Here is a 57671-nt window from a genome sequence, read left to right on the forward strand (position 1 = left end):
GGGAACGGACACACCGTTCCCCGGGCGCGGCTCTGTCTCCGTCCCTCGTCGTCGCCGGTGAGTACGCGTACTCAGCCACCCGGCACCGGAGTTGAGTACCCGGCGCGTGGCCCTCCGGCCTCCCGGCCGCCAGGCTGACACCATGAAGCCGAACACACGCGTACCCGGCCCCCGGGTCCCCGGCGCGGGGGCCCTCGATCCACGGGTGCTCGCGGCCGCGACCCCCGCGGGACGGGACCGGTACATCGACCTGCTGCGCGTGGCCTCGCTGGGCACCGTCGTGCTCGGCCACTGGCTGATGGCGGCCGTGACCGTCGACGCGGACGGCCGCGCGGAGGCCGGCAACCTGCTGGCGGTCGTACCCTCGTTGCAGATCCTGACCTGGCTGCTCCAGATCATGCCCGTCTTCTTCTTCGTCGGCGGCTTCTCGCACGCCCTGTCCTACCGCTCACTGCACCGCCGACTCGACGGCCGGGGCGTGTACGCGGCCTTCCTGCGGGTCCGGCTGCGGCGGCTGCTGCGGCCGGTCATGCTCTTTGTCGCCGTCTGGGGCACGTCCGCGCTCGCGCTGCAACTCATCGCGCCGGAGAGCCAGTTGGCGAATATCGCGGCACGGCTCGTCGCCCAGCCGCTCTGGTTCATCGGGATCTACCTGGCGATGGTGGCGCTCACCCCGCCGCTGCTGAAGCTCCATGAGCGGTACGGCTGGGCCGCGTTCGGCGCGCTCACCGCCGCCGCGGCCACCGTCGACCTGCTGCGCTTCGCCCTTGGGGTGCCCTACGTCCCGTTCCTGAACTTCGCGTTCGTCTGGCTCGCCGTCCACCAGCTCGGCTTCCTCCGCGCGGACGGCCGGCTGCGTACACCCCGGCTCCCGGCCGCGCTGGCGACGACCGGGCTGGCCGCCGCCACCGCGCTGGTCGCCCTCGGACCGTATCCGCTCTCCATGGTGGGCATGCCGGGCGAGAAGATCAGCAACATGGCCCCGCCGACCTTCGCGCTCCTGTGCCACGGCGTCTGGCTGGTCGGCGCCGTCGAACTGCTCCGCGCCCCCGCCGCCCGGCTGCTGGCCCGCCCCCGTGTGTGGCGCGGTGTCGTCGCCGCCAACGGCATCGCCATGACCGCCTTCCTCTGGCATCTCACCGCGATGCTCGGGGTGTACGCGCTCGCCCTCGGGCTGGGCGCGCCCTTCCCCGCCCCGGGAACCGGGACCTGGTGGGCCCAGGTCCCGGTCCGGCTGGCCGCGGCGGCCGCGCTCACCGCGCTGCTGGTCGCCGTCTTCCGCGCCGCGGAACGCCCGCCGGGCCCGGCGCTCCCCACTGCCGACGGTACGGCTGCCGCCCCCGCCGCCGGGTCCGCCCGGTGGGGCGGCCCGGGTGCGGCCCTCGGTGTCACACTCACCCTGTTCGGGGTGCTCGGGCTGTCGGCCGTCGGCTTCGCCGGGCTGCTGGAGGGGCACTCCGCGGTGCTGGTCGCGGTCCCGGTCACCGCTCCGGTCGCCGTGGCCATGACGGCCGTCGGCTGGCTGCTGGTCGAGGCGGCGGGCCGCCGCGCACTCCCCGCGCCCCCGTCAACTCACGGTGCAGGGGGACCCGTTCAACGTGAAGGCGGCGGGCTTCCCGTTGCTCCCCGTCCATGAGGCCGTGAACCCCACGGCGACCGAGGAGTTCGGTGCGATCACCGCCGTGTACGAGGCGGCGGCGACACTGACCGAGGACCCGCTCTGCGACGCCGTACCGCCCCACAGATTGGTGATCTGCTGGCCGTTCGGGAAGGCCCAGCCGAGCGTCCAGCCGTTGACGGTGGAGCTCCCGGTGTTACGGATCACGATCTCCCCCTGGAAACCGCCGCTCCACTGGCCGCTGACCGTGTAGGCGACCGCGCAGGAGGCCGTCGTCCCGCCGCCCGGCGCGGTGGTCACCCGTACGGTCGCCGACCGCGCCGACCGGTTGCCTGCCGCGTCCCGCGCGTAGACGGCGAAGTCGTACGCCGTCGCGGCGGAGAGCCCCGTGACGGTCACCGAGGGGGTGGCGGAGGTCGCCGCGGCCGTCTCGGCCGCACCACTGACACGTACCACGTCGTACGCGGTCACTCCCACCGCGTCCGTGGACGCGGCCCAGGACAGGGTGACCGAGGTGGCGGTCACGTTCGAGGAAGCCGGCGTCCCGGGAGTGGTGGGCGCCGTGGTGTCCCCGCCGGACGAACCGCCGTAGACCGTCGCCTGCTTGGCGGTGGCGGCGATCCCGTTGGCGCCCCGGAAGATGCGCTGTCCCCACGCGCTCAGCGCGTTCGGGTCGAAGCCGGTCGCCATGTCGAGATACTCCACACCACCGCTGTTGCCGCTCCACGACCAGCCGAGATAGCCGAGGCCGAGGGACTGGGTGGTGGACATGATGGCGTCCTCGTCCGGGTCGCCGTCCGAGTGCAACTGGCCGAACTCGCCGACCAGGATGGGGAGTCCGGTGCCGACGAAGCTGTTCAGATACGAGGAGACCTCGGCCGCCGTGTCGAAGACGCCGTACATGTGGATCGAGAACATGGTGTTGCGGTCGGGGTCGGCGGCGAAGACGGACGCCGCGTTGTCCCGCATGGTGAAGGCCCAGTCCTGGCCCCAGTTGGGCCCGTCGACCATCAGGGTGTGGTCGAAACCGGCGTTCCGCAGGCGCTGGATCGCCGCCTTGGTGTCGGCCGTCCAACCCGCGTAATTGGTGTTGCCGTAGGGCTCGTTGCCGATGTTGACGACGACGTAGTTCTCCTGGCCGGTCAGCGCGCTCTGCACACTGATCCAGTAGTCGGCGGCGCGGGAGAGGGAGACCGCCGCGCTCTGTTCGCCGTAACCGGTGGTGTCATGCGCCTCCAGCACGCAGATCAGCTTGTTCTGCTTGCACTGCGCGATGACGTTCGCGACATCGGTGGCGTCGTTCCTGGTCCACTGGTCGCCGGTGCTGAGCACCACCCGGACGGTGTTGGCGCCCAGCGCCTTGATGTCTCTGAGCGCCGACGTGGTACGGCTCGGGTACCAGGTGTGGGCGTGGTTGACACCACGCATGACGAAGTCGTTGCCGTTGCCCTCCAGCAGCCGTCCGCCGCTGATGTGCAGACCGGTGGCGCGGACGGCCGACTGCGCGGGCGAGGCGGCCAGGCCGAGGGCGAGGAGCGAGAGGACGGAGAGGAGCAGGCCGAGGAGTGTGGCCCGGGACGTTCCGGTGGGGGGTCGCGGTCTCATGGGGGTCTCCCGGATGGATGGACGGTACGGAGGATGGTCGGGCGCCAGGGTCAGCCGGCCGTGCAGCCCGTGACCCGCGCGGCCGGAGCGGCGGTCCCGGGCCGGGTGGCGATGAAGCCGAACGTGGTGGAGGCGCCGGAGGCGAGCGCGCCGTTCCAGGACACATGGCCGACCGTCGCGCCACCGGTGGTCGTGGTCAGCACCCCGTTCCACACCTGGGTGATCGCCTCACCGTCCGGCAGTGTCAGCCCGACGGACCAACCGCGCAGCGCGGAGGCCCCGTTGTTCGTCACCGTCGCCTCCGCCTGGTAACCGCCCTGCCACGTGGACACGGTCCTGACCGACGCACCGCACCCGGCGCCGCCCGGCGGGGTCGGAGTGGGCGTCGGATCCGGTGAACCGGGTGTCAGCAGCGAGGCCAGCGCCGGGTACCAGCGGGCCGCGATCTTGTTGTCACCGGAGCTGTTCGGATGCACCCCGTCGTAGGTGTCGGCGGCCGTGCTGAAGCCGGTCCACTGGTCCACGGCGATCACCGGCGAGCGGGCGGTGGTCCGCCCGGCGGCCCACGCGGGGATACGGCTGTTGAGATCCACCACGCGCTGGGCGCACTCGGCGCAGCTGCTCGGGTTCATGGGGATGAGCTGAGCGACGAGAATCTTCATGTCGGGGTTGCTCACGCGCATCTGGCCGACGAGCGTGTCGAAGGCGGCCAGGATCCGGTCGGGCGCGATGTTGCTCCACACATCATTGGTGCCGAAGTGCATGACAACGATGTCCGGGCGAGTTGCGTCCAGCCAGCCGGGAAGCTGGTTCTGCGCGGCCACATTGGTCGCGAGGAAACCGCCGTGGCCCTCGTTGTCCCCGTCGTGCGGCTGCCCGCAGCCCTGCGGGCCGAGGGTGCCGACGAAGTCGATCGAGGTGTGGCCGGAGTCCTGGAGGCGGTTCCAGAGCACGGACCGCCAGCAGCCGGGCGATCCGGTGATCGAGTCGCCGAGCGGCATGATCCGTACGGGGTCGGCCGCCGCAGCGGCGGTGGCGCCCGGGTGCGCGACCACCGCGGTGAGCAGGGCGGCGGTGAGGGCGAGAGCGGACAGGAGCGCCCGTAGAGCTGTGCTGTTCCGCGTGTTCCGCATGTCCAAGGTCCCTTCTTGTGTATGCGGAGCGAGAGGACGGAGGCCCGCGGATGATCGTGGGAGCGCTCCCACTCGCGGCCGGAGTGGTCGGCGTTTCCTGTCGGGGGCCTGGGCACATCAATGCACCGTTGTCGGAGGCACGTCAAGACTTGCGGCAGACGCGGCAGACGCGGCAGACGCGGCAGACGCGGCAGACGCGGCAGACGCGGCAGACGCGGCAGCCGCGGCAGCCGCCGACCGCCCGGCCGCTACGCGGCCAGGCCGGGGGCCAGGGTGATCAGCAGCGGGATCAGCGGGGTGAGGGCGGCGAACGTCGCGGTGGCGGCCCGCTGGGTCGCCCCCAGCCGGGGCGGCGGGTCCAGAAGGCGCTCCACCCGGGCGTGGAGGAGGCGGCGCGGGCTGTCGCAACTGAGCACGCCGCGGTGCTGGTTGAGCTCGATGAGGGCGAGCGCGGTGGTGAGGTGGCCGCAGCGCCGGGAGGCGGTGTCGTCGGCGGCGAGTTCGACGAGACGGTGGGTCTGGTCGGCGAAGTGGGCGAAGAGCGGGACGCGGGGGAAGCCGGCCGCCAGCGCGCCGGACAGGTGCAGCAGCCAGTCGTGGTGGGCCCGCGCGTGACCGAGTTCGTGGGTGAGCACGGCGTCGAGCTGACGGCCGGTGAGACGCCGCAGCGCACCCGTGGTGATGACGAGCTGGGGGGTGGCGCCGGCCATCAGCCAGGCGTCGGGGTACTCGTCCTCCAGGACCAGCAGCGGCCCGTCGGCGACGGCGAGACCGGCGGGCAGATCGGGGGCGCGCTCCCTCAGATGGGCGCGGCGCACCCGGCGGCGGCGCCGGTCGTTGACCAGCTCCCGTACGAGCATGGCGCCGGTCCACGCGGCGCCGCAGGCCAGCAGCAGGGTGAGCAGGGCCGTCCAGGGCGGTACGGACGTGAGGTCGTACGCGTCGACGACCGCGGGCGGGGCCGGGGCGAAGAGGCGGGCGCGGACGGTCTCCAGGAGCGCCGCGGCCCCGAGGAGGAGCGCGGACAGGCAGCTCAGCAGAACGGTGCCGACCAGGCACTGCCACACCCACAGCGCGGTGACCGGCTCTCGCTCCGGCCACCCGGCCCGGAGCAGGGCGCGGGGTGCGAACACGGTCGCGGCGAGGCCGACCGTGATGAGCAGGAGCAGACAGAGTGTCACGCCACGGACTCCGGGTGTGTGTCAGACGCGGTTTCGGGAGTGGTACGGGGTGGTGCGGGAGCGGTACGAGATACGGGATGGGACGGCGGGCGGTGGCGGCGGTGGAGGCTGTGCCCAGGCCAGCATGACGGCTGCGACGGCGGCAACGACACCCCCTGGAGCCGCCGAACACGGAACCGGCGGCGTCCCCCGGGCGGCGTCCGGCGAGCCGCCCCGCCCGGCCGGCGGCCCCCGGTCGACGGCTCCGGCGGCGGCTTCCGGGCAGCGGCTCCCGTGCGGCGGCTTCCGGCCGGCGGCGCGGGCCCGGCGGGGCCGGTCGGCCCGCGGTCCGTGCACGCACACCCCGCGGTCCGCGGTCCGCGCACCCCGCGGTCCGCCCGCAGTCTCAGCCGCCGGCGGTGTCGGTGCCGTCGGCGGCATCGGCGTCCGTGTCGCTGGTCCCGGGCGCGGTCAGGGCCAGCAGCCGCTCCCGTAGCGCCTTCTCGATCGGCGCGGGCAGATCGAACCCGCTGGTGGCCCGGAACATCCACCATCCGTCGGCGGCCAGCCGCGCCAGCAACAGGTCGATCTCGCCCGGATCGGTCGACCGGGGCAGCGGGCTCCAGCGCGCCATCATCTCCTCCCACACCGTGGCGAGTTCCGGCTGCGTGACGGACTCGATCATGAACGCCAGATCCGCCTTGCTCGCGCCGTCCCGCGTCCCGACCCGGGCGTACGCCTCGATCGTCTCCCGTGCCGTTGCCTCGTCGAGTGGCTTGCCGAGCTCCGCGGCGAGCATCTCCTCCCACGCCGCCGTCAGATGGCGCTGGATCGCCAGCAGCAGCTCGTCCCGGGTGCGGAAGTGGTACATCAGGCCGCCCTTGGTCACCCCGGCCTCCTCGGCCGCCGATTCCAGGGTCAGGCCGGTGATGCCCTCGCGCTCCGTCACACGGATCGCCGCGTCCAGGATGAGGTTTCTCGAACTCGGTCGCATCCCGTAACTGTACCATCTGGAAGGTTAGATTTCGTCGCACTGCCACCCGGCGCCCGCGACACGCGCGGACCGGCGCCGATCCGGTGAACAGTCGCCCGTGCTCAGCCGTATCCCCGCTGAGCGCGCCCGTAACGGACCGGCCCCGTCGGTCCGTTCGCGCCGCGAGACCGGAACAAGGAGAGGCGACGTGCCCCAGCCGCGACCACGAGGCCGAACCGGCCCCCGCGATCCGTCCGTCACGGATCCGTCCGTCACGATCCGGCGGTGGCGGGGCTTCGGCCGCGCCCCCGCTCCGAGCGCGCCGGAGGAGGCCCGTCCATGCGTACGCCGACACACCGGGTGAGGACGCCGCTGACCGTCCTGGCTCTGGTCGGCGCCGTACTCGCGCTCCTTCTCGCCGGGGCCGGACCCGCTGCCGCGCACGCCGCCCTGCGCGAGTCGGACCCGGCGGACGCCGCGGTCCTCGACGCCGCGCCCGAGCGGGTCACCCTGACCTTCACCGAGTCGGTCCGCCTCGCCGAGGGCTCCGTGCGGGTGCTGTCCCCGACGAACGAGCGGGTGAACCCGAAACCGGCGGAGCACGTGGCCGGAAAGGCGGACGCCATCCGGGTCGGGCTGCGCGGGAAGCTGCCCGAGGGCACCTACACGGTGTCCTGGCGGGTCATCTCCGCGGACGGTCACCCGATCTCCGGCGCGTTCGTCTTCTCCGTCGGCGAACCCTCCGCGACGCTTGCCGAGTTGCCCGCGGAATCCCCCGACGACACCGCTGTGACCAGGGTCTACGACGCGTTCCGCTACGTCGCGTACGGCGGCTTCGCCCTGCTCCTCGGCGTCGCGGTGTTCCTCCTCCACTGCTGGCCCGCGGGCACGGCCCTGCGGTCGCTGCGCGGACTCCTGGTCGCCGGGTGGGCGGCGCTGCTGGCCTCGACCGCCGTGCTGCTGGCGCTGCGCGGGCCGTACGAGACGGGCGGCGGGGCGGCCACGGCGCTCGACCCCGAGGTGCTGGGCGGCGCCCTCACCGGCCGGGCCGGAATGGCCCTGGGGGTACGGCTCCTCCTCCTCGCGGTGGTGGGGGTCCTCCTCGCGCTGCTCGGGCGCCGGTTCCGTACGACGGACTCCGCGCCGACCGTCGGCCCCCGGCTCCGCGCGGCCGGGGGAGTGCTCACACTGGCCCTCACGGTCACCTGGGCGGCGGCCGAGCACGCGTCCGCCGGTCTTCAGGTCCCGCTGGCGATCCCTGTCGCGGTGCTGCATCTGCTCGCGATGGCCGTCTGGCTGGGCGGGCTGGTGGCGCTGGCCGCCGCCCTGTGGCGCGCACCGGCGGACGCGCCCGTCCCCGCGGCGGCGGTCGCCCGTTTCTCCCGGCTGGCCTTCACGGCGGTGGCAGTACTCGTCGTCACCGGCGTCTACCAGTCCTGGCGGCAGGTCGGCACCTTGCAGGCACTCACCTCCACCGAGTACGGCAGGACCCTCGTCGTCAAGGTGATCGCCGTACTCGCCCTGCTGGTCGCGGCGGCGTACTCCCGCCGGTGGACCGTGGGCCCGCCGGCCACGGACGGCAAGGAGACCTCCGAGGCCCCGCCGACAGGCGGCAAGGAGACCTCCGAGGCCCCGGCGGCGGACGGCGCGGAACCCCGGCCCTCCGCTCCGCCCGGCCCCCACCGGCGCGGACTGCGCCGCTCGGTGGTGGCCGAGGCGGTGCTCGGCGCGGTCGTCCTGGCGATCACCACGGTGCTCACCGGCACCCCGCCCAGCCGCGCGACCGTGGAGACGACGGCCGGGGCCGCCCTTCTCCAGGAGCCCCCGGTGGTCGTGGCCACGGTCCCGTTCGACGTGGGGACGGCGAACGGCACCGGCAAGGTCCAGCTCACCTTCGATCCGGGGCGGGCCGGCGAGAACGTGGTGGAGGCGCTGGTGTTCGCGTCCGACGGCGGCATCGCCGCGGTCCCCGAGCTACGGCTCACGCTCACCCACCGCGCCGAACGCATCGGCCCGCTCGACGCGAAACTGACCGACCGGCAGGGTTACTGGTGGACGGACAGCCTGCGCCTGCCGCTGGCCGGAACCTGGACCATCAAGCTGTCCGTGCGTACCAGCGAACTCGACCAGGTCACCGTGGAGCAGGACATCCGCATCAGGGACCGGCTCACCGGGGCGGCCGGCGGCTGAGCGCTCAACTCCGCGGAGGCTCCGGCGGGTTCGCGGGGGTCCCCGCGGACCCGCCGCCCTCCCGGGAGCGCCGCCGCCGGTCCGCCCACTGGGTCCCCGCGAGCAGCGCCACGGCCAGCACGGCTATGACGATCAGCAGCAGGTTCTGGGCGGACGACAGGAAGGTGACGAGCGCGTTCTCCGGGTCGGAGTCGGCCGGAACATGGACATCGGGGGTGACCACCGCGCGGGGGTCGGTGACGTACGGGAACACAGGAGCACATCCCTCGGGCAACACTCAAAGGCAACGGACAACGACGAAGGGACGCCAGGGCCTCGGTGGGCGGGTGGCGCCGGGGTGGTGTCGCGTTGTCGTGCTACGGCCCGCAGGGCACCAACTGGTGGCGCAGGGCCACGTGCGCGGTCTGCGGTACGAGCGCGTCCGGCGTCAGCACGCGGTGCCACGGCCGACCGGGCTCCTCGTGCCGCGCGGGCCGCACCCGGAGGAGTACGCCGACCCTCGCCACCCACTGCCGGGCGGGGGCCGCACAGGCCCGGAGGACCCGGGACGGCATGGCGCCCGCGTCGCGCAGCAGCCACGCGCAGAGCAGGGCGGCCGCCAGGTTGAGGGCGGCCATCGCCGCGAGGTTGTGGTGCCAGGCGGGCGGCAGCGCCTGATGCCCGCCCGGCACGACCGGACCCGCCTCGGTCGCCGCGAGCCAGCCGGGCAGCACGGCCTGCGCCACCGCCAGCACGGCAGGCCCGGTCCGGAGCGACCCGAACCGGAAGGACAGGAACGCACCGCAGAACAGCAGGGCCGCCGCCTGCGCCAGACCGGCCGGCGAGACCGCCGTCCCGGCCGTCGCATGATGCAGCCCCGCCGCCAGCGCACAGCTCAACACCGCGACGGCGGCGCCACATACGGCGCTCACGGCCACGGAGAACCGATGGGCGACGGTCCGTTCCGGCATGACGGACCCAGTATCACCGACAGCGGGCCCCGCCCGGCCCCTGAGCCGGGCGCTTCCGAACCCGTTCCAACTGGCCCAGCGAGCGCGACCGGATCGGTGAGCGCGACCTGACCAGCGAGGGCGACCGGATCGGTGAAGGGCGACCGGTTCAGTGAGGGCGACCCGGCTCCGTCGACCCGTCGGCCCGACGCTGCCGCTCGTGATGCCGACGGGCCTTGAGCCGGTTGCCGCAGGTTCTCATCGAGCACCACCGCGCGGTGTTGGCACGGCTGTGGTCCACTAGAAACAGCTGGCAGTCGCTGTTCGCGCATGGGCGGAGCCGGCCGGGCAGTTCGTTCCGTACACGGTCCCAGGTGAGGATCAGTTCGACGGCCGGCCGCCGGTCCGCCTCGACCTCCAGGATCCAGTCCAGGCCGTCCCCGCTCAACCGGGGCACCTTGCGCGCACCCGCGAGGAACGCGGCCAGGATCTCCGGCCCGCTCTCACCGCGCACCACCCTCTGCAGTGCGTCGCGGGTCCTCCTGAGCCACTCCCGCTCTCCGGGGCCGCCGTCACCACCACGCTGTACCGCCCAGCGGCTCAGCGCGGGGCCGTCCTGCCACAGGTCACGCGGGACTCCGTCCGCCACGGGTGTGCTGTTCAACGCTTCGAGCAGCACTTCCTCGCTGAACATCCCGCCTCACCTTCACTCGTACCACTCGTATTCACTCATCACTTCACCCATAACCGCCTTGACGCGCTTGACAGGTTACAGGCTCGCGAGTCAACCTGGAGAGAACCTAACCGCATAAACAAATGTAAGGGGTTAGTCATGACCGAGGTGCGACACCGCTACGCCTCCGTGCTCGGGCACCGCGTGTTCTACCGGGAAGCCGGCCCCGCCGACGCGCCCGCCGTCGTCCTGCTGCACGGATTTCCGACCAGCTCCCGCATGTTCCGGCACCTGATTCCCGCACTGGCCGACCGGTTCCATGTCATCGCCCCCGACCACCTGGGGTTCGGGCACTCCGCCACGCCGCCCGCCGACGAGTTCGCCTACGGTTTCGACGCCCTCGCCGATGTGACCGAAGGGCTTCTCGCCCACCTGCGACTGGAGCGGTACGCGCTCTACGTGCAGGATTACGGCGCCCCCATAGGGTGGCGGCTCGCGCTGCGCCACCCCCACGCCGTCACCGCGATCGTCACGCAGAACGGCAACGCCTACGACGAAGGATTCGTCCCCGACTTCTGGGCCCCCGTCTGGGCGTACGCGCAGTCGCCGAGCCCGTCGACGGAGGAAGCCGTACGCGGGGCCCTGAGCGAGGAAGCCATCCGGTGGCAGTACCTGCACGGGGTCGCCGAGCCGGAACTGGTCGACCCGGACACCTGGGCCACTGATCACCGGGAGATCTCCCGCCCCGGCCTCGACCGGATCCAGCTCGACCTCTTCCGCGACTACGCCACCAACCTGCCCCTCTACCCCAGGCTCCACGAGTACTTCCGCGCCACGCGGGTGCCGCTGCTGGCCATCTGGGGCGCGGGGGACGAGATCTTCGGCCCCGACGGGGCCCGGGCCTTCGCCAGGGACCTGCCGGACGCCCGGATCCAACTGGTGCCGGGCGGCGGTCACTTCCTCCTCGAAAGCCACCTCGACACGGTGGCGGGCGCGATGCGCGCCTTCCTGGAGCAGGCCCTGTACCGGAACACGCGGGACACGCGGGCCTCCGCGCCCGCGTGATCCGGTTCAGGTGTTCAGGTCAGGCCGCCTTGGCCTGGTCCAGCGCGCCATGCGGGTTGAGTACGTACTTCCGGCTCGCCCCGTGGTCGAACTCCGTGTAGCCGCGCGGCGCGTCCTCCAGCGGGATCACCGTGGCGTTGACCGCCTTGGCGATGTGGACGCGGTCGTGCAGGATCGCCTTGGCCAGACCCCGGTGGTACTGCATCACCGGGCACTGTCCCGTGGTGAAGCGGTGGCTCTTCGCCCAGCCGAGGCCCAGCCGCACCTTCAGCGTGCCGGTCCTGGCGTCCTGGTCGACACCGCCCGGGTCCTCCGTGACGTAGAGCCCCGGAATGCCGAGCGCGCCGCCCGCCCTGACGGTGCCCATCAGAGAGTTGAGGACGGTCGCGGGCGCCTCTTCGGAGTCGCGGCCGTGGCCGTGGGCGCGTGCTTCGAAGCCGACCGCGTCGATCGCCGCGTCCACCTCGGGCTCGCCGAGGATCTCGGTGATCTGGTCCTCCATCGAGCCCTGCGTGAGGTCGACGGTCTCACAGCCGAAGCTGCGGGCCTGGGCGAGCCGTTCGGCGTTGAGGTCGCCGACGATGACGACCGACGAGCCGAGCAGCTGGGCCGAGGCGGCGGCCGCCAGGCCCACGGGTCCGGCCCCCGCCACGTACACCGTGGAGCCGACTTCCGTGCCCGCGGTCACCGCGCCGTGGAAGCCCGTCGGGAAGATGTCGGACAGCATCGTGAGATCGAGGAGCTTCTCACGAGCCGCGTCCCGGTCGGGGAAGCGGAGCAGATTGAAGTCCGCGTACGGCACCATCACGTACTGCGCCTGGCCGCCGACCCAGCCACCCATGTCGACATATCCGTATGCCGCCCCGGGGCGGGCGGGGTTGACGTTCAGGCAGATGCCCGTCTTGCGCTCCTTGCAGTTGCGGCACCGCCCGCACGCGATGTTGAAGGGCACCGACACCACGTCGCCGACATCGATGAACTCGACATCGGGGCCGCGCTCGATGACCTCTCCGGTGATCTCGTGCCCCAGGACCAGGCCCTCGGGAGCGGTCGTACGGCCACGCACCATGTGCTGATCGCTCCCGCAGATATTGCTGGCGAGCACCTTGAGGATGACCCCGTGCCGGCATACGCGGCCCACGTTCTCCTTGGCCACGCCCGGCCCGTCCTGAAGTTCGAGCGTGGGGTAATCAGTGGTCCTTACCTCCACCTCACCCGGCTTGATGTATGCGACTGCCTTGTTTCCTCCGCTCATCCTGGCTCGCCGTCCCTTCGGCTCTTCGTCCAGCGGCTGATTCTTCGCGGAACCATGCGTGTGGTGGTCCTGTATAAATCAGCCTAATCCCGCCCAAAGAAGCGGACAAGTAGCTACAAAATGATGCAATCCGCCCCGGAGGGGGGCGCAGTCTAAGCGCGCGTCACATTGCCGACCGCGGTGCGCAGGTCGTCCTCTCCGGTGTGCGACGGGGGCAGGGGGGTCGCGTCGGCCGGATTCAGTGAGTCGAAGAGCAAGGTGATGAAACGGGCGCGCAGGGACGGTGTCGTGCCGGGGAGGGCCAGGCCGGCGACGGCCATGATCAGGAAGTGGGGGACGTCTTCGGCGGTGAGGTCGGGCCGGACCTCACCCGCCTGTTGCGCGCGTGCCAGGAGCGGGTGGAGCGAGGCGCTGAAGCGCTGGAGCACGTCCACGGCGACATCGGCGAAGTTGCTGGCGAAGGTGACCAGTCCGCGCTCCTCGGTGATCAGGTCGAGCAGGCGTGTGGCGATCTCCTGGAGGGCCTGGCGCGTGTGCGGGGAGTCGGCGGCGCGCTCGACGAGGGGGAGCAGGTCGGTATCGACGATGTCCTCCAGGACGGCCCGGACGACGGCTTCCCGGTTGGGGAAGTGCCGGTACAGCGTGGCGATGCCCACGCCGGCCTCCGCCGCGATCTGCTCCAGGGAGCCCTCACCCTTGCCCAGCACGGTCCGTCCCGCGGCGGTGATGCGCTCGATGCTGGAGCGGGCGTCGACACGGCGCCGGGGGGCGCGGTCGTTCTTGGCTGCCATCCGTGACCCTTCCCTGTTCTGCGACAAGGCGTCCCCCTTCGTCCCGTAGCACCCTACCGTTTGATAGTCGACTATCGTTTCGGTAGTACCCTCTCACTTCATGGTGTGGCCTGGGACGTCAGGCCGCCACGCGCAGGGGAGAAAACTGTGTCCGTTCTGCTGTACCGGCTCGGAAGGTTCGCCTACGGCAAACCCTGGTATGTCATCGGCGGCTGGCTGGCCGTGCTGGCGGCCGTCGTGGCGCTGCTCGTGACCAATCCGGTCAAACTCAGCAACGAGGTGCGGATCGACGGCACCCCGTCCCAGAAGGTCATCGACGAGCTGGCCACCTCTCTGCCGGAGGCGTCCGGCGGCCAGGGCATCCTGCTCTTCGAAGCCCCGGACGGTGCCCGCATCGACGGAGAGAAGGTACGGCCCGCTCTGCTGGCAGCCGTGGACGCCGTCTACCGCCACGATCACGTCATCGACGCCAGGAAGGTGCTGGCGCGGGAAGCCGCACGGGGTGAGAACAGTCCGCTGCTGCGAGCCCAGGCGGCGGTGGCCCGAGCGGCCGGTCGGCCGAACGGCGGGAATCCCGTCCCGTTGCAGGCGGGCGGTCAGCCGGTGCCGGGAGTCGTCGTCTCCGCCGACAACTCGACAGCGCTGCTGCAGTTCCAGTTCGACCAGCAGACCTTCGAGCTCCCGTCAGGGACGATCGACAGCACCATCGAAGCCGCCGAGCAACAGGCCGCACGCGCCGGCCTGGAGGTTCTGCCGTCGGCTGCGATGATGGAGATACCCGAGATCGTCGGCATCGGAGAGATCGTCGGCGTTGCCGTCGCGGCCCTCGTCCTGCTGATCACCCTGGGATCGGTCGTGGCGGCCGGCCTGCCCCTCGCCATCGCCCTGGTCGGTGTCACCGTGGGTGTGGGCGGCGCGTTCACCCTCTCCACCGTGTTCGAGATCCACTCGCTCGCCGCGGTGCTGGCCCTGATGCTCGGACTCGCCGTCGGCATCGACTACGCCCTGTTCATCGTCAACCGGGAACGCCGGCTGATTCTCGACGAGGGCCTGGACGCCCACGAAGCGACCGGCCGGGCCGTCGGTACCGCCGGCAGCGCCGTCTTCTTCGCCGGCAGCACCGTCATCATCGCCCTGGCCGGGCTCCTGGTCATCGGCATCACCCTGCTGTCCACCATGGCCCTCGTCGCAGCCGCCACGATCGCCGTCGCCGTCCTGCTCGCCCTGACCCTGCTGCCCGCCCTGCTCGGCCTGGTCAAGGAACGCGTCTGCCCTGCCCGGACCCGGCACAGGACCCAGCGGCCCGAAGCCGCCGCCGGCCGGGAACGAGCCGCCCGCTGGGGAACTTGCCTGGTCCGCCGCAAGTACGCCGCTCTCGCGGCGGCGATCCTGCTCCCCGCGATCCTCGCGGTGCCCGCCGCCGACATGAAACTGGGTCTGCCCTCCGGCGCCAGCTACAACCCCGACACCGGGCAACGCCGCAGCTACGAGCTGATCAGCGACGCCTACGGCCCCGGTTACAACGGCCCGCTCCTGATCGCCGTCAACTCCACCGCCAAGGGCGAACTCCTCACTCCCGCCACTCTCGCCGCGGTCACCTCCGACCTGAAAAGCGTCGAAGGATCGGCCTCGGTCTCCCTGGCCGGGATGAACCGGACCGGCACCACAGCCATCCTGAGTCTGATCCCCGGCAGTGGCCCGAACGACGACGCCACCGAAGACCTCGTCACCGCCCTACGGGACAGGACCACCCGGATGGGCACAGCGCACGGCGTCACCGTCGGCATATCCGGCTTCACCGCCCTCGCGATCGACGTCTCCGACCGGCTCGCCGACGCCCTGCCCCTCTACGTGGCCACCGTCCTCGGCCTGTCACTGATCGTCCTGCTCCTGGTCTTCCGCTCCCTCATGGTCCCCGTGACCGCCACCCTCGGCTTCCTCCTGACCATCGCCGCCACCTTCGGCCTCACCACCGCCGTCTTCCAATGGGGCTGGCTCCAGAACGTGATAGGACTCGACGCCACCGCACCGGTCGTGAGCCTGCTGCCCATCATCATCACCGGCGTCCTCTACGGACTCGCCATGGACTACCAGATGTTCCTGGTGACCTCCATGCGCGAGGCCCACGTGCACGGTGCCACCGCCCTCGACGCCACCGTCACCGGTTTCGCACGCGCGAGCTCCGTCGTCCTGGCGGCCGCCACCATCATGGTGTCCGTCTTCGCCGGGTTCGTCTTCAACGCCGAACCCATGATCAAACAGGCCGGCTTCGCCCTGGCCGTCGGCATCCTCATCGACGCCTTCGTCATCCGTATGACCCTCATCCCGGCCACCATGGCACTCGCGCAGGAGAATGCCTGGTGGATCCCCGCCTGGCTGAACCGTCTGCTGCCCGACCTCGACGTCGAAGGCGACAAGCTCGCACAGAAGATCCCGCTGCCCCGCCCCACGCCCCCATCACCGCACGCCCCGACGCGGAAAGCCGACAGCATCCGCTGACCGATGTCACCGCCCGCGTACCGCCTCCCTGCCCCGCACCCGCGACGGCGGTCCTGGGAGGTCCGGAGTTCTGAATTGAGCGAGGCGCCACGCGACGTCCGCTACGGGGTATCCCGTCCGTGCGGCGACCCAGTGGTGCGGGTCGGTGTCGGCGGGTACGTGGCGCGCGGCCTCGACGATGGCTTCGGTCCGTTCGAGCGCCCGTAGGGTCGGGCGGCACCTGTCACGCGGGAGGTGGCGCTGGTCCGCTCCCCAGCGGCCCTTGCTCCGCTCGGTCCTGGGAGGTTCGGTGATCAGGTGGTCGAGGTTGTTCAGGGCCGCCCACCTCGCGGTGTCCTTGACGTCTTGCTGTAGTTGACGGACGAGAGCGGGCGAGGTGCCGAATCGGCGTTGTGGTCGTATGCGGTGCCGCAGCGTCACGCGCACGCCGCGGCCGTAGAGGTCGCCTTTGAATCCCAGCAGATGGGCTTCCAGCAGGCGTGTTCCTTCAGGGCCGTAGTACGTCGGGCGGTGGCCTACCGAGACGACCGCTACAAACGTCACCTCGTCCGGTTCCAGGGCGACCGTGGCCGCGTATACGCCGTCCCGGCGCACCGTGCCGACCTCGTGGATGTTGGCGGTGGGGAAGCCCAGTCCGCGTCCTCGCCGGTCGCCGACCCTGACGACGCCGGTCACGACCGTCGGCTCGCCGGCGTCCTCGCTTGTGGCCTGATAGGTCACATCCTTCTCCTGTTCCGGTGCGGACCTTCGGTCAGACGAGATCGATGAGGGGTTCTCCGGCGAGGGCGCGCCGCGCACGGGAGACGGCGCCGTCCTGAAGGGCACCGAGTGATGTCGTCGAACGCCAGGCGATGTGTGGGGTGAGGATGAGGTGGGGCGCGTCCCGAAGGGCATGGTCCGCCGGGAGCGGCTCCTGCGCGAAGACATCGAGGGCCGCCCCCGAGAGATGACCCGAGTGCAGCGCGTCGGCGAGCGCCTGCTCATCGACCAGACCGCCCCGCGACACGTTGACCACCGCGGCGCCGGGCCGCATACGGCGCAGAACGTCGCTGGACACCAGGTGGCGCGTCTCGTCGGTGAGGGGGAGGTGAAGGGAGACCACGTCCGACTCTTCCAGTACCCGGGTGAGCTCTGCCGCCGGTATGTCCGGGAGGGAGGTGTACGGGTCGTAGGCATGCACCCGGGCGCCCACGGCGGACCAGGACGCGGCCACGATCCGGCCGATCCGGCCCAGTCCGACGATGCCGATGACGAGGTCGGTCAGCTTGGGCGCGTCGTAGGCGATGCGGCCGGCCCAGCCGCCGTCGCGGATCGCCGCGTGCCCTTGAGGCAGACGCCTGCTCAGTGCCAGGCCCATGGCGAAGGCGTGGGATGCCACTTCGTCCGTCGAGGCGTCCGGAACGATGGAGACCGGGATGCCCGCCGCGGCGGCTGCCGTGACGTCGATGTTGTCGTAGCCCATGCCGTAGCGCACGACGGCCTCGCAGGCGGGCAGGGAGGCGAAATCCTCCGCGGTGACCTTCGCATAGGGGGTGACCATGACGATCCGGGCGTCCGGCATCGCTGAGCTGAAGGAGGACTGGTCGGTTGCGGCGACGAGGTCGAGGCCGAACTCCTTGGCCAGTGCCTGCTCCCGGTCCAGGTGCGGGAACTGGTGAGGCGCCACCAAAATGCTGCCGGAGGTGGGATTTTTCGTCATCGGACGTTTCCTTTGCGCTCTTAGGGTGTGGTGCTGGGAGCCAGGATCACCCGTGAGCCTAGATCGGATTGACGTGGGCGAATGTGTCAAAGTGGGGCACTGGGTGCGACGAGGCCGAGGGGACGCGAGCCGCACCCGTCCTCCTGCTGAGACGCGTTTCTAACCCGCGCGTCGCCCGATGCGCTCGTACGTCGGTGACCCGCGCCGTTTCAGGACCAGAGCCGTGATCACGCCGACGGCGACCATGAGGTAACCGATGGCGAGGAGGGCTGCTACGACCGCGGTGGGCGCGACGATGAGCAGGTCCATGTTCAGCGACGCCGTCAGCAGGGCGAAGCCGATGGCCAGTGCGGAGATGGCTGGAGCGACGAAGGTCTTCCACCGGGAGACGCCCTTCCCGTGGCGCCGGAAGTAGACGATGACGGCGACACAGGTGAGGAACAGCAGGAGCAGCATTCCGTAGAACGCCACACCGGACGTCGCGCCGTACAGCTCGGATGCGGGGATGCCCGAGGCGATCAGGCCGACCATGATCAGGAGAAGGGCGGCGCCCACGGTGACGGCCGCGACGTGGGGTGATCCGTGCCGCCGGTGGACGGCGGCCAGCCGTCCCGGGAAGACGCCGTCCACGCTGAGCGAGTGGGTGTAGCGGGACAGGATGTTCTGCAGGGAGAGGGTCGAGGCGAACATGCTGGTCACCAGGAGAACGGCGATCACCTGGTTCGCGAAGGCGCCGATGTAGGTGAGCAGGGCGTGCGGCATCATCTCGGCCGGGCCGGCTGCCGCGTCCGCGACGGCTCGGGAGGCTCCCGAGGAAAGGATCAGCGAGTAGGACGAGATCGCGTAGAAGACGCCGAGGAAGGTGATCGTCAGGTACGTGGCGCGCGGGATGGTGACGCTCGGGTCGCGCACCTCGTCCCGGTAGATCGCGGTGGCCTCGAAGCCGTTGAAGACTCCGATGCTGAACAGGAGCAGCACCCCGATCGAGGGCGTGACCAGGTGAACGGGGTTCCAGGGGGTGAGGGAGTGGCCTTCCGGGCCGCCGTTCGTGATCATGACGATGTCGAAGATCAGGATGGCGCACACTTCGACCGCCAGCAGCACCGAAAGGACCTTGGCCGAGAGTTCCACGTTGAAGTAGCTCAGGGTCCACACGGCGCCGAGCATGATCAGCGACCAGATCCACCACGGCGCTCCCGCTGCACCGGTAAAACTGGTGAAGAGGTTGTTCACGCCGATTCCTGAGAAGACGAGTGCCGCGATGATGTTGAAGCCGTAGGTGGACAGGGCGAGGAACGAGCCGCCGAGGCCCGCGGGGCGGCCCAGGCCCTCACCTATGTAGGTGTAGAAGGCGCCTGGCCTGGGGATCTGCCGGCTCATGCTGGTGAAGCCGAGGGCGAAGAGCGTCATCAGCAGCATGACGCCGACGAAGGCGATCGGTACGGCGATCCCGAAGCTGATGTTGACGGACAGGAACCCGAAGACGACGCCGAGCGGCGCGGTGAAGGCGAGCACGGTGAAGAGCAGACCGAACGTGCCCATCTCGCCTTTGAGCGTGACGGTCGGGGAAGGAGCCTTGGCGTCCGTGGTGGGTGATCCGGAAGAACATCGGACTGTCGAGGAGTGAGTGTCCATGCGCGGGGTCTTCCTTGTCGGCCGGGCGGGTGCGCGAGGGCTTGCCCGGCTTCGGCTGAAGGCAGAGCTTCGCCGGGAGGGCGAAAGCCGGCGGGGACGGGGCCCTGGGGGAGACCGCTGCATCCGCTGTTGGCGACCAAGCATGGAGTTCCGGCCGTTGCCGGGACTGTCCCACCTTGGGGCAGTGGCGGTCGGTGACCGCGTCCCGGAGGCCGGCGGTCCGGCGGCCTGCCCTGGGCTATTCGTGGGGCCGCAGTTCCAGCTCGAAGCCTCGGTTGGTGTAGCTGTCGATCTTCCGGTAGAGGGTGGACCGGCCGATTCCCAGGATTGCCGCGGCGCGCAATCGGTTGCCACCCGCCTCGGCCAGGGCTTCGCGGATCTGGTAGAGCTCCGCTTCCTCCAGGCGCGTGAGTTTGCTCCGCGCGAGGCCGCGGCGGTGTGCCTGCGCCAGATCGTCCACGCGCAGTTCCTGCGTTCGGCAGCGTGACGCGGCGGTCTCGATGACGTTCCGCAGTTGGCGGACGTTTCCCGGCCAGTCCGCGGCGACGAGCGCGTCCAGCAGACGCGGTGACACCTGTGCGGCCGGGCTGTCGCCGAGAGAGAGGAAGTGGGATGCCAGGGCGGGAATGTCCTCGCGGCGCATGCGAAGCGAAGGCATCTGGACCTCGATGCCGTTGAGGCTGCTGATCAGCGGCAACAGCTCGTCGTCCAGTCGCGCGAGGGTGAGAACGACCCGCGGTTGTTCCAACAGGTCCAGCAGATCGGTGAGGCTCGCGCGCAGTGCGGCATCGCACTCGTCGACCCGGTGCAGGACGACCGTGGAGCCGGCCGCGAGTTCCGCGTCGATCTCGTCGATTCCCCGCGGCTGGTCCGCGGCGCCCGGCCGGCAGGTGAAGACGACGGTGCGCTCGGCGAACCGGGACGCCATGACCTGCGCGAGGTGACGCTTGCCGGTGCCCGGCTCACCGACGATGTAGGCGGGTGTGCGACGCGTGCAGGCCGTGGTCGCGGCTTCCAGCGTGCGTCGGACGGCGAGGCTGTCGCCGACGATGCCGTCGAACGGGCTCCGGCGGGGTGCCGAGCCGGCAGCCGGTGCGGACGAAGCCTTGCCCGACTCCTTGCGCCGCAGGCGCATCACGGTACCGCCCGTTGTCTCGCCGCCCAGGAGGATGGGGCTCGCGTGGAGCTGCAGGACCGTGTCGGCGCCGATCGTGAGGTCGCGTTCGACGGTCCGGTCGAGACGCTCCGCCTCGCGGCTGTACGCGGCGAGGACGGAGTAGTCGCTCTGCCCGAGGAGAGCGAGGGCTCCGCGGCTCGCGATGGTGGTGCGCTCGTCCATCGCGACGACGGCGTCGGCGCCCCGCTTGCGCACTTCCCGCAGATAGGCGGCCATCAGGGTCTGCTCCCGAGCGGCGAGCCTGGTCGCGAGCGTTCTGGTCACTTCCGCCGCGGCGCCCTGGACGATCAGGAGAATGGACCGCGGATCGATCTGGCGGGCGAGATTCTCGGGCAGCATCAGACTGAGGACACCGCGGATGGAGCGGCGCAGCGGGTCACGGATCGGGACCGAGGTGCAGCAGCTTCCCTGCAGTGTCTCGGCGAAGTGCTCGCCGCCCCACACCTGGACCGCTGTGCCCTCCTCCAGGGCGGTGCCGTCGGAGTTGGTGCCGATCAGGTCCTCCGCCATGCGTCCGCCGTAGACCGGAAAGGCTCGGTCCGCCTGCCGGACGGCCGCGGTGTCCCCGCGGAAGACGGCCAGGGTTCCCTGGGCATCGGTGAGGCACACGGCGCCCTGGGTGTCCGCGCAGAGACGTTCCAGCTCGGTCAGGACCGGTTCCGCGCAGGCGAGGAGCTGATCGTCCACGTGTGGCTGCCCGGCCTCCGTGAAGACGTTCGAGCCGGGCCGCACGTTGCAGGCCAGGCTGCGTCGCCATGATCGTGCGATCACGGGACGCAGCCTGCTCAGATCGGTCGTCGTGGGGTCGGCGACGAAACGCTCACGGAGGGAGACCAGCTCGGCATTGCCGACCGCTCCCAGGCGCACCGGGTGGGCGAGGGGGGTCCCCTCGAAGGGTGTGGTCATCGGACCTCCTCGATACGCCGCGGGAACGCGTTTGTCGAGCTCAGTAGGTCAGGAGATGCTCGAACTGTGCGGGCAGCTTACGTGCCTGCTGCCGGGCGAACTGTTGTGTGTACCACTTGCCCAGCGTCTGTACGCCGGTCGAGCCGCTGGCCTTCCAGCCCCCGAACGTCTGGGGACCGGGCCACCAGCCGGTGGTCGCGTGCCCCGGCACATTCACATCGACGCACCCGGCCTCGATGCCGTCCAGAAACGCGCGGGCCTCGTCGATGTCGCCGGTGTAGATGCCGGCGGTCAGCCCCATCGGGGTGGCGTTGGCCGCGCCGAGTGCCTCCTCGAACGAGGCTACCCGGCTGATCGTGAGGAACGGCAGGAAGTGTTCGGTGGTCGACAGTGTGTGATCGGCGGGTACGGAGGACACGACGGCGGGACGAACGAAATAGCCGTCACCGTCGAGCCTCTCGCCGCCCGACACCGTGAAGCGCTCTGCACGTGCCTGCCCGACGATGCGCTCGAACCGCGCCAGCGCCTCGGCGGACACCACGGGACCGGCGAACGCGTCGGCGTCGGTGGGGTCGGCCACGACGACACGGCCGGTACGCTCGGCGACCAGCTCGACGAGTCGGTCGTGTGCTCCCGGCGTCACCAGCACACGGGAGAGCGCGCTGCACTTCTGCCCGCCCAGGTCGAAGGCGGAGAACACGATGCCGTCGGCGGCCGCCTCCAGATCCGCGGTGTCGGTGACGATGACAGGATTCTTCCCGCCCATCTCCGCGATCACAGGCCGCGCATAGGGTCCGTTCGCGAACGACTTCATGATGGACCGGCCGACGGCGACCGAACCCGTGAAGGAGACGCCGTCGATGCCGGAGGCGGTGAGCGCCCTGCCGGGTTCGTCCGCGCCGTGGACGATGTTCACCAGCCCGGTGGGCAGGTCCATCGCCTGGCACATCTCGTACACCGCCTGGCCGGACCAGGGACCTTGGTGGGAGGTCTTGACGACCACGCCGTTGCCGGCGATGAGAGCGCCGATCGTGGGACCGGCGGCCTGCACGATCGGATAGTTGAACGGGGTGATGACGCCGAAGACACCGTACGGCCGCAGCACGGAATCGTTGGCGAAGCCGGCCGGATCGGCCGCCCGCTCGTCCTCGAAGGCTCCGGGCCTCTCCGCGTACTCGGTGTAGTAGCGCAGGATGTCCCGGACTTCGAGGCCCTCGGCCTGTGCTCCCGCATAGGACTTGCCGACCTCCAGCGCCACGCGCACGGCCCACTCCCGCGCCGCCTCCTCGACGTGGTCGATGGCGCGTCGCACGTGTGCGATCCGCGTGCTCAGCGGCACCTTCGCCCATTCCCGCTGGGCCGCCCGGCTGGTCGCGACGGCGAGCTGAACCAGTTCGGCGGGCGCGTCGTGGCAGGCGCTGACCGTCAGGGACGGGTGGCCGGGGTCCTCCCTGTTGATCAGCTCGCCGTCGAAGCGTTCCTCGCCGCCGACGACATGCGGAACGACGACGGGGTCGCCCGTGCGCCGCTCGGCGATCCCGGCGGCGAATGCCCGGTGGTCTTGGCGGTCAGCAGCAGTCATGCGATCTTCCTTTCAAATCGCGTCCTGGCTGTTCCCAGAGGTGACGCCGTTGCGGGCGAGCCTGGGAACCGGTGACCGGGACGCACTGTGTCAACCTGAGACACGGCTCAGGGGGCGGACGTAGGGGCGCCGCCTTCCTCGGGGCGCCCCTCGGTTCGTTCCCGTCCGGATGTGTGGCCCGGGCGGGTCAGTCCTCGATACCGGCGGGTCGCCGGAGCGCGGCCAGGGACTCGGTGGGGTGCACGATGTCCTTGATCCGCGGGATGACCTCCGTGCCCAGCAGTTCGAAGTGGCGCCGGTAGCGCTCGGGCTGGTCGAGGTAGTCGAAGGTGAAGCTGATGATCTTGCCGAAGCCGCCGGAGGCGTCCAGGTCCCGCCGCAGCTTCTTGATCACGGTGTCGGGGGATCCGACGAGCCACTTCTCCTCGGCGAGGTACTCGATCGGCACGTCGTCCGGGTCGGTGACGTTCAGCTCGGGCACCATGGCCGGCAGCATGCCGCCGCGGGCGTAGCCGGGCAGCATCCACTCACGGTAGGTCCGCCCCATGGCCCCGTTCACGGCGAGGTCCATCGCCTCCTCGTCGGTGTCGGCGACCAGGATGTTGTGGGCGATACGCCACTCGTTGCGGTTCGCGGTGAAGCCGGATTTTTCCGCGCCCTGCATGTACCGGTACCAGTGACCGGCGAGATACTCGCGGCCCACGTTGAAGCTCATGGGCAGATAGCCCAGCTCGCCGGCGCGCGTCATGGTGCGGGAGGCGGGGCTGAGGCCGGCCATGAGCAGCGGCGGATGCGGCTTCTGCAGCGGCTCCATGAACGGGCCCTGCTGGATCTCGTCGTACGCGGGGATCTCGAACTGCCAGTGCTTCCCGTCGTGGCGGAACGGGCCCTTCTTCTCCCAGATGGCGCGCATGATCTCGACGGCCTCCGCCATCTTCCCGCCGGGGTCGGTGTTGCCGTGGATCAGGTGGTCCGTGGGGTAGGCACCCGCGCCGAGGCCGACCATCAGACGGCCGTTCGACATGTGGTCGAGTTGCATCAGCCGGTGCGCCAGCGCCATCGGGTTGTGGTTGCCCGGAACGTTCGCGCCGGTGCCGAACCTGATCTGCTTCGTCTGCCGCAGCGCGGCCGCGATGTACAGCTCAGGGCTGCACACCGGCTCCCACCTCATGGTGCTGTGCTCGGCGATCCACACCTCGGACAGACCGAACTCGTCGGCCCAGTCGATGACCTGCATGTCCCACTGGAAACCTTCGTGCAGGCCGGTCTCCGGAAGGCGGAACGGTACGAGGAACAGCCCGATATCCATGCTCGTTCTCCAATGTGTACGCGATCATTCGGTCTGATCGCTGTGGTCCTGCCCGCAGTCTCACGCCCGGGACGGCGGCGCGACTGTGCCACCTTGAGGCACCGGAAAGCGCTGCTCAGGTGAGGTCATCGCACGGGGCTGCGCAGCGTGCCGACGCGCTCGATGCCGACCTCGACGACGTCTCCGGGCCTCAGCCACAACGGAGGATTGCGCTTGCTGCCGATGCCTTCCGGCGTACCGGTCGAGATGATGTCGCCGGGGGAGAGCGCCAGGAACCGGCTGATGTAGGCGATCAGTTCGGCGACGGGAAAGATCATGTGCCGGGTGTTGGAGCCCTGCACCCGCACACCGTTCACCCGTGTGGTGAGCTCCAGACTCTGTACGTCGCCCACCTCGTCGAGTGTCACCAGTGCGGGCCCGCAGGGCGTCGAGGCGTCGACCGCCTTTCCGGCCAGCCACTGCGTTCCGTGGTACTGCAGGTCCCGGGCGGTGACGTCGTTGAGCACCATGACACCGGCGACCAGGTCCAGGGCCTCGTGCGGCTTCACGCCGCGGCCTTCCCGGCCGATGACGACCGCCAGCTCACCCTCGTAGTCGAGCTTGCCGGTGATGTGCGAGCAGCGGATCTCGTCCGCCGGGCCGATGAGCGTGCTGGCGAACTTCGCGAACACGTCGGGGTGCGCCGGCAGTGCCCTGCCCGTCTCGGCCACATGGTCGTCGTAGTTCAGGCCGATGCACAGCACTTTCCCGGGGTCGGTGACCGGCGGCCCCAGACGGAGGTCCGCCGCCGGGGCGACCCGCGCGGACGACCGCTCGGCCGCCGCCCGTTGTACGGCCGCGGCGACCTGTCCGAGCGACCGGCCATGACGGCGCAGCAGTTCTCTCGTGGTGGCCTGCGGGCCCAGCCCCGCCATCCCGCTCGCGAGCAGTGCGACGTCCACGTCGTACACCACCTCGTCGAGCAGTGCACCGGACCGCCAGCCGTCGTCGTCCAGCCAGTAGGAGACGAGTCTCATCGTGTTCTCCTCTTCGCGGCGGCCCGTCCGTACGGCACCGCCGACACGTGGTGTGAGAGAGGGGGCTCAGACGGCGAGCAGCCGGCCCCCGTCGAAGAAATCGCCCGCCGAGTACACGAGGGGCGGCAGGTCGCTGGTCTCGACTCCGACGACGCGTCCGAAGAACACCGAATGAGTTCCGGCCTCCACCCGTGAGACGACCTGGACCTCGAACGTCGCCGACGCCTCGTCCAGCAAGGGTGCGCCCTGTCCGCCCTCGTGCCAGCCGACGCCCTGGAACTTGTCCCCGCCCGACCTGGCGAACGTGGTCGCGACCGTCGACTGGGTGTTGCTCAGGATGCTGATGCCCAGGTGCTGAGCCGCGCACAGCGCCGCATGCGACTGCGCGGAGGAGTTGATGCAGACCAGAACCAGCAGCGGAGCCATCGAGACGCTGCTGAACGCGTTGACGACCAGTCCGACGGGCCGTCCGTCGACCTGAGCGGTCACGATCGTCACCCCCGAGGGAAAAGACCGGTGAGCCTGCTTCACCTGCTGGACCAGCTCCGCGGACACAGGCTGGTCGGGAACGGGGACGAGCGACGTGGTGTGAGTCTTCATACCGCCTACAGTGCTGCGCGGCGGGCGCTGGAAATCGTGCCAATCTGGTACAGCGCCAGGGGGTGTGCGCGTCCCGTCATGATGCCGGGCCAGGCTCATCAGGCGGTCGTTCCGGCGACCTCGGCCACGGCGTCCGCCAGCCGGTCGGCGAGATCGTCCACCACCTCGGTCGTCATCGGTGTCGTCAGTGCGGCCAGGTTGGCCGACGACAGCAGCAGGCCGCGGTGGTAGGCGGCCCACCACAGGCGGTGCTGCGTCTCCCGGTCGACACCGGTCCTGCCGACGGGGAACACGCGCAGCAAGGACCCCGAGCCGCGAACCTCCCACCCGAGCGGCTCGATACGCGCCGACACCACCCGGCGAGCCCGGTCGCCGAGCCGGTTCAGCCGGGCCACGGCGTCAGGAGAGAGCAACCGCAGCGCCTCCGCGCCGGCCGCCATGCTCACCGGGTTTCCCGAGAAAGTACCGGAGTGCGGGATGCTGCCCTTGCGCCGCGGGTCGAGTACGCGCATGACCTCCTCGCGCCCCGCGACCGCGCCGACGGGGAAACCGCCGCCGATGAGCTTGCCCGCGGTCAGCAGATCGGGCACGATCCCGTACTCCCGGCTCAGCCCGCCCGCACCGAGCCGAAGGCTGATCACCTCGTCGATGACGAGGAGGATGCCGTACCGGTCCGCCAGGTCGCGTGCCGCCGACAGGAACTCGGCGGTCACCGGAATCAGGCCGGCCCGGTTCGGCAACAGGTCGAGGACGATGGCCGCATGGTGGTGCGGCTGCTCCTCGATCACCTGCCGGAGCAGGTCGATGTCGTTGAGGGGAACCAGGGACACCTCGCGCACGGTGGACTCCGGAACACCCCGTGCGGACTGCTCGCCACCAGCACACAGCGCGACGTCGGACGAGCCGTGGTAACCGCCTCGCGTCATGAGCACACCCGGACGTCCGGTCACCTCACGGGCGATACGGACGGCCGACATCACCGCCTCGGTACCCGAGTTGGTGAACCGCACCTGGTCCAGGCCGGGCAGGCGCCGCAGAAGGAGATCGGCCAGCTCCCATTCACCGGGGTTGGGAATGCCCCAGCACGAACCGGAGCCCATCGCCCGGGTCGCGGCCTCGACGATCTGCGGGTGCGCGTTGCCGTGCACGAGCGTGGTGAAGTTGTTGTTCGCGTCGATCAGCTCGCGCCCTCGGTCGTCCCAGAGCCGGTAGCCCGCGCCGCGCAGGGCGTAGGCCGGCACGGCGCCGGTGTGATAGGCGTCGCGGCCGTACCCGCCGGGCAGCAGGGGAAAGCCCCGCCGCCCCCTGCGTACATGCGGATCGCTGTCCGGTACGTCCGGTACATCGGTCTTCGTCTCAAGAGCCATCGACGCTCAACATCCTTCGCGGGGGACGGTCGGGTTTCCGGTGGCAGCCACCGTGGCGGTGAGACCGTACGCAGGCCGGTGCGTCACGAACTGTCCTGAGTTGGCACAGGCCCGAGGTGTCCCGAAGTGGCACAGATGCGGCGCAAAGGCGACCGTAATCTTGCCCAGAACCGTGACGGGCGGCTCCGGCCGCGAGGAGATGTGGGGAAACGATGGATCGAGTTCGAGGCAAGGTCGCGATCGTCACCGGTGCCGCCCGGGGCCAGGGCGAGGCGCACAGCCGGCTCCTCGCCGCGGAGGGCGCCGCAGTCCTCATGACCGATGTCCTCGACGACGCCGGTGAGACCGTGGCCGGGGAACTGCGCGACGCCGGGTACGACGTGCGCTACCGGCACACCGACGTCACCTCCGAAGCCGACTGGCTCGCCACGGTCGAGGACGCCGAACGCCGCTGGGGCCGTATCGACATCCTGGTCAACAACGCCGGCATCGTCGGCACGATGAAGGCCGCCGACGAGGAGGACGTCGAGGCCTGGACGAAAATCACCGCGATCAACCAGCAGGGTGTCTTCCTGGGCATCAAGCACGTGGTCCCGGCGATGCGCCGAAGCGGCGGCGGCGCCATCGTCAACACCTGTTCCATCAACGGATCGGTCGGAGCACCCGGCTCCTTCTCCTACCAGGCGTCCAAGGGCGCCGTACGCATGATGACCCGAGCCGCGGCACTTGAGTACGTCAAGGACAACATCCGCGTGAACTCGGTCTCCCCCGGTCTGGTGATGACTCCCATGGCCGAGGAGGAGGGCGAGGAATCCAACAAAGCTTTCGCCGCCGCCACCCCGATGGGGCGTGGCGCGCGCCCCGAAGAGGTCAGCTACGGCGTCCTCTTCCTCGCCAGCGAGGAAGCCAGCTACGTCACCGGCACCGACCTCCTGATCGACGGTGGCTACACCGCTCAGTAGAAAACGGCTCCGACGCCCCGCCGTCCCTTACTTCTTATTCAGCCTCAATCAGAATGTGCCGGCGCAGGCCTTCCGGGCCGAAACTCCCCAGGAATGCCGGCACACCCAGGACAGGAGAATTCCCATGGGCAGGCTTTCCGGCAAGGTCGCGATCGTCACAGGAGCGGGTTCCGGACAGGGAAGGGCGACGGCGCTCGCCCTGGCCGCCGAGGGCGCTCGCGTCGTGGCGGCGGACATCGACGAGACCGGTCTCGCCCAGCTCGCGTCTGCCGCAGGAGAGATCGTCGTCGAGCGTTGCGACGTAGCTCGCGCGGACGAGGTGGAGTCCCTGGTAGCCCTGGCGGAGGAGCGATTCGGTGGACTGCACGCGATGCTCAACTGCGCCGGCTACCTCCGCGCGGCTCCCCTGCTGGACACGACGGAGGAGATGCTCGACAGCATGATCGACGTCAACCTCAAGGGCGTCTTCCACGGATGCAAGTCCGCCGTGCCGGCCCTCCGGCGCAGCGGGGGAGGATCGATCGTCAATTGGGGCTCGGTCAATTCTCTGGTTGCCGAACCGGAAATCTCCGCGTACACGGCCACCAAGGGCGCGGTTCTGATGCTCACGAAGTCGGTGGCGGTCGAATTCGCCAAGGACAACATCCGGGCAAATTGCATCTGTCCGGGGGCGGTGCGCACTCCGATGGTCGAGAGCTTCTTCGACGAGGGCTTCTTCGAGGACAGGGACGCGCAGCGAAAGTATCAACCCCTTGGCGTGGGAACCCCGGAGCAGGTCGCTGATGTGGCAGTTTTTCTCGCCTCGGACGAGTCACGCCTCATGACGGGTTCTGCGGTAGTCGTCGACGGTGGTTACACGGCCCTGTAGGGAGCGCGTGGATATCCCAGAGACTCCGTCACACCCCACCTCGCCTCGCGTTTATGCGGGTCAGGTGTGGTGTGACGGAGGTTGTTCCGCAGGTTTTCAGATGTCCCGGAAGATCTCGATCTGCGCGCCCACCGAGTTGAGCCGTTCCGCCAGGTCCTCGTACCCCCGGTTGATGACATAGACGTTGCGCAGTACGGACGTGCCCTCCGCCGCCATCATCGCCAGCAGCACGACCACCGCCGGCCGCAGCGCGGGCGGGCACATCATCTCGGCGGCGCGCCAGCGCGTCGGGCCCTCCACCAGGACGCGGTGGGGGTCGAGGAGTTGGAGGCGGCCCCCGAGGCGGTTGAGGTCCGTGAGGTAGATGGCGCGGTTGTCGTAGACCCAGTCGTGGATCAGCGTCTGGCCCTGGGCGACCGCCGCGATGGCCGCGAAGAACGGCACGTTGTCGATGTTCAGACCGGGGAACGGCATCGGGTGGATCTTGTCGATCGGCGCCTCCAGCTTCGACGGCCGTACGGTCAGATCCACCAGCCGCGTACGGGCGTTGTCGGCGCAGTACTCGGCCGAGCGGTCGTGGTCCAGGCCCATCTCCTCCAGCACCGCCAGCTCGATCTCCAGGAACTCGATCGGGACGCGCCGGATCGTGAGCTGGGACTCGGTGACGACGGCGGCGGCGATCAGGCTCATCGCCTCGACCGGGTCCTCGGAGGGGGAGTAGTCCACGTCCACGTCGATGGAGGGCACACCGTGCACGGTCAGTGTGGTCGTGCCGATGCCGTCGATCCGTACGCCCAGTGCCTCCAGGAAGAAACAGAGGTCCTGGACCATGTAGTTGGACGAGGCGTTGCGGATGACGGTCGCGCCGTCGTGGCGGGCCGCGGCCAGCAGGGCGTTCTCGGTGACGGTGTCCCCGCGCTCGGTCAGCACGATCGGCCGGTCCGGCGACACGGAGTGGTCCACCTGGGCGTGGTAGAGGCCCTCGGTCGCCGCGATGTCGAGGCCGAAGCGGCGCAGCGCGATCATGTGCGGTTCGATGGTGCGGGTGCCGAGGTCGCAACCGCCCGCGTACGGCAGCCGGAAGGTGTCCATCCGGTGCAGCAGCGGTCCGAGGAACATGATGATGGAGCGGGTGCGGCGGGCCGCCTCCGCGTCGATGGCCTCCAGGTCCAGCTCGGCGGGCGGCACGATCTCCAGGTCCACGCCCCCGTTGATCCAGCGGGTGCGGACGCCGATGGAGTTCAGCACCTCCAGCAGCCGGAAGACCTCCTCGATGCGCGCCACGCGGCGCAGCACCGTACGCCCCTTGTTGAGCAGTGAGCCGCAGAGCAGCGCCACGCACGCGTTCTTGCTCGTCTTGACGTCGATGGCCCCGGAGAGCCGGCGCCCGCCGACGACCCGCAGATGCATCGGTCCGGCGTACCCGAGCGAGACGATCTCGCTGTCTAGCGCCTCCCCGATGCGCGCGATCATCTCAAGGCTGATGTTCTGGTTGCCGCGCTCGATGCGATTCACGGCGCTCTGGCTCGTGGCCAAAGCGTCGGCGAGTTGGCTCTGGGTCCATCCCCGGTGTTGCCGGGCGTCACGGATGAGCTTGCCGATGCGTACGAGGTAATCGTCTGCCATGGCGGCAGGTTATCTCACATGTGAGATAAGTGGCTTGCTGGGGTGGGCTGTCGGGGTGTCGCTGCCTCGCCGTCCCGGTTGTCGCGACCCCGTTGGCCCGCCGCCTCGGGGTGTCGCGCCCTCCGGCCCGGCTCATCGTGCACCCTGCCGGCCGGAGCGGCCACCGGGGCGCGGCCGTACGGGTCGCGGCCGGACCGGGGCATGACCGGGCAGCGGTCATGTACTAGAGTTATCTCGACATCGAGATATCTGCCGAAGGCGTACCGCGGCCGCCCAATCGGTAAGGGTTACCTAACTAAGCCTTACCTTAACGGATCGGTGAGGAGCCGTGGCGGCAGCATGACGTAGTACGTGCACATTGATGAAGGAGACTGTCGTGTCGGCGAACAGCTTCGACGCCCGCAGCACGCTGCGCGTGGGTGACGAGTCGTACGAGATCTTCCGGCTGGACAAGGTCGAGGGCTCCGCGCGCCTCCCTTACAGCCTGAAGGTGCTGCTGGAGAACCTGCTCCGCACCGAGGACGGCGCGAACATCACCGCCGACCACATTCGTTCCGTCGGTTCCTGGGACTCCCAGGCGCAGCCGAGCCAGGAGATCCAGTTCACGCCGGCCCGCGTGATCATGCAGGACTTCACCGGTGTGCCCTGTGTGGTGGACCTCGCCACCATGCGCGAGGCCGTGAAGGAGCTGGGCGGCGACCCGGCGAAGATCAACCCGCTGGCCCCGGCCGAGATGGTCATCGACCACTCCGTGATCGCCGACAAGTTCGGCACGCACGAGGCGTTCGCGCAGAACGTCGAGCTGGAGTACGGCCGCAACCGCGAGCGCTACCAGTTCCTGCGCTGGGGCCAGACCGCCTTCGACGAGTTCAAGGTCGTCCCGCCGGGCACCGGCATCGTGCACCAGGTCAACATCGAGCACCTGGCCCGTACGGTCATGGTCCGTAACGGCCAGGCGTACCCCGACACCCTCGTCGGCACCGACTCGCACACCACCATGGTCAACGGCCTGGGCGTGCTGGGCTGGGGCGTCGGCGGCATCGAGGCCGAGGCCGCGATGCTCGGCCAGCCCGTCTCGATGCTCATCCCGCGCGTCGTCGGTTTCAAGCTGACCGGTGAGCTGCCCGCCGGCACCACCGCCACCGACCTGGTCCTCACGATCACCGAGATGCTGCGCAAGCACGGCGTCGTCGGCAAGTTCGTCGAGTTCTACGGCGAGGGCGTCGCCGCGACCTCCCTCGCCAACCGCGCCACCATCGGCAACATGTCGCCGGAGTTCGGCTCCACCGCCGCGATCTTCCCGATCGACGACGAGACGCTGAAGTATCTGCGCCTGACCGGCCGTGACGCGCAGCAGGTCGCCCTCGTCGAGGCGTACGCGAAGGAGCAGGGCCTCTGGCTCGACCCGGCCGCCGAGCCCGACTTCTCGGAGAAGCTGGAGCTGGACCTCTCCACGGTCGTCCCCTCCATCGCCGGCCCGAAGCGTCCGCAGGACCGCATCATCCTGGCCGAGGCCAAGGCGAAGTTCGCCGAGGACGTGCGCAACTACGTCTCCGACGACGAGGAGGCGGGCAAGGAGTCCTTCCCGGCCTCCGACGCCCCGGCCTCCGCCAACGGGGTGCCGACGCGCCCGACGCTGGTCACGGCCCCGGACGGCTCGACGTACGAGATCGACCACGGCGCCGTCACCGTCGCCGCGATCACCTCCTGCACCAACACGTCGAACCCGTACGTGATGGTCGCCGCCGCGCTGGTCGCGAAGAAGGCCGTCGAGAAGGGCCTGAGCCGCAAGCCGTGGGTCAAGACGACCCTCGCCCCGGGCTCGAAGGTCGTCACCGACTACTTCGACAAGGCGGGCCTGACCCCGTACCTCGACAAGGTCGGCTTCAACCTCGTCGGCTACGGCTGCACCACCTGCATCGGCAACTCGGGCCCGCTGCCCGAGGAGGTCTCCAAGGCGGTCAACGAGCACGACCTGGCGGTCACCTCGGTGCTCTCCGGCAACCGCAACTTCGAGGGCCGGATCAACCCCGACGTCAAGATGAACTACCTGGCGTCCCCGCCGCTGGTCGTCGCGTACGCCATCGCGGGCTCCATGAAGGTGGACATCACCAAGGACGCCCTGGGCATCGACCAGGACGGCAAGCCCGTCTTCCTCCAGGACATCTGGCCCACCGAGGCCGAGGTCAACGACGTCGTGGCCAACGCCATCGGCGAGGACATGTTCAGCAAGTCCTACCAGGACGTGTTCGCGGGCGACGCGCAGTGGCAGGCGCTGTCGATCCCCACCGGCAACACCTTCGAGTGGGACCCGCAGTCCACCTACGTCCGCAAGCCCCCGTACTTCGAGGGCATGACGATGGAGACCACGCCGGTCGCGGACATCAGCGACGCGCGGGTCCTGGCCAAGCTGGGCGACTCGGTCACCACCGACCACATCTCCCCGGCGGGCGCGATCAAGGCCGACACCCCGGCCGGCGCGTACCTGACGGAGCACGGCGTCGAGCGCCGCGACTTCAACTCGTACGGGTCCCGGCGTGGCAACCACGAGGTCATGATCCGCGGCACGTTCGCCAACATCCGCCTGCGCAACCAGATCGCGCCGGGCACGGAGGGCGGCTACACCCGCGACTTCACGAGGGCCGCCGAAGGTGACGGAGGAGCCCCGGTCTCCTTCATCTACGACGCCTCGCGCAACTACATCGAGCAGGGCATCCCGCTGGTCGTCCTCGCCGGCAAGGAGTACGGTTCCGGCTCGTCCCGCGACTGGGCCGCCAAGGGCACCGCGCTGCTCGGCGTGAAGGCCGTCATCGCCGAGTCGTACGAGCGCATCCACCGCTCGAACCTCATCGGCATGGGCGTTCTCCCGCTCCAGTACCCGGAGGGCGCCTCAGCGCAGTCCCTGGGCCTGACGGGCGAGGAGTCCTTCTCCTTCACCGGCGTCACGGAGCTGAACGACGGCACCACCCCGCGCACGGTCAAGGTGACGACGGACACCGGCGTGGAGTTCGACGCGGTGGTCCGCATCGACACCCCGGGTGAGGCGGACTACTACCGCAACGGCGGCATCATGCAGTACGTGCTGCGCAGCCTGATCCGCAAGTAGCGCTCACGGCGTCCGCCGATCGCGCGGCCGAGGGCCGTGCCCCGTACGTTCGTGTACGGGGCACGGCCCTCGGCGTATGTGCCGGTGGGTCCGGGACGTATCGATTCCACCGGTGCGTTCCATTCGTCGGATCATCCTTCAGTCGGATGTTGAGGCCGTATCGCACCCGGCAGCCATCGCGTCGGTCGCGGCCGGTCGATTCCCGGTGATTCCGCTTACGGAGAGGCGGCACTGGCGTGAACTTGCCTGCGGTATGTTGCTCTCCGTAACCAGCCGCATATACAATAGATAGCGGTTGTATGCTCAACCAAACTGAGTGGAGGCAAGGATGCAGCGTGCCTGGGAGGCAGATCCGTCCGCGTTATTTTTCCGTCGGCTGGGAAAGTCGGCCAAGGAGCTGGGGAATTCCGACGGGAAAGACCAGTGCCCGGACATCTGGCAGCTCGACAACGGTGATATCGCCGTGATCGGCAGGGACCTCACGTCCCACTACGCGCCCCGGCTTCCGGACGGGGTCGCCCTCGCCGCGGACGAGCGGCTCGTGGTCATTCCCGGAAACATGCTCCGGGCCGCCAAACCGGATATCACCGATGCTTGACCTCGGCGCCCCGGCCGCCCTGCGCCGCGAGCAGGGTGTGCGCCTCGCCGGGGAGGTCTACAAGCGGGAGTTCTGGGAACGCGACGCGGCGATCCACGACCGGGACTCGTGGAAGCTGGAGCGCCGGCAGCATTTCGAGGAGCAGGGCAGCCCCAGCCGTGACGCGCTCTCCCGCGGCGACTGGGCGGAATCGCTGAGACTCATGGAGGAACGGCGCGAGAATCTTCTCGCGGCCGCCCGCGAGGACGAGCGGCGCAACTCCCTGTTCCACCGGGTACGGGTGGTCGAACAGCCGCTGACGCCCTATCTGCAATGGGAGCTGCATTCGCTGCGGCAGCAGGCGCAATGCGGAATGCGGGTACGGGTGGTCGGCGCCGACCTGGTGAGTTCCTCGGAGGACGACGGTCTTCTGCCGGAACTGGTCGTCCTCGGCGGGGACGTGCTGTACGAGGTGCTCTACACCGAATCCGGCGTTCCGGACGGCGCGGTCCGTCATACCGACCCCGATGTCATCGGGCGCTGGGAAAGCTACATCAAGTACCTCTACCGGGCGGGCGAGGATGTGATGAGCTACTTCGACCGCGAGGTGGCCCACCTTCCCCCGCCGACAACGAAGGCGGATTAGGCGATCAACGGATCCAGCAGAAGCGAGGAATACCCCGACACGTCGCGGAACGACCTGTCGGGGAATTCCCGCGATGTCGTACAGGCGGGAAGTGTCACCGGTGGAATTCACTTCCACGAGCGCGGCACCCGCGCCGAGGACGGCTCATCGAACCCCACCCCACGGCAACTCCCGGCCGACGTAAGGCAATTCGTCAACCGTACGGACGAACTGAGCCAGTTGAACGCGGTGTTGGCCGACGAGGCCGGACGGCCACTCGTCATCTCCGTCTGTGTCATCGCGGGTACCGCCGGTGCGGGAAAGACGTCACTCGCGCTGCGCTGGGCCCACCAGGTCCAGGAGCGCTTCCCCGACGGACAGCTTTACGTCAATCTGCGCGGCTACGACCCGGGGGAGCCGGTCACGGCCCGGGAGGCGCTGCACCGGTTCCTGCCCGCGCTCGGGGTACGCCCCTCCTCGGTGCCCCAGGATCCCGACGCGGCCGCCGCGCTGTACCGCTCCCTCCTGGCCGACCGGCGGATACTGATCATCCTCGACAACGCCGCCACGGTCGCCCAGGTACGCCCCCTGCTCCCCGGCAGCAAGGACTGCCTCGTGGTCGTGACCAGCCGGAGCAGACTCTCCGGGCTGGCCGTCCGCGACGGCGCACGCCGGCTGACGCTCGGCACCCTGCCCCAGCCGGAGGCGGTCTCCCTGCTCCGTACCGTCACCGCCGGGTACCGGCCGGAGGACGACGCGGACAAGCTCACCGAACTGGCCGAACTCTGCGCACGGCTGCCGCTGGCCCTGCGCATCGCGGCCGAACGCGCCGCGAGCCACCCGCACATGCGGCTCGACGACCTGATCGCCGACCTGCGGGACGAGAGCGCCCTGTGGGACGCCCTCAGCACCGGCGACGACGAGGAGGCGGAAGCCGTCCGTACGGTCTTCGCGTGGTCCTACCGCGCCCTGCCCGACCAGGCCGCCCGGCTGTTCCGGCTGCTCGGACTGCACCCCGGTCCCGAGTTCGGCCTGCACGCCGCCGCCGCGCTGAGCGCGCTCACCCCCGGCCGGGGCAGACAGTTGCTGGACTCTCTCGTCGGCGCCCATCTGCTGGAACAGACCGGCCCCGACCGCTACCAGTTCCACGACCTGTTACGGGCCTACGCGACCGACCAGGCGACGCAGGAGGAGCCGGCCGAGGAGCGGCGGGCCGCGCTCCACCGTGCCCTGGACTGGTATCTGCACAGCGCCGACGCGGCACAGAGCTGGATCAGCCCCGCCGAACCCCACCTGGACCTCGCCCCGCCCGCCCCGGGGGTGCGGCCGCAGGTGTTCACGGCGTACGACGCGGCGGTGGACTGGGCGGAGCGCGAACACACCAACCTGCTCCACGCCGTACGCACCGCGGCCGCCGTCGGACACGACGAACTCGCCTGGCAGCTCGCCGCCGTACTGGCGAACGCGCGGTTCCCCTCCTCCCCGACGGCGGACTGGCTGGAGGCCGGCCGGATCGGCCTGGCCGCGGCGCAGCGGCTCGGCGAGCGCGCGGGAGAGGCGCTGCTCCTCACCGAACTCGGCATCGGCTACACCCGGATCAACCGACTCGCCGAGAGCCGGGAGAGCCACCGGAGCGCCCTGCTGATCCGGCGGGAGCTGGAGGACCGGCTCGGCGAGGCCCATTCGCTCAACCTCATCGGGCTGTTCCATCTCAACAACCGTCAACTGACCCAGGCCGCCGACCATTTCGAGCAGGCCATCGCGGTCTTCCACGAACAGGACTCCGCCCACTGGGCGGCCACCGCGCTCTCCAACCTCGCCAGCACTCATTACGAGGCAGGGCGGCTCCCCGAGGCCGCCGCCGTCACCCGGCAGGCGCTGGCGGCCCACCGTTCCCTGGAGAACCAGCGGGGCGAGGGGAACATCCTGCGCCTCCTGAGCCAGATCGAGCGCGAGCAGGGGGAGACCGAGCAGGCCCTCGGGTCCGCCCGGGCCGCCGTCGACATCGCCCTCGTGCTGCGCGACCACCGGCTGGAGGGGTACTGGCTGCTGCCCCTGGGCGACGCCCAGCGCGACAGCGGCGCGCTCGCGGACGCCCTGGAGTCGTACCAGCGCTCCGCCACGCTCCAGCGCCGACTCGGCAACCGCAGCAGGGAAGCCCAGGCATGGCACGGCGCGGCCCTCACGTACAGCCGGCTCGGCCGGGACGAGGAGGCCGCGCGCTTCCACCGGCTGGCCGCCACGGCCCACCGGGAGCTCGGCGACACCTGGGACGAGGCGCAGGCCCTGGACGGGCTCGCGGCCACCCGGCTCGGCGACGATCCGGCGACGGCGGTGAGCCACTGGACGGAGGCGCTGCGCCTCCTCGACGGCTACGACGACCCCCGGGCGGCGGCCCTGCGCGACCGCGTCGAGCGCGATCTGGCGGCGGCCCGGCCCGTGTGACCGGCAGACAGAAGCGGGTCACCGGACCTCGTCCGGTGACCCGCCTCTCCCGTACGACGGAGCGTCAGCGCAGCAGCTCCACCTCCGCCAGGGTCGCCGGCGCGTCGCTCACCAGGCGGTACTTCGGGTACGCGCCCGGCTTCGCCACCGTGAAGACCCGGGTCTGCCGGTCCCAGGCGAAGGACTCACCCGACCGGGTGTCGACCGTCCGCCATGTCGTGCCGTCCGTGGAGCCCTGCAGCACCCACCCCTTCGGCGCCCCCGCCGCCGTCGCCGACGTCAGCGTGTACTGGACCGCCTTGGTGGACGACGCCACCGGCAGCTCCACCGACTCGACCGGCGCCTCCGTCCGCGACGTGTTGTCGAAGAGCGCGCCCGGCCCCGTCAGGGCGTCGGTGCGCGGCGAGGGCACCTTGTCGTCCTGGGTGATCGAGACCGGCGCCGCGTCGCGGCCCTTGCCGCCCGCGCCGGCGGCCGAAGCGCCCTTGCCCGTGCCCCAGGACGACGGCTTCGGGCCCATCGCGAACTCCACCGTGCCGCCCCGTGCCAGCACCTCGTGCGGCAGCGCCGTCGAGTTCCAGCTCTTCCCGTTGACCTTCAGGCCCTGCACGTAGATGTTCTTCGCGCTGTTCCTGGGCGCCTTGACGACCAGGGTGCGGCCGTTGTCCATCCGTACCGTCGCCTTCGTGAACAGCGGCGAGCCGACCGCGTACTCCCCGCTGCCCATCACCAGCGGATAGAAGCCGAGCGCCGAGAAGAGGAACCACCCCGACTGCTCGCCGTTGTCCTCGTCACCGTGGTAACCCTGGCCGATCTCGCTGCCGCCGTAGAGCCGGCCCAGCACCTCGCGGACCTTCTCCTGCGTCTTCCACGGCTGCGCGGCCGCGTCGTACATGTACGTGACGTGGTGGGCGACCTGGTTGGAGTGGCCGTACATGCCCATCCGTACGTCACGCGCCTCCGTCATCTCATGGATGACGCCGCCGTACGACCCCTTGAACTCGGCCTTGGCCGTCTCCGGCGTCGCGAAGTACGTGTCCAGCTTCTGGGCCAGACCCGCGCGCCCGCCGTACAGGTTGGCAAGCCCCCGCGAGTCCTGCGGGGCGGTGAAGGCGTAGCCCCAGCCGTTCGTCTCCGTGTAGTCGTACCCCCACACCCTCGGGTCGTACGACGCCGACGGGAGCCGCCAGTCGCCCTTCAGGTTCCGGCCCTGGAAGAAGCCCGCGTCCTTGTCGAAGAGCGAGACGTAGTTCTGCGCGCGGTTGAGGAAGTACGCCGACTCCTCCTTGTAGCGGGCCTTCCCCGTCTTCTTGTGGAGCGCCTCGCCCATCTTCGCGATGCCGTAGTCGTTGAGATAGCCCTCCAGCGACCAGGACAGGCCCTCGTGGGTCTCCGTCGAGGCGTAGCCGAGGAACGGCGAGGTCTCGGTCCCCTTGCGGCCCACGCCCGCGCTCGGCGGCGCCACCGTCGCGTTCTTCAGAGCCGCCTCGTACGCCGCCTCCGCGTCGAAGGGGACGCCCTTGACGTACGCGTCCGCGAAGGCCACGTCCGAGCTGGTGCCGGTCATCAGGTCCGCGTAGCCGGGGGAGGACCAGCGGGAGATCCAGCCGCCGTCCTTGTACTGCTGGACGAAGCCGTCGACCAGCGACCCGGCCTTCTTGGGGGTGAGGAAGGAATACGCGGGCCATGTGGTCCGGTATGTGTCCCAGAAACCGTTGTTGACGTACACCTCGCCGTCGACGATCTTCGCGCCCGTCCGCGTCGGGGTGTCCGTGCCCGCCTTCGGCGAGAAGGGACTGGCGTACTGCTGCTTCGGCCGGGCTACCGAACCGGTGTTCTCGAAACCGGAGTTGGGGTAGAGGTAGAGCCGGTAGAGGCTGGAGTACAGCGTGGTGAGCTGGTCGTGGTCCGCGCCCTCCACCCGCACCCGGCCCAGGATGTCGTCCCAGGCGCGCTGCGCCCGGTCCTCGACCCGCTCGAAGCGGGTGCCCGCCGGTATCTCGTCGGCGAGGTTCTTCTTCGCCTGGTCGACGCTGATCAGCGAGGTCGCCAGGCGCAGGGTGACGGTGCGGTCGGCGCCGGCGTCGAAGCGCAGATAGCCGGTGACGTCCGCGCCCCCGCCGCCGGTCAGTTTGCCGCTCGCGGTCACGGGCGCGTCGAAGACGCCGTAGACGAAGAGCCGGGTCGCGCCGGTCGACAGGCCGCTCCGTACGTCGGAGTAGCCGGTGAAGGAGCTGGTCGCCGGGTCGAGGGTGAGCCCGCCCGCGTTGGAGACGTTGTCGAAGATCATGCTCGCGTTGTCACCCGGATAGGTGGTGCGCACGATCGCCGCGTGGTCGGTCGGGGCCATCTCGGTCTTCAGGCCGTTCTCGAAGGTCACCCCGTAGCGGTACGGCTTCGCGGTCTCGTTCTCGTGCCGGAAGGGCAGCGCGCGGGCGGTGCGGGAGGCGTTCGGGGTGCCCTCCGCCACCGACGGCATGAGCTGGAACGTCTGCCGGTCACCCATCCACGGGCTCGGCTGGTGGCTCGCGGCGAACGCCTGGAGGGTCGGGAGGTTGTCGGCGTTGTTGCCGCGGCTGTACTCGTACAGCCAGCTCGTCGACCCGGCGTTGGTCACCGGCGTCCAGAAGTTGAACCCGTTGGGCACGGCGGTCGCGGGGAAGTTGTTGCCGCGGGAGAACGAGCCGCTGGAGTTGGTGCCCCGCGTGGTGGACGCGTAGTCGGAGAGCCGGGCGAGCGGCTTCTCGGCGGCCTTGGGCGCCAGGGTGATGTCGTCGAGCCATCCCTCGAACTCCCCGGGGCCCGTACGGGAGTCGTACGCGAGCAGGATCCGGTCGACGGTCTTGCCCTGCGCGACCTGGCCGATTCCGGCGTCCACCTGGTTCCACTGGTTGACGTAGAGCCGCTTGGCGTCGCCCTGGCCCTGAGGGGTCAGCGCCCCGCCGTGGGTGTCGGACGCGTTCAGCTCGCTCAGATAGGTGCCGTCGGTGAAGGCGAGGTCCACCGCCACGTGGGTGGCCGGATAGTTGAGGTCCGTCCCGTCCATGGCCGGGTAGATCCGGTACGAGAGCGCAGTGTCACGCCGTACCGCCACGTTCACGTCGAAGACCTTGTTGTACGAGTACGCGCGCCCCTCCGCGCGGTGCGTGCCCGCGTACTTCAGCGCCCTCTTCCCGGTGAAGCCCGCACCGGACTTGGCGGTGGGGGAGCCGGCCGGACCCCGGTCGACCTGGGTGCGCATGTCCTGCGGCGCGGGGGCGTCCGTGCCGCCGTCGGAGAACTGCACATCGGCCAACTGGGTGGCGTCGGAAGCGCCGTTGTTCCGTGTGATGTCCAGCCGGTAGTGCCGGTACGCGCCCGCGGCCGCCGGGTCGATGTCGTACGAGACGGTGTCGAAGCGCTCCGGGAAAGCCTGGTCCTTACGGGTGTCCAGGTCCTTCCACTCCTTGCCGTCGGTGGAACCCTGGAGCGTCCAGTCCCGGGGGTCGCGCTCCGCGTGGTCGTTGGCCGAGGTCAGGGCGTACGTGACGACCTTGACCGGCTCGTCGAGGTCGAACTCGACCCAGGCGGTGGGCGTGAACGCCAGCCACTTTGTGGCGGACCGGACGTCGACCAGGTTCTCCTTGGTCTCGCCGGAGCCGGTGTTCTCCCCGCTGGCGCGCAGGTCCACCACCCGGTCGGTGACATTGCCCGGAATCCCGTTGGTGAAGCCGCCGTCGACGCCGGACGACCGCTTCTCGCCGTCGGGTCCCACCTCGACGGTGTTACGCCAGTCCGGCTGGGATTCTTCCTGTTCGAACGAGGACGTGAATTCTCTGTCCGCCGGACGCGGCCCCGCGGACTGGGCGGCGACGGCGGACTGGGCCGTGACGACGAGCAGTGAGGCGGCCGCCACCAGGGCGGCCGAATGCCATGGTCCGGGGCGGAGTCCGGGTCTGAGCTGCATACCGAGCTTTCCTCCTGCGTATCGAGTCGGACAACGTTGTCAAACCAGACGGGCAGGGTCCAGTAGGGGCTAAGTGCTCAGTGGTGTCAAGGGTGTTGGGGGGATGGCCTGTCCGGAACCGGGCGCGGGTCGAACACCGGTGCCGTTGAATCCGTACGCAACCGGCGTGCGTGTCGGGGAGGTCTCAACTAGGGAAAGACTGCCGTCCAAACTCGCTTTTGATCTTGCTCAGTTGACAGGAAATGGACTATACCTGTCGGCGTCCGCCCCTGATGGCCGAACATGATCGAGCACCACATTCCTGCACGACCCAGCTTCAATCGACCGCGGTGGCGGAGCCCTTCTCCTCAGGCGAGAAGCGACGGGCGACCGGTACACCGCCTGAGTCCTGGAGAAGGCGAGGACTTGAGCATGGGATCCACCTCCGCTCGGAACGACAACGCGGGCCTCGGCCGTCGTGATGTGATCAAGCGGTCCGCCGCGATCGGGCTGATCACCGTCCCGACGATGAGCTTCCTCGCCTCCTGCGCGAGCAGCGACAGCGGCAGCGACAAGAAGGTCGAGAAGGGCAAGACGTCCGAGAAGAACCCGCTCGGGGTGAACGAGAGCGCGCCGCTCGACTTCGTCCTGTTCAACGGTGGATTCGGTACGGAGTACGCCACGGACGCCGTCAAGCAGTACGAGACGGTCTTCCCCAAGGCGAAGGTGAAGTTCGGCTCCACCGAGAAGATCCAGTCCGAACTCCAGCCGCGTTTCAACGGCGGCACCCCGCCCGACCTGATCGACAACTCCGGTGCCGAGCAGATGGACATGGGTGTCCTCGCCGGGAAGAAGCAGCTCACCGACCTGACGCCGCTGATGGACGCCCCGTCGTACGACGACCCGGCCAAGAAGGTCCGCGACACGCTGCGGCCCGGCGTCCTGGAGATGGGCCAGCTCGACGGCGACCCGGTGTGGATCATGTACTACGCGTACACGGTGTACGGCGTGTGGTACTCGCAGACTGCCCTCGACAAGCTGGACGCCGAGTACCCCGAGGACTGGGACGCGATGCTGGCCCTCTGCGAGAAGGCCAAGAAGAAGGGCATCGCGGGATGGACGTACGCCGGCAAGTACCCGTACTACATCCCCTTCTCGCTCTACCCGTTCATCGGGAAGATCGGCGGCCGTGAGGTCCTGGACGCCATCGACAACCTGGAGCCGAACGCCTGGAAGCACCCGTCCGTGAAGTCCGCGTTCGAGGCGTACTTCGAGCTGTTCAAGAAGGGCTACATCCTTCAGGGCACCCCCGGGCTCGACCACATCCAGTCGCAGACCGCGTGGACCGAGGGCAAGGCGCTCTTCATCCCCAACGGCTCCTGGGTGGAGAACGAGGCGGCGAAGACCACCCCGAAGGACTTCCAGATGAAGGTGGCCGCGCCGTCCAGTCTGGACAGCTCGGACAAGCTGCCGTTCGGCGCGCTCTGGGCCTCCGGCGGTGAGCCGTTCATCGTCCCCGCGAACGCCAAGAACCCCGACGGCGGCATGGAGCAGCTCCGCATCATGCTGAGCGAGGCGTCCTCGAAGAACTTCACGTCGAAGGTGAAGTCGCTGAGCGCGTTCAACGGCGGTACCGACGGGCTCACCCTCTCCACCGCGCTCCAGGCCGGTGTCGACGTACTCGCCAAGGCGGGTGACAACGTGCTCAACCCGCGGCTCCAGGACTGGTACGTGGAGCTCCAGAAGCAGAAGATCGGGGTGGGCGTGCTCGGCGAGATGATGGCCGGGCGCATGACGCCGGCCGAGGCGGTCAAGAAGTGCCAGGAGTTCGCGGACGCCACGGCCAAGGACACCTCCATCAAGCACTACAAGCACCAGTAGCACGCGGCACGCGGCAGCAGCGGTAACGTCCGGAGGCCCCGCGTATCAGGGGCCTCCGGATCACGGCCCGTCGTACGGGCCCCCAGAACGGCACGGCGCAACCCGCCGTAGATTCGGGGTCGGGAGACATGCAGCACGGCAAGTACCGTTTCATCGTGGGGTTTCTGGTATTCCCCCTGGCGCTCTACGCGCTCTTCGTCGTATGGCCGTTCGTCCAGTCCATCTACTACTCGTTCACGGACTGGACCGGTCTGAGCCCCGACTTCGCGATGGTCGGCTTCGACAACTACAGCCGGATGCTCGACGACAGCACCTTCTGGTCCTCGCTCCAGCACAGCCTGCTCTTCGCGCTGCTGCTGCCCGTGGTCGTGCTCGGTCTCGCGCTGTTCTTCGCGTTCATGCTGAACGTCGGAGGGCGGAGCCGCAAGGGGGCGGCCATCTCGGGGGTCCGCGGCTCGTCCTTCTACAAGATCGTGTACTTCTTCCCGCAGGTGCTCTCGATCGCGATCGTCGCGCTGCTCTTCCAGTTCGCGTACAACCCGAACAGCGGCGCCATCAACTCGGCGTTCGCCGCGGTCGGCCTGGACAGCGTGAAGCCCGACTGGCTCGGCGATCCGAACCTCGCGCTGTGGTGCGTGATGGCCGTCCTCGTCTGGAGCACGACCGGCTTCTTCGTGGTCCTCTTCTCCGCGGGCATGGCCTCCATCCCGAAGGACTTCTACGAGGCGGCGCTGCTGGACGGCGCCAGCCGGTTCACCACCTTCTTCCGCATCACCCTGCCGCTGCTCTGGGACACCGTGCAGTCCGGGTGGGTCTATATGGGGATCCTCGCCCTCGGCGCGGAGTCCTTCGCGGTCGTCCAGATCATGACCGTGGGCCCCGGCGGGCCCGCGGATTCCACCAATGTCCTGACCCTGCTCGTCTACCAGAAGGCGTTCCGTGACGGTCAGGCGGGCTATGCGACCACGATCGGTGTCGCCCTGCTCATCGTCACGCTGGCCTTCTCCGCCCTCGTGATGCGGCTGGGCCGACGTGAGCGGCTGGAGTACTGATGAAGACCACCGACACCCCTCCGCCGGCCGATCTGCCCCCCGCGGCCGACCCCGTGGCCCGGACCGCCGTGACCAGGACCGACGCGCCCGCGCCGAAGGAGAGCGCGACCGGCGGCGTCCTCAACGTCTTCTCGCACGGCGTGCTCGTCATCTGGGCGTTCCTGGTCGCCATGCCGCTGCTCTGGGCGGTCATGACGTCCTTCAAGGACGACCGGTCCATCTTCACCAGCCCCTGGGCACTGCCGGACCGGCTGCACTTCGAGAACTGGTCGCGCGCCTGGACGCAGGCGCACATGAGCGACTACTTCCTCAACACGATCCTGGTGGTGGCCGGTTCGCTGGTCGGCACGCTGCTCTTCGGCTCGATGGCCGCGTACGTCCTGGCCCGCTTCGAGTTCCCCGGGAACCGGTTCATCTATTACCTGTTCATCGGGGGGATGAGCTTCCCGATCATCCTGGCACTGGTCCCGTTGTTCTACGTCATGAACAATCTGGGCCTGCTCAACTCCATCCACGGCCTGATCCTGGTCTACATCGCCTACTCGCTGCCGTTCACGGTCTTCTTCCTGACCTCCTTCTTCAGAACGCTGCCCACCTCGGTCGCGGAAGCCGCGCTCATCGACGGCGCCTCGCACACCCGGACGTTCTTCCAGGTCATGCTGCCGATGGCCAAGCCCGGGCTGATCAGCGTCGGCATCTTCAACTTCCTCGGGCAGTGGAACCAGTACCTGCTGCCCACGGTGCTCAACACCGACCCGGACCGCAAGGTCCTCTCCCAGGGGCTGGTGCAGCTCGCGGTCAGCCAGGGGTACAAGGGCGACTGGTCGGGGCTCTTCGCCGGGCTGGTGATGGCGATGCTGCCGGTGCTCGCCGCGTACATCATCTTCCAGCGGCAGGTCGTCGCGGGACTGACGGCGGGAGCGCTCAAGTAGGACGGCGCCGCGTACGGCGCCACCCTGCCCGTACGGGCACCGAAGGTACGGTCCAACCGCCCGTCCAGGCGCTCCGACGGGCGGTTCGGCGCGTTCACCTTGCTCAAGGTCTTGACGGGGGCGGGCCCGAAAGCTGAGCTTAGGGTTCACAAGTTGGAGATACGTCGGGGTCCCAGCGGTGCGGCCCCGGCCGGCGGCGGTGGTCGAGCCGTCCGTCAAGGGCAGGAGTGGATGAGTCGTGGAGACTCCAGGGTCGCAGTCGTCTCTGCACCGGGCCAACCTCGAACGGGTCGTACGCGCGGTGCGCATGGCCGGTTCACTGACCCAGGCGGAGATCGCACGGAGCACGGGTCTGTCGGCGGCCACGGTGTCCAACATCGTCCGTGAGCTGAAGGACGGCGGAACGGTCCAGGTCACCCCCACCTCGGCCGGCGGCCGGCGGGCCCGCAGCGTCTCGCTCAGCGGGGACGCGGGCATCGTCGTCGGCGTCGACTTCGGCCATACGCATCTGCGCGTGGCGGTCGGCAACCTCGCCCACCAGGTGCTCGCCGAGGAAGCGGAACCCCTCGACGTGGACGCCTCCTCCGCGCACGGCTTCGGCCGCGCCGAGGAACTCGTCGAGCGGCTGATCGTGGCCACCGGCGTCAGCCGTCAGAAGGTGATCGGTGTGGGGCTCGGGGTACCGGGCCCCATCGACGTCGAATCGGGCACGCTCGGCTCCACCTCGATCCTGCCGGGCTGGACCGGCATCAACCCCGGCGACGAACTGGCCGGGCGCCTCGGCGTCCCGGTCCACGTCGACAACGACGCCAACCTCGGCGCCCTCGGCGAACTGGTCTGGGGGAGCGGGCGCGGGGTCAGCGACCTCGCGTACATCAAGGTCGGCAGTGGCGTCGGCGCGGGGCTGGTCATCGAGGGCCAGATCTACCGAGGCCCCGGCGGCACGGCGGGCGAGATCGGGCACATCACGCTGGACGAGTCGGGCCCCGTCTGCCGCTGCGGCAACCGCGGCTGCCTGGAGACCTTCGCGGCGACCCGCTACGTACTGCCCCTGCTCCGGTCCAGCCACGGCGCCGGCCTGACCATGGAGCGCGTCGTCCAGCTCGCCCGCGAGGGCGACCCCGGCTGCCGCCGGGTGATCGCGGACGTCGGCCGCCACGTCGGCAGCGGCGTCGCCAACCTCTGCAACCTCCTGAACCCCAGCCGCGTGGTGCTCGGCGGTGACCTGGCGGAGGCCGGGGAACTGGTGCTCGGACCGATACGGGAGTCCGTCTCCCGGTACGCCATCCCGAGCGCCGCGCGGCAGCTCTCGGTGCTCCCCGGGGCGCTGGGGGGCCGGGCCGAGGTGCTCGGGGCGCTGGCGCTCGTACTGAGCGAGATGGGCGATTCGACCCTGCTGGAGAGCGGGCTTCCCGCCGCCACGCCCGCCGCCTCGGCCGTCACCGCTCCCGCCTTCACTTAGATAATGAATGGCACCGTTGTCATCTCGTTAAGGATTTACTCCTTGACGCCGACTGCGGACGCGAGTTGACTTTCAGTCACCTCGGCCGCAACGACGCGGCCTCGTCAGGGAGGTTTTTGAAGTGAACGCAAAGATGCGTCGCGCCGCCGTGGCCACCGTCGCCACCGCGATGGCCGTCTCCCTCGCCGCCTGCGGCAGCGCCAAGGAGTCCGGAGACAAGGCCGAAGCGTCCACGGCGGACAAGAAGGGCCCGATCACCGTCGGGCTGCTCCTGCCGGAGAATCAGACCGCCCGGTACGAGAAGTTCGACAAGCCGCTGATCGAGAAGAAGGTCAGCGAGCTGACCGACGGCACCGGCAAGGTCGTCTACGCCAACGCCAAGCAGGACGCGACGACACAGAGCCAGCAGGTCGAGACCATGATCACCAACAAGGTGAGCGTGCTGGTCGTGGACGCCGTCGACTCGAAGGCCATCGCCAGCTCGGTCAAGAAGGCCAAGGACGCCGGCATACCGGTCGTGGCGTACGACCGGCTCGCCGAGGGCCCGATCGACGCGTACACCTCCTTCGACAACGAAGAGGTCGGCAGGGTCCAGGGCCAGGCGCTCCTGGACGAGCTGGGCGACAAGGCCAAGTCCGGCGACATCGTCATGATGAACGGCGCCGTCACCGACCCCAACGCCGCCTTCTTCAAGAAGGGCGCGCTCTCCGTCCTCGACGGCAAGGTGAACATCGGCAAGTCGTACGACACCAAGGAGTGGAAGCCGGAGAACGCCAACGCCAACATGGAAGGCGCCATCACCGCGCTGGGCAAGGACAAGATCATCGGGGTCTACTCCGCCAACGACGGCATGGCGGGCGGCATCATCACCGCCCTCAAGGGCGCGGGCTTCAGCAAGCTCCCCCCGGTCACCGGACAGGACGCCGAGCTCAACGGCGTGCAGCGCATCGTCGCCGGTGAGCAGTTCATGAGCGTCTACAAGTCCTACCCGCAGGAGGCCGAGGTCGCGGCCGAGCTGGCCGTCGCGCTCGCCAAGGGCGAGAAGCTCGACTCCATCGCCAAGTCCACCGTGGACAGCCCCACCACCAAGGGCGTCCCGTCGGTGATCGTCCCGGTTGTCTCGCTGACCAAGGACAACATCAACGACACCGTGATCAAGGACGGCATCTACACGGTCGCCGAGATCTGCACCGCCAAGTACAAGGCCGGCTGCGACGCGATCGGCCTCAAGTAGGTCCCGGCCCACGCAGACCTGTCCGGCGCCCCGCCCGTCAACGCCCCGCAGCCAGGGCTGGTGCCCCCCCGGTTTACCCGCGCCGGTCGCGCCACCTGGCGCCGGCCGGCCCCGCGCGGCCCGCCGCCCCCGCCCGCCGTCGCGGGTCGCCCCGCCCGCCGCGCCTCGATCTCCGCGCGGCAGGCTCCCCCCCCCGTTCTGTGCTCGACCACCGCGCCTCCCCCCTGGCGCGGCATCCCCGCCGGTCAGGCGGCGAAGGAGATGGTTCATGTGACCGCTACGCCCGTGCTGGCGTTGCGAGGGGTCTCCAAGCGGTTCGGTGCCGTCCAGGCGCTCACCGACGTAGAGCTTGAGGTCCACTCCGGCGAGGTGGTCGCCCTCGTGGGCGACAACGGCGCCGGGAAATCCACGCTGGTGAAGACCATCGCCGGCGTCCACCCGGTCGACGACGGCGTCATCGAGTGGGAAGGCAGGCCCGTCTCGATCGGCCGGCCGCACGACGCCCAGAACCTGGGCATCGCGACCGTCTACCAGGACCTCGCGCTCTGCGACAACATCGATGTCGTCGGAAACCTCTACCTCGGCCGCGAGCTGCGCAGTTGGGGCGTGCTCGACGAGGTCGAGATGGAGCGCCGCTCGCGCGAGCTGCTGACAACGCTGTCCATCCGGATCCCCAGCGTCCGTATCCCGATCGCCTCGCTCTCCGGCGGCCAGCGCCAGACCGTGGCCATCGCCCGCTCCATGCTCGGCGAGCCCAAGCTCGTCATCCTCGACGAGCCGACCGCGGCCCTCGGCGTCGAGCAGACCGCCCAGGTCCTCGACCTCGTCGAGCGGCTCCGGGAGCGCGGCCTCGCCGTCCTCCTCATCAGTCACAACATGGCGGACGTCAAGGCCGTCGCCGACCGGGTCGCCGTGCTCAGGCTCGGCAGCAACAACGGTGTCTTCGATGTCGCGAGCACCTCGCAGGAGGAGATCATCGCCGCCATCACCGGCGCCTCGGACAACGCGGTGACCCGCCGCGCCTCGCGCAACGTGGAGGTTCAGAAGTGAGTACGGACAAGACCTCCCCGTCGCTCGCCAAGAGCACCGACGCAGAGAGCACCGACGCAGAGAGCACCGACGTCAAGAGCACCGACGCCGAGACCACCGGCACCAGGGCCCCGGCCCCGGTGGACGCCCCGCCCGCCGCGGACGGCGCGGTCACCGCGATCGACCCCCGGCTGCTCGTGCGCGAGCAGGGCTTCGCCGGATACCTGACCGAGTTCAAGCGGCGGATACGCGCGGGCGACCTGGGCTCCATACCCGTCGTCATCGGCCTCGTCGTCATCTGGGCCATCTTCCAGAGCCTCAACTCGAACTTCCTCACCGCGGGCAACCTCTCCGACATCTCCGTCGCCATGGTCGGCACCGGGATGATCGCCGTCGGCATCGTCTTCGTCCTGCTGCTCGGCGAGATCGACCTCTCGGTCGGATCGGTCAGCGGGGTGTCCGGCGCCATCGTCGCCGTGCTGAGCGTCACACACGGGATGAACGAGTGGCTGGCCCTGGTCGTCGCCGTCGTCAGCGGCGCGGCCATCGGCGCGGTCCACGGCTTCTTCTTCGCCCGCGTCGGTGCCCCCGCCTTCGCCGTCACCCTGGCCGGACTGCTCTTCTGGTCCGGCTTCATGCTCCAGATCCTCGGCAGCAACGGCACGATCAACCTCACCCCCGACGGAGTGATCACCCAGCTCACCAGCTACTACTTCACCGATGTCGCGGCGGCCTACGGCCTCGCCGTCGTCGCGGTCGCCGCGTACTTCCTCACGGCGTTCCTCGACAACCGCAGGCGCGAGGCGGCCGGAGTCCCGTCCCGTCCGCTGAGCGAGATCCTGCTGCGCACCGGACTGCTCGCCGTCCTCTCCTTCGGCGTGGCGATCCTCTACAACCAGTACAAGGGCCTGCCCCTGGCGGTCGTGATCTTCCTCCTGGTGCTCGTCGTCACCGACTTCGTGCTGCGCCGCACCGCGTACGGCCGGAAGATCTTCGCCCTCGGCGGCAGCGTCGAGGCGTCCCGTCGCGCCGGTATCAACGTCACGCTGATCCGGATCTCGGTCTTCTCGATCGCCGGTACGTTCGCGGCGGTCGGCGGCCTCTTCATCGCCTCCAAGATCGCCTCGGCCAACCAGGGCGCGGGCAGCGGCGACCTGCTGATGAACGCCATCGCGGCGGCCGTCATCGGCGGCACCAGCCTCTTCGGCGGCCGGGGCCGCACCTGGAACGCGCTGCTCGGTGTGCTGGTGATCGTCTCCATCCAGTACGGGCTGGCCCTCCAGGGCATCGCCTCGGCGATCCAGTTCATGATCACCGGCGCCGTCCTGCTGGCCACCGTGGTCATCGACGCCGTCACCCGCAAGACCCAGAAGACGGCGGGCCGCGCCTGAGCACCGCCCCCCCGCACCGCGCACGGCCGTGCCCGGCACCCGGTGAACCACCGGGTGCCGGGCCGTGTCGTGTCACGCCGGAACCACTGGCGTATCAGGCGTCCCTCAAGGGCACACTGATATGACATGCCTAGGGCCGAACGGGTGACGCACAACGCACCGCCCGGCGTCCACCCGCCCGAGTGGAACATTAGACTCGGCTGATCGGCAGGGCTCGACGGCTCATATACGCAAGGAGGCACGGGTGGCGATGCTGACCCGCATCAGGGGACCGCGCGATCTGGACCGGCTCGGCCCGGAGCAGCTCCAGGAGCTGGCCGGCGAGATCCGGTCCTTTCTCGTGGACGCGGTCTCCAAGACCGGCGGCCACCTCGGCCCCAACCTCGGGGTCGTCGAGCTGACCATCGCCCTGCACCGTGTCTACGACTCCCCGCAGGACAAGGTCCTGTTCGACACGGGCCACCAGTCGTACGTGCACAAACTGCTCACGGGACGTCAGGACTTCTCGAAGCTGCGGAGCAAGGACGGCCTCTCCGGCTACCCGTCGCGCGCCGAGTCCGACCACGACATCATCGAGAACTCCCACGCCTCCACCGTCCTCGGCTGGGCCGACGGGCTCGCCAAGGCCAACGAGGTCCTGAAGAAGGACGACCACGTCGTCGCCGTGATCGGGGACGGCGCCCTCACCGGCGGCATGGCCTGGGAGGCGCTCAACAACATCGCCGCCGCCAAGGACCGCCCCCTCGTCATCGTCGTCAACGACAACGAGCGGTCGTACGCGCCGACCATCGGCGGCCTCGCCAACCACCTGGCGACCCTGCGCACCACCGACGGCTACGAGCGCTTCCTGGCCCGCGGCAAGGACCTCCTGGAGCGCACCCCGGTCGTCGGCCGCCCCCTGTACGACACGCTGCACGGCGCCAAGAAGGGCCTCAAGGACTTCATCGCCCCGCAGGGCATGTTCGAGGACCTCGGCCTCAAGTACGTCGGCCCCATCGACGGCCACGACATCGAGGCCCTGGAGTCCGCGCTGGTGCGAGCCAAGCGCTTCGGCGGCCCGGTCATCGTGCACTGCATCACGGAGAAGGGCCGCGGTTACGAGCCGGCCGAGCAGGACGAGGCCGACCACTTCCACGGCATCGGACCGATCCACCCCGACACCGGGCTGCCCATCGCCGCCGGCGGCATGGACTGGACCTCGGTCTTCGGGGAGGAGATGGTCAAGCTCGGCCACGAGCGCGAGGACATCGTCGCGATCACCGCGGCCATGCTCCAGCCGGTCGGCCTGGAGAAGTTCGCGAAGGCGTTCCCCGACCGCGTCTACGACGTCGGCATCGCCGAGCAGCACGGCGCGGTCTCCGCGGCGGGCCTCGCCACCGGCGGGGTGCACCCCGTGTTCGCCCTCTACGCGACCTTCCTCAACCGCGCCTTCGACCAGGTCCTGATGGACGTCGCCCTGCACCGCTGTGGAGTGACGTTTGTTCTCGACCGGGCCGGCGTCACCGGCACCGACGGCGCCTCGCACAACGGCATGTGGGACATGTCCATGCTCCAGTGCGTGCCGGGTCTGCGGATCGCCGCCCCGCGCGACGCCGACCAGGTACGCGCCCAGCTCCGGGAGGCCGTCGCGGTCGAGGACGCCCCGACCGTGGTCCGCTACTCCAAGGGCGCCGTCGGCCCGGCCGTAGCCGCCCTCGGCCGGATCGGCGGCATGGACGTGCTGCGCAGGCCCGACGAGGGCCCGGCCGACGTGCTGCTGGTCTCCGTCGGCGCGCTCGCCCCGATGTGCCTGGAGATCGCCGGGCTGCTCGACCGGCAGGGCATCACCACGACCGTCGTCGACCCCCGCTGGGTCAAACCGGTCGACGAGGCCCTCGCCCCGCTCGCCGAGCAGCACCGCGTCGTCGTCACCGTCGAGGACAACGGCCGCGTCGGCGGCGTCGGCTCGGCCGTCGCGCAGGCGCTGCGGGACGCCGGGGTCGACGTACCGCTGCGCGACTTCGGCATTCCGCCGCGCTTCCTCGACCACGCCTCCCGCAAGGAGGTCATGGCCGAGATCGGGCTGACCGCGCCGGACATCGCCCGCCAGGTCACCGGTCTGGTGGCGAAGCTCGACGGCCGGCTGGCCGGCGCGTCCGCCGAGGTCGCCCGCGACTGACCTCCCCTCCGGCGTCCGGATCCGACCGCGCCGGATGGCGCGAATGGGCCGTTCCGACCACCCGTCCAGGGCGGTCGGAACGGCCCATCCGTGTGAATTGTGCCGATTCCGGGTATTCGGGGCCCGCAACCTCTCGAATATTGCCGGATGAACGCGCACACGGAGGTACGCCGGTGAGTACGCAGCAGGACCCGGGACCGGCCCAAAGCGGTCTGTTCCGTACAAAAAACGTAGAACAGTCGATCCGTGACACCGAAGAACCCGAGTACGCGCTCAAGAAGACCCTCTCCGCGCTCGACCTGACGGTCTTCGGCGTCGGAGTGATCATCGGCACCGGCATCTTCGTCCTGACGGGCGTCGTCGCCAAGCAGACCGCCGGACCCGCCACCGCCCTCGGCTTCGTCGTCGCGGGCGTCGTCTGCGCCCTGGCCGCTCTCTGCTACGCCGAGTTCGCCTCGACCGTGCCGGTCGCCGGATCCGCGTACACCTTCTCGTACGCCTCCCTCGGCGAACTCCCCGCCTGGATCATCGGCTGGGACCTCGTCCTCGAACTCGCCCTCGGCTGCGCGGTCGTCGCCGTCGGCTGGTCCGGATACGTACGCTCCCTGCTCGGCAACGCCGGGGCGAGCCTGCCCGACTACCTCTCCGGCACCCAGAACGGGAAGTTCGGCTTCGACCTCCTGGCCTTCCTGCTCGTTCTCGCCCTGACCGCGATCCTCGTCGCCGGGGTGAAGCTCTCCTCGCGGATCACCGGCATCATCGTCGCCGTCAAGGTCACCGTCGTCCTGATCGTGATCGTCGTCGGCGCCTTCTTCATCACCGGCTCCAACTACAAGCCGTTCATCCCGCCGGCCGAGAAGGCCTCCGCCGGCGGCGGTCTCGCCGCGCCGATCATCCAGCTCATGGCCGGGTACACGCCCACCAACTTCGGCGTCATGGGGATCTTCACCGCGGCGGCCGTCGTCTTCTTCGCCTTCATCGGCTTCGACATCGTCGCCACCGCCGCCGAGGAGACCCGCAACCCGCAGCGCGACGTGCCCCGCGGCATCCTCGGCTCGCTCTTCATCTGCACCGTGCTCTACGTCGCCGTGTCCCTCGTCGTCACCGGCATGCAGCACTACACCCAACTCTCCGTGGACGCCCCGCTCGCCGACGCCTTCAAGTCCGTCGGCCACCCCTTCTGGGCCGGCCTGATCAGCTTCGGCGCGGCGGTCGGGCTCACCTCGGTCTGCATGATCCTGCTGCTGGGCCAGACCCGGGTGTTCTTCGCGATGAGCCGGGACGGACTGCTGCCGAGGACCTTCTCCCACGTCCACCCGAAGTTCGGCACGCCCTACCGCTCCACCATCCTCCTCGGGGTGCTCGTCGCGATCGTCGCGGGCTTCACCTCCATCGAGGAACTGGCCGAACTCGTCAACATCGGCACCCTGTTCGCCTTCATCGTGGTCGCGCTCGGCGTCATCATCCTGCGCCGCACGCGCCCGGACCTGCCGCGCGCCTTCCGCGCCCCGCTGGTGCCCTGGGTGCCGATCGCGTCCGTACTGGCCTCCCTGTGGCTGATGCTCAACCTGCCCGCCGAGACCTGGCTGCGCTTCGGCATCTGGATGGTCATCGGCTGCGTCGTCTACTTCGTGTACGGCCGGACGCACAGCCGCATCAACACGCCCCGCTGACCCGGCGGGCACCCGCCGGGGGCCCGCCCCGATGGACCCGGCGGGCGCTACGCGGGCTCGTCCGGCGGCTCCCGTACGGTCCTCGGCCCCGCGCAGCGCGCGCCGTACGCCGCGACGCGCAGCCGCAGTTCCCGGTCGGCGGTGACCACGAGGCAGTCGACCCCGTCCCGCGCCGCCCCCGCCGCCAGTTCCACGATCCGGTCGTCCCCGCTGTCGGCCGCCGGCTCGACCCGTACGCCCGGCACCGACTCCACGCCCCGGGCCGCGCCCTCCACGACGAGGACGACCTCGACGGGGCCCGGCTGCCCGGCCACCCCCTCCGCCGCGAACGGCACGAGGGAGTCGCGCAGCCGCTCGGTGGCCCCGCGCCGGTCGCGCCACCACCCGTCGGGCACGGAACCGACCACGTTCGCCGCGTCGACGATCAGCTTGTTCAGCACCTCCGCAGCGTGCCACAGTCGACCGCCCGTCAGCCGCCGGGCGCCCCGGGTGACTCCCCGAACCTCCGCCGCATACCCCCGCGTACTATCGTGGTCCGGGATTTCTCGCACTCGGGGAGGTGGTGGCAGGCCATGGCACCGCACCGCACCCCGGCCGAGCCGCCCGCGGACTCCGCGCTCCCTCCGGTCACCGGCTGGCTGCTGCGCGGCAAGGACGGCAGGCTGACGGCGTACGCGCCCACCCCGGGCGGAGTCCTCCGCTGGACCGAGACCAGGACCGGCGGCCCGGAGTGGTCGGGTCCCGAGTCGCTGCCCCTCGCCGGGCTCCTGCCGTACACGGCGGTCGCGCAGGGCGCCGACGGCTTCGTCCATCTGCTGGGGGTACGGGACCGGCCGGGCGCCGGCGGAGCCGTCGAGCGCGATCTCGTCCACGCCGTCCAGTTCCAGACGGGCCGGCCGCTGCGGGACTGGCAGTCCGTGGGCAATCCGCACGGCAAGGACCGCGAGAAGGGCGCCCGCATCGGCATGCCGTCCGCCGTCCTGGACACGACGGGTTCGATGCACCTGTTCGTACGCAACGCCAACGGCGGCCTCTCCGCCAAGCATCAGTCGCCCACCGGCCGCTGGCAGCCGTGGGGCGGCGCCAACGCCGCGGACACCACCCTGACCGGCGAGACCTCCGCCGCCGTCACCGACGGCGGGGCCATCGACATCCTCGTCCCCGCCGGGGGCGGCACGGTGCGCTGGCTCCGCGGGACGCCCGACGCGAAACTGGCGCGCGCCGAGGACGAACCCGCGGCGTCCGTCGCGCCCGGCACGGTCACCGCCGGGTCCACCGGCACCGGACGGCTCACCCGCTTCTGGCGCGACGCCGACGACGGCACCGTCCGCGCCTGGCGCCCCGGGACCGCCCCCGTCCCCCTCGGCGGCCCCGGCACCGGCCCGCTCGCCGTGCTCCGTACGCCCGTCGACGGGTACGACTGCACGATCCTGGCCGGCCGCGGCCCCGACGGCCGCCTCCAGGTCGCCGCGTACCCCACCGAGGACGAGGACGCGGGCCTGAACTGGACCCCCACCGGCGAACCCTGCGCGGGCGCCCCGGCGCTCGCCCTGGACGGCACGGGCCGGGTGGTCCTGGCCTGTCGCGGACTCGACGGGGCCCTGCGCGTCACCCGGCAGAAGGACGAGACGGGCCTGGCGCTGGAGGCCTGGCGGACGATCTGACGCCCCGGCCCCGGGAAGACGCCAACGGCCCGGGAAAGAAACGGGCCGTACGGAGACACTCCCGTACGGCCCGTCCGTTACGACCGGATCAGTTCACACCGTCACCGCGTCACGCGGGCACGCTCGCCACGCCCGGCGCCAGGAACGGCTTGCCGTTCACCCGCTCCGAGACGCCCGCGCGGTCCAGGTACGGAGTGACACCGCCCAGGTGGAAGGGCCAGCCCGCGCCCGTGATCAGACACAGGTCGATGTCCTGCGCCTCGGCGACGACGCCCTCGGCCAGCATCAGCCCGATCTCCTGCGCCACCGCGTCCAGGACCCGCTCGCGCGTCTGCTCCTCCGTCAGCACGGTGTCGCCCTGCTTCAGCAGCGCCGCGACCTCCGGGTCCAGCTCCGGCGCCGCCGTGTTGTCGTTGGCATACACGTAGAAGCCGCGCTTCCCGGCCTTGACCACCGCGGCCAGGTTCTCGGAGACCGTGAACCGGTCCGGGAACGCCCCGTGCAGCGTCTCGGAGACATGCAGGCCGATCGCCGGGCCGACCAGCTCCAGCAGGACCAGCGGCGACATCGGCAGCCCCAGCGGCTCCACCGCGCGCTCCGCCACCTCGACCGGTGTGCCCTCGTCGATGACGTTCTGGATCTCGCCCATGAAGCGGGTGAGGATCCGGTTGACGACGAACGCGGGCGCGTCCTTCACCAGCACCGCCGTCTTCTTCAGCTTCTTCGCCACCCCGAACGCGGTGGCCAGCGACGCGTCGTCGGTCCGCTCGCCGCGCACGATCTCCAGCAGCGGCAGGATCGCGACCGGGTTGAAGAAGTGGAAGCCGACGACCCGCTCCGGGTTCTTCAGCTTCGAGGCCATCTCGGTGACCGACAGCGACGACGTGTTCGTGGCGAGGATCGCGTGCGCCGGGGCGACCGCCTCGACCTCCGCGAACACCTGCTGCTTGACGCTCATCTCCTCGAACACGGCCTCGATGACGAAGTCCGCGTCCGCGAACCCGTCGGCCTTGTCCAGCACACCGGAGACCAGGCCCTTGAGCCGGTTGGCCTTGTCCTGGTTGATCCGGGACTTCAGCAGCAGCTTGTCGATCTCGCCGTGGACATAGCCCACGCCCTTGTCGATCCGGTCCTGGTCGATGTCGGTCAGCACGACCGGCACCTCCAGACGGCGCAGGAACAGCAGCGCCAGCTGCGAGGCCATCAGCCCCGCGCCCACCACACCCACCTTGGTGACCGGGCGGGCCAGCGACTTGTCCGGCGCGCCGGCCGGCCGCTTGGCGCGCTTCTGCACCAGGTTGAACGCGTAGATCCCCGACCGCAGTTCGCCGCCCATGATCAGGTCCGCGAGGGCCTGGTCCTCCGCGTCGAAGCCGGCCTGGAGGCCGCCGTCCTTCGCCGCCGCGATGATGTCCAGCGCCCGGTACGCGGCGGGGGCCGCCCCGTGCACCTTGGAGTCCGCGACGGAGCGCCCGTGCGCCACGGCCGCGTCCCACGCCTCGCCCCGGTCGATCTCGGGGCGCCCGACGGTCACCTCGCCCTTGAGCACCGACGCCGTCCAGACCAGCGACTGCTCCAGGAAGTCCGCCCCGTCGAACAGCGCGTCCGCGATCCCCAGGTCGTAGACCTGGCCGCCCTTGAGCTGCCTGTTCTGGTTGAGGGAGTTCTCGATGACGACCGAGACCGCGCGCTCCGCGCCGATCAGGTTCGGCAGCAGCGTGCAGCCGCCCCAGCCGGGCACCAGACCGAGGAAGACCTCGGGCAGCGAGAACGCGGGCAGCGCCGCCGAGACCGTACGGTACGTGCAGTGCAGCCCGATCTCGACGCCGCCGCCCATCGCCGCGCCGTTGTAGTACGCGAAGGTCGGCACCGGCAGTGC

At 70.0% G+C, this 57671-nt stretch carries 42 protein-coding genes (1 of these 42 running past the window's edge); 20 read left to right on the top strand and 22 right to left on the bottom strand.

Going from position 1 to position 57671, the window contains the following annotated elements; translation table 11 throughout:
* The first annotated feature begins 142 nt into the window (after positions 1–142).
* Positions 143–1636: an acyltransferase gene (locus ACFTZC_RS00005; protein ID WP_382885249.1), complete on the top strand. Its 1494-nt coding sequence runs from the start codon at positions 143–145 to the stop codon at positions 1634–1636.
* Here the strand turns inward: ACFTZC_RS00005 and ACFTZC_RS00010 are convergent.
* The 4 genes from ACFTZC_RS00010 to ACFTZC_RS00025 all read right to left on the bottom strand — a co-directional run bounded on the left by ACFTZC_RS00010 (position 1568) and on the right by ACFTZC_RS00025 (position 6510).
* The gene (locus ACFTZC_RS00010) at positions 1568–3223 is read right to left on the bottom strand and encodes a cellulase family glycosylhydrolase (protein ID WP_382885250.1); all 1656 of its coding nucleotides are present in this window, start codon (positions 3221–3223) and stop codon (positions 1568–1570) included. The genes ACFTZC_RS00005 and ACFTZC_RS00010 overlap by 69 nt on opposite strands.
* A gap of 50 nt (positions 3224–3273) precedes the next feature.
* Entirely contained in the window at positions 3274–4356 is a 1083-nt protein-coding gene (locus ACFTZC_RS00015; RefSeq protein WP_382885251.1) for a cellulose binding domain-containing protein, read from the bottom strand.
* Between the two features lie 248 nt (positions 4357–4604).
* Positions 4605–5537, bottom strand: a complete 933-nt coding sequence (locus ACFTZC_RS00020; protein WP_382885252.1) for a M56 family metallopeptidase — start codon at positions 5535–5537, stop codon at positions 4605–4607.
* Positions 5538–5922: 385 nt separating this feature from the next.
* Complete coding sequence (locus tag ACFTZC_RS00025; RefSeq protein ID WP_382885254.1) at positions 5923–6510, bottom strand: TetR/AcrR family transcriptional regulator; 588 nt, start codon at positions 6508–6510, stop codon at positions 5923–5925.
* Between the two features lie 318 nt (positions 6511–6828).
* On the opposite strand from ACFTZC_RS00025, the gene ACFTZC_RS00030 reads away from it, so the two are divergent.
* On the top strand, positions 6829–8679 hold the full coding sequence (locus ACFTZC_RS00030; protein ID WP_382885255.1) for a copper resistance CopC/CopD family protein: 1851 nt from the start codon (positions 6829–6831) through the stop codon (positions 8677–8679).
* A 4-nt stretch (positions 8680–8683) separates the two neighbouring features.
* Here the strand turns inward: ACFTZC_RS00030 and ACFTZC_RS00035 are convergent, their stop codons facing one another.
* The 3 genes from ACFTZC_RS00035 to ACFTZC_RS00045 all read right to left on the bottom strand — a co-directional run bounded on the left by ACFTZC_RS00035 (position 8684) and on the right by ACFTZC_RS00045 (position 10302).
* Entirely contained in the window at positions 8684–8932 is a 249-nt protein-coding gene (locus tag ACFTZC_RS00035) for a hypothetical protein (protein WP_382885257.1), read from the bottom strand.
* 103 nt (positions 8933–9035) lie between these two features.
* Entirely contained in the window at positions 9036–9629 is a 594-nt protein-coding gene (locus ACFTZC_RS00040; RefSeq protein WP_382885259.1) for a hypothetical protein, read from the bottom strand.
* 148 nt (positions 9630–9777) lie between these two features.
* The gene (locus tag ACFTZC_RS00045) at positions 9778–10302 is read right to left on the bottom strand and encodes a CGNR zinc finger domain-containing protein (RefSeq protein WP_382885260.1); all 525 of its coding nucleotides are present in this window, start codon (positions 10300–10302) and stop codon (positions 9778–9780) included.
* Positions 10303–10440: 138 nt separating this feature from the next.
* On the opposite strand from ACFTZC_RS00045, the gene ACFTZC_RS00050 reads away from it, so the two are divergent.
* A complete protein-coding gene (locus ACFTZC_RS00050) occupies positions 10441–11346 on the top strand; it encodes an alpha/beta fold hydrolase (protein WP_382885262.1) in 906 nt (301 codons plus the stop codon).
* 19 nt (positions 11347–11365) lie between these two features.
* Here the strand turns inward: ACFTZC_RS00050 and fdhA are convergent, their stop codons facing one another.
* Together fdhA and ACFTZC_RS00060 are read right to left on the bottom strand one after the other, a co-directional pair.
* Positions 11366–12601, bottom strand: coding sequence for a formaldehyde dehydrogenase, glutathione-independent (gene fdhA, locus ACFTZC_RS00055; protein ID WP_382885263.1), 1236 nt, complete (start codon positions 12599–12601; stop codon positions 11366–11368).
* A 152-nt stretch (positions 12602–12753) separates the two neighbouring features.
* On the bottom strand, positions 12754–13392 hold the full coding sequence (locus ACFTZC_RS00060; RefSeq protein ID WP_382885265.1) for a TetR/AcrR family transcriptional regulator: 639 nt from the start codon (positions 13390–13392) through the stop codon (positions 12754–12756).
* 147 nt (positions 13393–13539) lie between these two features.
* Here ACFTZC_RS00060 and ACFTZC_RS00065 point away from each other — a divergent pair, with 147 nt between their 5' ends.
* Positions 13540–15891, top strand: a complete 2352-nt coding sequence (locus tag ACFTZC_RS00065) for an MMPL family transporter (protein WP_382885266.1) — start codon at positions 13540–13542, stop codon at positions 15889–15891.
* Positions 15892–15897: 6 nt separating this feature from the next.
* Here ACFTZC_RS00065 and ACFTZC_RS00070 read toward each other — a convergent pair whose 3' ends face one another.
* The 9 genes from ACFTZC_RS00070 to ACFTZC_RS00110 all read right to left on the bottom strand — a co-directional run bounded on the left by ACFTZC_RS00070 (position 15898) and on the right by ACFTZC_RS00110 (position 27182).
* Positions 15898–16611: a riboflavin kinase gene (locus tag ACFTZC_RS00070; protein WP_382885267.1), complete on the bottom strand. Its 714-nt coding sequence runs from the start codon at positions 16609–16611 to the stop codon at positions 15898–15900.
* A gap of 31 nt (positions 16612–16642) precedes the next feature.
* Positions 16643–17590: a C-terminal binding protein gene (locus ACFTZC_RS00075; protein ID WP_382885269.1), complete on the bottom strand. Its 948-nt coding sequence runs from the start codon at positions 17588–17590 to the stop codon at positions 16643–16645.
* Between the two features lie 159 nt (positions 17591–17749).
* The gene (locus tag ACFTZC_RS00080) at positions 17750–19225 is read right to left on the bottom strand and encodes an APC family permease (RefSeq protein ID WP_382885271.1); all 1476 of its coding nucleotides are present in this window, start codon (positions 19223–19225) and stop codon (positions 17750–17752) included.
* 238 nt (positions 19226–19463) lie between these two features.
* Complete coding sequence (locus ACFTZC_RS00085; RefSeq protein WP_382885273.1) at positions 19464–21308, bottom strand: sigma-54-dependent Fis family transcriptional regulator; 1845 nt, start codon at positions 21306–21308, stop codon at positions 19464–19466.
* A gap of 40 nt (positions 21309–21348) precedes the next feature.
* The gene (locus ACFTZC_RS00090; RefSeq protein WP_382885275.1) at positions 21349–22890 is read right to left on the bottom strand and encodes an aldehyde dehydrogenase family protein; all 1542 of its coding nucleotides are present in this window, start codon (positions 22888–22890) and stop codon (positions 21349–21351) included.
* Between the two features lie 187 nt (positions 22891–23077).
* Positions 23078–24199 (bottom strand): LLM class flavin-dependent oxidoreductase, encoded by a 1122-nt coding sequence (locus tag ACFTZC_RS00095; RefSeq protein ID WP_382885277.1) that lies wholly within the window; start codon positions 24197–24199, stop codon positions 23078–23080.
* 125 nt (positions 24200–24324) lie between these two features.
* Positions 24325–25215, bottom strand: coding sequence for a fumarylacetoacetate hydrolase family protein (locus ACFTZC_RS00100; protein ID WP_382885278.1), 891 nt, complete (start codon positions 25213–25215; stop codon positions 24325–24327).
* Between the two features lie 66 nt (positions 25216–25281).
* Complete coding sequence (locus ACFTZC_RS00105; RefSeq protein ID WP_382885279.1) at positions 25282–25815, bottom strand: flavin reductase family protein; 534 nt, start codon at positions 25813–25815, stop codon at positions 25282–25284.
* 98 nt (positions 25816–25913) lie between these two features.
* The gene (locus tag ACFTZC_RS00110) at positions 25914–27182 is read right to left on the bottom strand and encodes an aspartate aminotransferase family protein (protein WP_382885281.1); all 1269 of its coding nucleotides are present in this window, start codon (positions 27180–27182) and stop codon (positions 25914–25916) included.
* Between the two features lie 212 nt (positions 27183–27394).
* Here ACFTZC_RS00110 and ACFTZC_RS00115 point away from each other — a divergent pair, with 212 nt between their 5' ends.
* Together ACFTZC_RS00115 and ACFTZC_RS00120 are read left to right on the top strand one after the other, a co-directional pair.
* Positions 27395–28144, top strand: a complete 750-nt coding sequence (locus tag ACFTZC_RS00115; protein WP_382885282.1) for an SDR family NAD(P)-dependent oxidoreductase — start codon at positions 27395–27397, stop codon at positions 28142–28144.
* 124 nt (positions 28145–28268) lie between these two features.
* Entirely contained in the window at positions 28269–29012 is a 744-nt protein-coding gene (locus tag ACFTZC_RS00120) for an SDR family NAD(P)-dependent oxidoreductase (protein WP_382885284.1), read from the top strand.
* 96 nt (positions 29013–29108) lie between these two features.
* Here the strand turns inward: ACFTZC_RS00120 and ACFTZC_RS00125 are convergent, their stop codons facing one another.
* The gene (locus tag ACFTZC_RS00125; RefSeq protein WP_382885286.1) at positions 29109–30638 is read right to left on the bottom strand and encodes a helix-turn-helix domain-containing protein; all 1530 of its coding nucleotides are present in this window, start codon (positions 30636–30638) and stop codon (positions 29109–29111) included.
* A 376-nt stretch (positions 30639–31014) separates the two neighbouring features.
* On the opposite strand from ACFTZC_RS00125, the gene acnA reads away from it, so the two are divergent.
* The 4 genes from acnA (at position 31015) to ACFTZC_RS00145 (ending at position 37391) form a co-directional block, all read left to right on the top strand.
* Positions 31015–33744 (top strand): aconitate hydratase AcnA, encoded by a 2730-nt coding sequence (acnA, locus tag ACFTZC_RS00130; protein WP_382885287.1) that lies wholly within the window; start codon positions 31015–31017, stop codon positions 33742–33744.
* A 328-nt stretch (positions 33745–34072) separates the two neighbouring features.
* On the top strand, positions 34073–34342 hold the full coding sequence (locus ACFTZC_RS00135) for a hypothetical protein (protein WP_382885289.1): 270 nt from the start codon (positions 34073–34075) through the stop codon (positions 34340–34342).
* Positions 34335–34967, top strand: coding sequence for a DUF6879 family protein (locus ACFTZC_RS00140; protein ID WP_382885291.1), 633 nt, complete (start codon positions 34335–34337; stop codon positions 34965–34967). The genes ACFTZC_RS00135 and ACFTZC_RS00140 overlap by 8 nt, the downstream gene beginning before the upstream one ends.
* 219 nt (positions 34968–35186) lie before the next feature.
* Positions 35187–37391, top strand: coding sequence for an ATP-binding protein (locus ACFTZC_RS00145; protein WP_382885293.1), 2205 nt, complete (start codon positions 35187–35189; stop codon positions 37389–37391).
* 64 nt (positions 37392–37455) lie between these two features.
* Here the strand turns inward: ACFTZC_RS00145 and ACFTZC_RS00150 are convergent, their stop codons facing one another.
* On the bottom strand, positions 37456–41337 hold the full coding sequence (locus ACFTZC_RS00150) for a GH92 family glycosyl hydrolase (protein WP_382885294.1): 3882 nt from the start codon (positions 41335–41337) through the stop codon (positions 37456–37458).
* 411 nt (positions 41338–41748) lie between these two features.
* On the opposite strand from ACFTZC_RS00150, the gene ngcE reads away from it, so the two are divergent.
* From ngcE to ACFTZC_RS00195, 9 genes are all read left to right on the top strand, one after another.
* A complete protein-coding gene (gene ngcE, locus ACFTZC_RS00155; RefSeq protein WP_382885296.1) occupies positions 41749–43197 on the top strand; it encodes an N-acetylglucosamine/diacetylchitobiose ABC transporter substrate-binding protein in 1449 nt (482 codons plus the stop codon).
* Between the two features lie 128 nt (positions 43198–43325).
* A complete protein-coding gene (locus ACFTZC_RS00160) occupies positions 43326–44249 on the top strand; it encodes a carbohydrate ABC transporter permease (RefSeq protein ID WP_382885298.1) in 924 nt (307 codons plus the stop codon).
* Positions 44249–45181: a carbohydrate ABC transporter permease gene (locus ACFTZC_RS00165; protein WP_382885300.1), complete on the top strand. Its 933-nt coding sequence runs from the start codon at positions 44249–44251 to the stop codon at positions 45179–45181. The genes ACFTZC_RS00160 and ACFTZC_RS00165 overlap by 1 nt, the downstream gene beginning before the upstream one ends.
* 238 nt (positions 45182–45419) lie before the next feature.
* On the top strand, positions 45420–46643 hold the full coding sequence (locus tag ACFTZC_RS00170; RefSeq protein WP_382885302.1) for an ROK family protein: 1224 nt from the start codon (positions 45420–45422) through the stop codon (positions 46641–46643).
* 133 nt (positions 46644–46776) lie between these two features.
* Entirely contained in the window at positions 46777–47877 is a 1101-nt protein-coding gene (locus ACFTZC_RS00175; RefSeq protein ID WP_382885968.1) for a substrate-binding domain-containing protein, read from the top strand.
* 261 nt (positions 47878–48138) lie between these two features.
* Complete coding sequence (locus ACFTZC_RS00180) at positions 48139–48927, top strand: ATP-binding cassette domain-containing protein (RefSeq protein ID WP_382885304.1); 789 nt, start codon at positions 48139–48141, stop codon at positions 48925–48927.
* A gap of 119 nt (positions 48928–49046) precedes the next feature.
* A complete protein-coding gene (locus ACFTZC_RS00185; protein ID WP_382885970.1) occupies positions 49047–50297 on the top strand; it encodes a sugar ABC transporter permease in 1251 nt (416 codons plus the stop codon).
* A 250-nt stretch (positions 50298–50547) separates the two neighbouring features.
* On the top strand, positions 50548–52455 hold the full coding sequence (gene dxs, locus ACFTZC_RS00190) for a 1-deoxy-D-xylulose-5-phosphate synthase (RefSeq protein ID WP_382885971.1): 1908 nt from the start codon (positions 50548–50550) through the stop codon (positions 52453–52455).
* A 173-nt stretch (positions 52456–52628) separates the two neighbouring features.
* Positions 52629–54128, top strand: coding sequence for an amino acid permease (locus ACFTZC_RS00195; protein WP_382885306.1), 1500 nt, complete (start codon positions 52629–52631; stop codon positions 54126–54128).
* A gap of 47 nt (positions 54129–54175) precedes the next feature.
* Here ACFTZC_RS00195 and ACFTZC_RS00200 read toward each other — a convergent pair whose 3' ends face one another.
* Positions 54176–54565 (bottom strand): NTP pyrophosphohydrolase, encoded by a 390-nt coding sequence (locus ACFTZC_RS00200; protein WP_382885972.1) that lies wholly within the window; start codon positions 54563–54565, stop codon positions 54176–54178.
* A 135-nt stretch (positions 54566–54700) separates the two neighbouring features.
* Here ACFTZC_RS00200 and ACFTZC_RS00205 point away from each other — a divergent pair, with 135 nt between their 5' ends.
* Positions 54701–55792 carry a hypothetical protein gene (locus ACFTZC_RS00205; protein ID WP_382885308.1) on the top strand — a complete coding sequence of 364 codons (1092 nt, stop codon included), beginning with the start codon at positions 54701–54703 and terminating at the stop codon, positions 55790–55792.
* Between the two features lie 109 nt (positions 55793–55901).
* Here the strand turns inward: ACFTZC_RS00205 and ACFTZC_RS00210 are convergent, their stop codons facing one another.
* Positions 55902–57671, bottom strand: the 3' portion of a protein-coding gene (locus ACFTZC_RS00210) for a 3-hydroxyacyl-CoA dehydrogenase NAD-binding domain-containing protein (protein ID WP_382885310.1). Its footprint extends 366 nt past the window's final position; the window shows 1770 of its 2136 coding nt (coding positions 367–2136); its start codon lies off the right edge, out of view; it ends in the stop codon at positions 55902–55904.

This window comes from Streptomyces sp. NPDC056987, assembly GCF_042673865.1.
Classification (GTDB): domain Bacteria; phylum Actinomycetota; class Actinomycetes; order Streptomycetales; family Streptomycetaceae; genus Streptomyces.

Coding starts and splice junctions, on each gene's coding strand:
- ACFTZC_RS00040 (WP_382885259.1), bottom strand. CDS start 9,629: ATGCCGGAACGGACCGTCGCCCATCGGTTCTCCGTGGCCGTGAGCGCC.
- ACFTZC_RS00110 (WP_382885281.1), bottom strand. CDS start 27,182: ATGGCTCTTGAGACGAAGACCGATGTACCGGACGTACCGGACAGCGAT.
- ACFTZC_RS00205 (WP_382885308.1), top strand. CDS start 54,701: ATGGCACCGCACCGCACCCCGGCCGAGCCGCCCGCGGACTCCGCGCTC.
- dxs (WP_382885971.1), top strand. CDS start 50,548: ATGCTGACCCGCATCAGGGGACCGCGCGATCTGGACCGGCTCGGCCCG.
- ACFTZC_RS00120 (WP_382885284.1), top strand. CDS start 28,269: ATGGGCAGGCTTTCCGGCAAGGTCGCGATCGTCACAGGAGCGGGTTCC.
- ACFTZC_RS00005 (WP_382885249.1), top strand. CDS start 143: ATGAAGCCGAACACACGCGTACCCGGCCCCCGGGTCCCCGGCGCGGGG.
- ngcE (WP_382885296.1), top strand. CDS start 41,749: ATGGGATCCACCTCCGCTCGGAACGACAACGCGGGCCTCGGCCGTCGT.
- ACFTZC_RS00095 (WP_382885277.1), bottom strand. CDS start 24,199: ATGGATATCGGGCTGTTCCTCGTACCGTTCCGCCTTCCGGAGACCGGC.
- ACFTZC_RS00045 (WP_382885260.1), bottom strand. CDS start 10,302: ATGTTCAGCGAGGAAGTGCTGCTCGAAGCGTTGAACAGCACACCCGTG.
- ACFTZC_RS00090 (WP_382885275.1), bottom strand. CDS start 22,890: ATGACTGCTGCTGACCGCCAAGACCACCGGGCATTCGCCGCCGGGATC.
- ACFTZC_RS00115 (WP_382885282.1), top strand. CDS start 27,395: ATGGATCGAGTTCGAGGCAAGGTCGCGATCGTCACCGGTGCCGCCCGG.
- ACFTZC_RS00140 (WP_382885291.1), top strand. CDS start 34,335: ATGCTTGACCTCGGCGCCCCGGCCGCCCTGCGCCGCGAGCAGGGTGTG.
- ACFTZC_RS00105 (WP_382885279.1), bottom strand. CDS start 25,815: ATGAAGACTCACACCACGTCGCTCGTCCCCGTTCCCGACCAGCCTGTG.
- ACFTZC_RS00080 (WP_382885271.1), bottom strand. CDS start 19,225: ATGGACACTCACTCCTCGACAGTCCGATGTTCTTCCGGATCACCCACC.
- ACFTZC_RS00125 (WP_382885286.1), bottom strand. CDS start 30,638: ATGGCAGACGATTACCTCGTACGCATCGGCAAGCTCATCCGTGACGCC.
- ACFTZC_RS00025 (WP_382885254.1), bottom strand. CDS start 6,510: ATGCGACCGAGTTCGAGAAACCTCATCCTGGACGCGGCGATCCGTGTG.
- ACFTZC_RS00085 (WP_382885273.1), bottom strand. CDS start 21,308: ATGACCACACCCTTCGAGGGGACCCCCCTCGCCCACCCGGTGCGCCTG.
- ACFTZC_RS00075 (WP_382885269.1), bottom strand. CDS start 17,590: ATGACGAAAAATCCCACCTCCGGCAGCATTTTGGTGGCGCCTCACCAG.
- ACFTZC_RS00150 (WP_382885294.1), bottom strand. CDS start 41,337: ATGCAGCTCAGACCCGGACTCCGCCCCGGACCATGGCATTCGGCCGCC.
- ACFTZC_RS00180 (WP_382885304.1), top strand. CDS start 48,139: ATGGTTCATGTGACCGCTACGCCCGTGCTGGCGTTGCGAGGGGTCTCC.
- ACFTZC_RS00100 (WP_382885278.1), bottom strand. CDS start 25,215: ATGAGACTCGTCTCCTACTGGCTGGACGACGACGGCTGGCGGTCCGGT.
- ACFTZC_RS00030 (WP_382885255.1), top strand. CDS start 6,829: ATGCGTACGCCGACACACCGGGTGAGGACGCCGCTGACCGTCCTGGCT.
- ACFTZC_RS00160 (WP_382885298.1), top strand. CDS start 43,326: ATGCAGCACGGCAAGTACCGTTTCATCGTGGGGTTTCTGGTATTCCCC.
- ACFTZC_RS00135 (WP_382885289.1), top strand. CDS start 34,073: ATGCAGCGTGCCTGGGAGGCAGATCCGTCCGCGTTATTTTTCCGTCGG.
- ACFTZC_RS00050 (WP_382885262.1), top strand. CDS start 10,441: ATGACCGAGGTGCGACACCGCTACGCCTCCGTGCTCGGGCACCGCGTG.
- ACFTZC_RS00015 (WP_382885251.1), bottom strand. CDS start 4,356: ATGCGGAACACGCGGAACAGCACAGCTCTACGGGCGCTCCTGTCCGCT.
- ACFTZC_RS00165 (WP_382885300.1), top strand. CDS start 44,249: ATGAAGACCACCGACACCCCTCCGCCGGCCGATCTGCCCCCCGCGGCC.
- fdhA (WP_382885263.1), bottom strand. CDS start 12,601: ATGAGCGGAGGAAACAAGGCAGTCGCATACATCAAGCCGGGTGAGGTG.
- ACFTZC_RS00010 (WP_382885250.1), bottom strand. CDS start 3,223: ATGAGACCGCGACCCCCCACCGGAACGTCCCGGGCCACACTCCTCGGC.
- ACFTZC_RS00060 (WP_382885265.1), bottom strand. CDS start 13,392: ATGGCAGCCAAGAACGACCGCGCCCCCCGGCGCCGTGTCGACGCCCGC.
- ACFTZC_RS00175 (WP_382885968.1), top strand. CDS start 46,777: ATGCGTCGCGCCGCCGTGGCCACCGTCGCCACCGCGATGGCCGTCTCC.